The sequence below is a fragment of the Aquabacter cavernae genome (assembly GCF_003993795.1).
Classification (GTDB): Bacteria; Pseudomonadota; Alphaproteobacteria; order Rhizobiales; family Xanthobacteraceae; genus Aquabacter; species Aquabacter cavernae.
In genome coordinates this window covers 1-57,671 of record NZ_RWKV01000017.1, presented here as the reverse complement: position 1 = coordinate 57,671, position 57,671 = coordinate 1, and the positions used below count along the sequence as shown (strand labels likewise).

Annotated in this window: 42 protein-coding genes and 1 pseudogene; 16 read left to right on the top strand and 27 right to left on the bottom strand. The window is 68.3% G+C overall.

Annotation, left to right across the window (positions count from 1 at the left end; all coding sequences use genetic code 11):
• Positions 1-186: 186 nt before the first annotated feature.
• The 3 genes from EJJ38_RS18300 to EJJ38_RS18290 all read right to left on the bottom strand — a co-directional run bounded on the left by EJJ38_RS18300 (position 187) and on the right by EJJ38_RS18290 (position 5,128).
• Positions 187-3,303 carry an efflux RND transporter permease subunit gene (locus EJJ38_RS18300; protein ID WP_127091882.1) on the bottom strand — a complete coding sequence of 1,039 codons (3,117 nt, stop codon included), beginning with the start codon at positions 3,301-3,303 and terminating at the stop codon, positions 187-189.
• A gap of 10 nt (positions 3,304-3,313) precedes the next feature.
• Positions 3,314-4,417 carry an efflux RND transporter periplasmic adaptor subunit gene (locus EJJ38_RS18295; RefSeq protein ID WP_127091881.1) on the bottom strand — a complete coding sequence of 368 codons (1,104 nt, stop codon included), beginning with the start codon at positions 4,415-4,417 and terminating at the stop codon, positions 3,314-3,316.
• A 102-nt stretch (positions 4,418-4,519) separates the two neighbouring features.
• Positions 4,520-5,128 carry a TetR/AcrR family transcriptional regulator gene (locus tag EJJ38_RS18290; protein ID WP_127091880.1) on the bottom strand — a complete coding sequence of 203 codons (609 nt, stop codon included), beginning with the start codon at positions 5,126-5,128 and terminating at the stop codon, positions 4,520-4,522.
• Positions 5,129-5,380: 252 nt separating this feature from the next.
• On the opposite strand from EJJ38_RS18290, the gene EJJ38_RS18285 reads away from it, so the two are divergent.
• From EJJ38_RS18285 to EJJ38_RS18260, 7 genes are all read left to right on the top strand, one after another.
• Positions 5,381-6,184: a transporter substrate-binding domain-containing protein gene (locus EJJ38_RS18285; RefSeq protein ID WP_127091879.1), complete on the top strand. Its 804-nt coding sequence runs from the start codon at positions 5,381-5,383 to the stop codon at positions 6,182-6,184.
• A 69-nt stretch (positions 6,185-6,253) separates the two neighbouring features.
• Positions 6,254-7,012, top strand: a complete 759-nt coding sequence (locus EJJ38_RS18280; protein WP_127092219.1) for an ABC transporter permease subunit — start codon at positions 6,254-6,256, stop codon at positions 7,010-7,012.
• 251 nt (positions 7,013-7,263) lie between these two features.
• Complete coding sequence (locus EJJ38_RS18275) at positions 7,264-8,115, top strand: amino acid ABC transporter permease (protein WP_245454321.1); 852 nt, start codon at positions 7,264-7,266, stop codon at positions 8,113-8,115.
• A 74-nt stretch (positions 8,116-8,189) separates the two neighbouring features.
• Positions 8,190-8,900, top strand: coding sequence for an amino acid ABC transporter ATP-binding protein (locus tag EJJ38_RS18270; protein WP_127092218.1), 711 nt, complete (start codon positions 8,190-8,192; stop codon positions 8,898-8,900).
• A 375-nt stretch (positions 8,901-9,275) separates the two neighbouring features.
• A complete protein-coding gene (locus tag EJJ38_RS20370; protein ID WP_164738571.1) occupies positions 9,276-18,641 on the top strand; it encodes an autotransporter outer membrane beta-barrel domain-containing protein in 9,366 nt (3,121 codons plus the stop codon).
• Positions 18,641-19,753 (top strand): TIGR03032 family protein, encoded by a 1,113-nt coding sequence (locus tag EJJ38_RS18265; RefSeq protein ID WP_127091877.1) that lies wholly within the window; start codon positions 18,641-18,643, stop codon positions 19,751-19,753. Before EJJ38_RS20370 ends, EJJ38_RS18265 begins: the two co-directional genes overlap by 1 nt.
• Positions 19,754-19,755: 2 nt before the next feature.
• On the top strand, positions 19,756-20,184 hold the full coding sequence (locus EJJ38_RS18260; protein WP_127091876.1) for a GFA family protein: 429 nt from the start codon (positions 19,756-19,758) through the stop codon (positions 20,182-20,184).
• 117 nt (positions 20,185-20,301) lie between these two features.
• On the opposite strand, the gene EJJ38_RS18255 is transcribed toward EJJ38_RS18260, so the two are convergent.
• A complete protein-coding gene (locus tag EJJ38_RS18255; RefSeq protein ID WP_127091875.1) occupies positions 20,302-23,091 on the bottom strand; it encodes a [protein-PII] uridylyltransferase in 2,790 nt (929 codons plus the stop codon).
• 391 nt (positions 23,092-23,482) lie between these two features.
• On the opposite strand from EJJ38_RS18255, the gene EJJ38_RS18250 reads away from it, so the two are divergent.
• Positions 23,483-25,786, top strand: coding sequence for a transglycosylase domain-containing protein (locus EJJ38_RS18250; RefSeq protein WP_127091874.1), 2,304 nt, complete (start codon positions 23,483-23,485; stop codon positions 25,784-25,786).
• Between the two features lie 169 nt (positions 25,787-25,955).
• On the opposite strand, the gene EJJ38_RS18245 is transcribed toward EJJ38_RS18250, so the two are convergent.
• The 3 genes from EJJ38_RS18245 to EJJ38_RS18235 all read right to left on the bottom strand — a co-directional run bounded on the left by EJJ38_RS18245 (position 25,956) and on the right by EJJ38_RS18235 (position 29,720).
• Entirely contained in the window at positions 25,956-27,158 is a 1,203-nt protein-coding gene (locus EJJ38_RS18245) for an ABC transporter substrate-binding protein (RefSeq protein ID WP_420836897.1), read from the bottom strand.
• 127 nt (positions 27,159-27,285) lie between these two features.
• Complete coding sequence (locus EJJ38_RS18240) at positions 27,286-28,101, bottom strand: SDR family oxidoreductase (protein WP_127091872.1); 816 nt, start codon at positions 28,099-28,101, stop codon at positions 27,286-27,288.
• Positions 28,101-29,720: an AMP-binding protein gene (locus EJJ38_RS18235; protein ID WP_127091871.1), complete on the bottom strand. Its 1,620-nt coding sequence runs from the start codon at positions 29,718-29,720 to the stop codon at positions 28,101-28,103. Before EJJ38_RS18235 ends, EJJ38_RS18240 begins: the two co-directional genes overlap by 1 nt.
• 78 nt (positions 29,721-29,798) lie before the next feature.
• Between EJJ38_RS18235 and EJJ38_RS18230 the strand changes: the two genes are divergently transcribed.
• The gene (locus EJJ38_RS18230; protein ID WP_245454320.1) at positions 29,799-30,365 is read left to right on the top strand and encodes a PadR family transcriptional regulator; all 567 of its coding nucleotides are present in this window, start codon (positions 29,799-29,801) and stop codon (positions 30,363-30,365) included.
• 114 nt (positions 30,366-30,479) lie between these two features.
• On the opposite strand, the gene EJJ38_RS18225 is transcribed toward EJJ38_RS18230, so the two are convergent.
• The gene (locus tag EJJ38_RS18225; protein WP_127091869.1) at positions 30,480-30,719 is read right to left on the bottom strand and encodes a hypothetical protein; all 240 of its coding nucleotides are present in this window, start codon (positions 30,717-30,719) and stop codon (positions 30,480-30,482) included.
• A gap of 525 nt (positions 30,720-31,244) precedes the next feature.
• On the opposite strand from EJJ38_RS18225, the gene EJJ38_RS18220 reads away from it, so the two are divergent.
• Positions 31,245-31,922, top strand: a complete 678-nt coding sequence (locus tag EJJ38_RS18220) for a protein rhiA (protein ID WP_127091868.1) — start codon at positions 31,245-31,247, stop codon at positions 31,920-31,922.
• A gap of 82 nt (positions 31,923-32,004) precedes the next feature.
• Here the strand turns inward: EJJ38_RS18220 and EJJ38_RS18215 are convergent, their stop codons facing one another.
• The 3 genes from EJJ38_RS18215 to hemA form a co-directional block, all read right to left on the bottom strand.
• Positions 32,005-32,931: an ABC transporter substrate-binding protein gene (locus EJJ38_RS18215; protein WP_164738570.1), complete on the bottom strand. Its 927-nt coding sequence runs from the start codon at positions 32,929-32,931 to the stop codon at positions 32,005-32,007.
• Positions 32,932-33,104: 173 nt separating this feature from the next.
• The gene (locus tag EJJ38_RS18210) at positions 33,105-33,791 is read right to left on the bottom strand and encodes a lysozyme inhibitor LprI family protein (RefSeq protein ID WP_164738569.1); all 687 of its coding nucleotides are present in this window, start codon (positions 33,789-33,791) and stop codon (positions 33,105-33,107) included.
• 46 nt (positions 33,792-33,837) lie between these two features.
• Positions 33,838-35,118, bottom strand: a complete 1,281-nt coding sequence (gene hemA / locus EJJ38_RS18205; protein WP_127091865.1) for a 5-aminolevulinate synthase — start codon at positions 35,116-35,118, stop codon at positions 33,838-33,840.
• Between the two features lie 824 nt (positions 35,119-35,942).
• Here hemA and EJJ38_RS18200 point away from each other — a divergent pair.
• Together EJJ38_RS18200 and EJJ38_RS18195 are read left to right on the top strand one after the other, a co-directional pair.
• The gene (locus EJJ38_RS18200) at positions 35,943-37,073 is read left to right on the top strand and encodes a type III PLP-dependent enzyme (RefSeq protein WP_127091864.1); all 1,131 of its coding nucleotides are present in this window, start codon (positions 35,943-35,945) and stop codon (positions 37,071-37,073) included.
• A gap of 143 nt (positions 37,074-37,216) precedes the next feature.
• Positions 37,217-37,780, top strand: coding sequence for a GNAT family N-acetyltransferase (locus EJJ38_RS18195; RefSeq protein WP_127091863.1), 564 nt, complete (start codon positions 37,217-37,219; stop codon positions 37,778-37,780).
• Positions 37,781-37,957: 177 nt separating this feature from the next.
• On the opposite strand, the gene EJJ38_RS18190 is transcribed toward EJJ38_RS18195, so the two are convergent.
• On the bottom strand, positions 37,958-38,923 hold the full coding sequence (locus EJJ38_RS18190) for a LysR family transcriptional regulator (protein WP_127091862.1): 966 nt from the start codon (positions 38,921-38,923) through the stop codon (positions 37,958-37,960).
• A gap of 132 nt (positions 38,924-39,055) precedes the next feature.
• On the opposite strand from EJJ38_RS18190, the gene EJJ38_RS18185 reads away from it, so the two are divergent.
• The 3 genes from EJJ38_RS18185 to EJJ38_RS18175 all read left to right on the top strand — a co-directional run bounded on the left by EJJ38_RS18185 (position 39,056) and on the right by EJJ38_RS18175 (position 42,726).
• Positions 39,056-40,234 (top strand): MFS transporter, encoded by a 1,179-nt coding sequence (locus tag EJJ38_RS18185; protein ID WP_127091861.1) that lies wholly within the window; start codon positions 39,056-39,058, stop codon positions 40,232-40,234.
• Between the two features lie 171 nt (positions 40,235-40,405).
• Positions 40,406-41,158 carry an amino acid ABC transporter ATP-binding protein gene (locus EJJ38_RS18180; RefSeq protein WP_127091860.1) on the top strand — a complete coding sequence of 251 codons (753 nt, stop codon included), beginning with the start codon at positions 40,406-40,408 and terminating at the stop codon, positions 41,156-41,158.
• A 29-nt stretch (positions 41,159-41,187) separates the two neighbouring features.
• The gene (locus EJJ38_RS18175) at positions 41,188-42,726 is read left to right on the top strand and encodes an ABC transporter substrate-binding protein/permease (RefSeq protein ID WP_127091859.1); all 1,539 of its coding nucleotides are present in this window, start codon (positions 41,188-41,190) and stop codon (positions 42,724-42,726) included.
• 89 nt (positions 42,727-42,815) lie between these two features.
• Here EJJ38_RS18175 and EJJ38_RS18170 read toward each other — a convergent pair whose 3' ends face one another.
• The 13 genes from EJJ38_RS18170 to EJJ38_RS18110 form a co-directional block, all read right to left on the bottom strand.
• A complete protein-coding gene (locus tag EJJ38_RS18170) occupies positions 42,816-43,337 on the bottom strand; it encodes a hypothetical protein (RefSeq protein WP_127091858.1) in 522 nt (173 codons plus the stop codon).
• Between the two features lie 158 nt (positions 43,338-43,495).
• The gene (locus EJJ38_RS18165) at positions 43,496-44,752 is read right to left on the bottom strand and encodes a D-amino acid dehydrogenase (RefSeq protein WP_127091857.1); all 1,257 of its coding nucleotides are present in this window, start codon (positions 44,750-44,752) and stop codon (positions 43,496-43,498) included.
• A 121-nt stretch (positions 44,753-44,873) separates the two neighbouring features.
• Positions 44,874-46,274 (bottom strand): APC family permease, encoded by a 1,401-nt coding sequence (locus EJJ38_RS18160; protein ID WP_164738568.1) that lies wholly within the window; start codon positions 46,272-46,274, stop codon positions 44,874-44,876.
• 145 nt (positions 46,275-46,419) lie between these two features.
• Positions 46,420-47,841 (bottom strand): amidase, encoded by a 1,422-nt coding sequence (locus tag EJJ38_RS18155; protein WP_127091855.1) that lies wholly within the window; start codon positions 47,839-47,841, stop codon positions 46,420-46,422.
• On the bottom strand, positions 47,838-48,038 hold the full coding sequence (locus EJJ38_RS18150) for a hypothetical protein (RefSeq protein ID WP_127091854.1): 201 nt from the start codon (positions 48,036-48,038) through the stop codon (positions 47,838-47,840). The genes EJJ38_RS18155 and EJJ38_RS18150 overlap by 4 nt, the downstream gene beginning before the upstream one ends.
• 1 nt (position 48,039) lies before the next feature.
• Positions 48,040-48,744: an ABC transporter ATP-binding protein gene (locus EJJ38_RS18145; RefSeq protein WP_127091853.1), complete on the bottom strand. Its 705-nt coding sequence runs from the start codon at positions 48,742-48,744 to the stop codon at positions 48,040-48,042.
• The gene (locus tag EJJ38_RS18140; protein ID WP_127091852.1) at positions 48,737-49,492 is read right to left on the bottom strand and encodes an ABC transporter ATP-binding protein; all 756 of its coding nucleotides are present in this window, start codon (positions 49,490-49,492) and stop codon (positions 48,737-48,739) included. The genes EJJ38_RS18145 and EJJ38_RS18140 overlap by 8 nt, the downstream gene beginning before the upstream one ends.
• Before the next feature lie 458 nt (positions 49,493-49,950).
• On the bottom strand, positions 49,951-51,207 hold the full coding sequence (locus EJJ38_RS18135) for an ABC transporter substrate-binding protein (protein WP_127092217.1): 1,257 nt from the start codon (positions 51,205-51,207) through the stop codon (positions 49,951-49,953).
• A gap of 38 nt (positions 51,208-51,245) precedes the next feature.
• Positions 51,246-52,184, bottom strand: a complete 939-nt coding sequence (locus EJJ38_RS18130; RefSeq protein ID WP_127091851.1) for a branched-chain amino acid ABC transporter permease — start codon at positions 52,182-52,184, stop codon at positions 51,246-51,248.
• On the bottom strand, positions 52,181-53,041 hold the full coding sequence (locus tag EJJ38_RS18125; protein WP_127091850.1) for a branched-chain amino acid ABC transporter permease: 861 nt from the start codon (positions 53,039-53,041) through the stop codon (positions 52,181-52,183). The genes EJJ38_RS18130 and EJJ38_RS18125 overlap by 4 nt, the downstream gene beginning before the upstream one ends.
• The gene (locus EJJ38_RS18120; RefSeq protein WP_127091849.1) at positions 53,038-53,934 is read right to left on the bottom strand and encodes a polysaccharide deacetylase family protein; all 897 of its coding nucleotides are present in this window, start codon (positions 53,932-53,934) and stop codon (positions 53,038-53,040) included. The genes EJJ38_RS18125 and EJJ38_RS18120 overlap by 4 nt, the downstream gene beginning before the upstream one ends.
• Before the next feature lie 99 nt (positions 53,935-54,033).
• Complete coding sequence (locus EJJ38_RS18115; RefSeq protein WP_205666212.1) at positions 54,034-54,924, bottom strand: polysaccharide deacetylase family protein; 891 nt, start codon at positions 54,922-54,924, stop codon at positions 54,034-54,036.
• A 34-nt stretch (positions 54,925-54,958) separates the two neighbouring features.
• Positions 54,959-55,642: an HpcH/HpaI aldolase family protein gene (locus EJJ38_RS18110; RefSeq protein ID WP_164738567.1), complete on the bottom strand. Its 684-nt coding sequence runs from the start codon at positions 55,640-55,642 to the stop codon at positions 54,959-54,961.
• Between the two features lie 359 nt (positions 55,643-56,001).
• Here EJJ38_RS18110 and EJJ38_RS18105 point away from each other — a divergent pair, with 359 nt between their 5' ends.
• Positions 56,002-56,739: a GntR family transcriptional regulator gene (locus EJJ38_RS18105; RefSeq protein ID WP_164738566.1), complete on the top strand. Its 738-nt coding sequence runs from the start codon at positions 56,002-56,004 to the stop codon at positions 56,737-56,739.
• A 6-nt stretch (positions 56,740-56,745) separates the two neighbouring features.
• Here EJJ38_RS18105 and EJJ38_RS18100 read toward each other — a convergent pair whose 3' ends face one another.
• Together EJJ38_RS18100 and EJJ38_RS18095 are read right to left on the bottom strand one after the other, a co-directional pair.
• Positions 56,746-57,462 (bottom strand): ArsR/SmtB family transcription factor, encoded by a 717-nt coding sequence (locus EJJ38_RS18100; protein ID WP_127091846.1) that lies wholly within the window; start codon positions 57,460-57,462, stop codon positions 56,746-56,748.
• A gap of 101 nt (positions 57,463-57,563) precedes the next feature.
• Positions 57,564-57,671 (bottom strand): annotated as a pseudogene (locus EJJ38_RS18095) (IS5/IS1182 family transposase); the annotation flags it as partial.

Sequence of the window (57,671 nt, the reverse complement as noted above, 5' to 3'; positions counted from 1 at the left end):
GCGTTGCGCGGATCGCAAAAGCCCTCTCCCGCTTGCGGGGGAGGGTTGGGAGGGGGCGTGCCGGGTGGTGTCCCGGCCGAGTAAATCAGGGCGGAAGAGGGCGGCGGGCCGCGTGATGGGGGCGGTATCGCGCGCCCCGCCGTCCCTCTCCCATCCCCCGGCCCGGAGGCCAGGGGAATCGTATCCTCAGGCCGGTGCGCCGGGCGTGGCGTGGCCTTCGGGAGCGTGGTCGTCCGCGTGGGGAACAGCGGGTGCCCCCACTTTCACGCGGAACCAGGCGGCATACATGGCCGGGACCACCAGCAAGGTGAGCACGGTGGCCACCAGCAGGCCGCCCATGATGGTGATGGCCATGGGCCCCCAGAAGATGCTGCCCGCCAGCGGGATCATGCCCAGCACAGCCGCCAGCGCGGTGAGCACCACGGGCCGGGCGCGGCGCAGGGTGGCGTCCACGATGGCCTGCGCCGGGGCGTGGCCTTCCGCGATGTCCCGGTCGATCTGGTCCACCAGGATCACCGTGTTGCGCATGATCATGCCGGCGAGCGCGATGAGGCCCAGCAGCGCCACGAAGCCGAAGGGCTTGTGGGCGATGAGCAGCGCCAGCGTCGCGCCGATGAGGCCGAGCGGCGCCGTTGCCAGCACCAGAGCGAGCCGCGAGAAGCTCTGCAACTGGATCATCAGCAGCGTGAGCATCACCACGATCATGATGGGGAAGACGGCGGCCAGCGAGGCATTGGCCTTGGCGCTTTCCTCGATGGAGCCGCCGGTCTCGATGCGATAGTCCGGCCCCAGCGACGCCTTGAGCGCGGCAAGCTGCGGCAGCAGGCGGGTGGTCACGTCCGGCGGCTGCACACCGTCCTTCACGTCCGAGCGGACGGTGAGGACGAGGTCGCGGTCACGCCGCCAGAAGATGGGCTCTTCCGAGCCATAGGCGATGCGCGCCACCTGGGAGAGGGGCACCGCGATGCCGTTGCGCGTGGCGACGGTCAGCGTCGGCAGATGCTCTAGGTCTACCCGCTCGTCAGGCACCGCGCGGGCCACCACGTCAATGAGCAGATTGCCCTCGCGGTGCTGGGTCACGGTGTAGCCGGAGAGCAGCGTCTGCAGCGTCTCGGCCACGTCGCTGGGGGTGAGGCCGATGGCGCGGGCGCGGTCCTGGTCCACCTCAAGGGTGATGGACTTCACCTGCTCGCCCCAATTGAGATGGGCGTCGAGAAGGTCCGGGTCGCGCGCCATCACCTGGCGCACCTGCTCGGCGATCTCGCGCACCCGCATGGGGTCCGGCCCCACCACGCGGAACTGCACGGGGAAGCCCACGGGCGGGCCGAACACGAAGCGGTCCACGCGGGCCCGCGCTTCGCCGAGAGCGCCGTCCGCCAGCGCCGCGTCGAGCCGGGCCTTCACCCGCTCGCGGGCCTCCAGATCCTTCGTCACGATGACGATCTGGGCGAAGTTCGGGTTGGGCAGAACGGGGTTGAGGCCCAGCCAGAAGCGCGGCGCGCCCTGGCCCACATAGGAGGTGGAAGAGACGATGTCCGCATCCTCGCCGATCAGCCCCTCCGCCTTCTTGGTGGTGGCCTCCGTGGCGGTGATGGACGTGCCTTCCGGCAGGCGCATCTCCAGGAATAGCTCGGTGCGGGTGGAGGTGGGGAAGAATTGCTGCTGCACCAGCCCGAACGCCGCGATGGAGGCGGCGAAGGCGCCGAACGTGACACCGATGACGAGGAAGCGGTGGCGCAGGCAGGCGTCCAGCACCCGGCGGAACGCGCGGTAGAGGCGCCCGTCATGGGTCGCATGCCCGTGCGCGCCGGCCGCCTTGAAGTTGGGCAGCAGCATGTAGCCCAGATAAGGCGTGAAGATCACCGCCACGAACCAGGATGCGATGAGCGCGATGCCCACCACCCAGAAGATGCCGCCGGCATATTCACCGGAGGAGGAGCGCGCGAAGCCCACGGGCAGGAAGCCCGCCGCCGTCACCAGCGTGCCGGTGAGCATGGGGAAGGCGGTGGAGGTCCAGGCGAAGCTCGCCGCCTTGGCGCGGTCCCAGCCTTCCTCCATCTTCACCACCATCATCTCGATGGCGATGATGGCGTCGTCCACCAAGAGGCCCAGCGCGATGATGAGCGCGCCCAGCGTGATGCGGTGGAGGTCCATGCCCTCCGCGAACATCACCAGGAAGACGATGGCGAGCACGAGCGGCACGGACAGCGCCACCACGATGCCGGTGCGGAAGCCCAGCGACAGGAAGCTCACCACCAGAACGATGACGAGGGCTTCCGCGAAGGTCTTCAGGAACTCGCCGACGGACTCGCTCACGATATGGGGCTGGTCGGCCGCCTGCGTCACGTCGATGCCCATGGGCAATTCGGCCATGGCCGTGTCCATGGCGGTCTTCAGGTTCTGGCCGAGGGTGAGGATGTTGGCGCCCGCCTCCATGGAGACGCCGATGCCGATGGCATCGCGCCCGTGCTGGCGGATGATGAAGGAGGCCGGGTCCTCATAGCCGCGCCGGACGGTGGCGACATCGCCGAGGCGGAACACGGCATTTCCCGCCGCCACCGGCACGGCGGCGATGGCATCCACGCCGGAGAAGGCGCCGGTGAGGCGCAGATTGATGCGGTCCGCCTTCGTGTCCACCGCGCCGCCGGAAACCACGGCATTCTGGCGCGAAAGGCTCTGGAAGATCTGCTGGGGCGTGATGCCCAGCGTCGCGAGGCGGGCGTGGCTGAACTCGATATAGATGCGCTCGGGCCGCTCGCCGATCAGGTCCACCTTCTGCACGTCGGCCACGCGCAGCAGCTTCTGGCGGATGGCTTCGGCCTGCCGCTTCAGTTCAGCGGGGGCCACCTTGTCGCCGGAGAGGATGTAGAGCGCCGAATAGACGTCGCCATATTCGTCGTTGAAGAAGGGGCCGACCACGCCGGAGGGCAGTTCGCCCCGCATGTCGCCCACCTTCTTGCGCACCTGGTACCAGAGGTCCGGCACGGACTTGGGGGGCGTCGTGTCCTTCAGCACCACCTGGATCACCGAGACGCCGGGGCGCGAATAGCTTTCCAGCCGGTCGAGATGGCCCAGAGACTGGAGCTTCTTCTCGATGGGGTCGGCCACCTGCTGCTGCATCTCGTCGGCGGTGGCGCCGGGCCACACCGCGCTCACCACCATGACCTTGATGGTGAAAGAGGGATCCTCGGCCCGGCCCAGCTTGAAATAGGCGAAGGTGCCCGAAGCGGCCAAAAGGAGGATGGCGAACAGGGTCAGCGCGCGGTGGCGGATGGCCCAGGCGGAAAGGTTGAAGCCCCCCATCATCCCCTCCTCAGCGGGCGGCCACGGTGCGCACGGCGCGCCCGGGCTCAAGGGTCTGGACGCCCATGGCGACCACGCTCTCGCCGGGGGCGAGGCCCGAGGCCACCAGCACCGAATCCGCCGTATAGCCGGCCACCTCCACGGGGCGGGCGGACAGGGTCCGGGTCTTGGCATCCACCACATAGACACGCGGCCCGAGGCCCCGGTCGAACACGGCGGAGAGCGGCAGGCGCGCCACGTCGGCGGGGGCCTTGGGGTGGAGGGTAACGGTGGCGGTCATGCCCAGCGTCACCTTGTCGTCGGCATCTTCGAGGGCGAAGCGCGCGCCATAGGTGCGGCTGGTGGCGTCCGCCTGGGGCGAGAGTTCGCGCAGGCGCGCCTTGTAGGCGCGGCCGGGATCGGCCCAGAGCGTGACGGTGGCGGTATCGGCGCGGGCGGCGGCCAGCGCCGTCTCCGGCAGGGCGACGGCGGCTTCCTTCTCGTCGAGCCGGGCGACGCGCACCACGGTCTGGCCCGAGGCGACCACCTGGCCGGGCTCGGCGGCGGTGGAGATGACCACGCCGTCCGCATCGGCCGTGAGGTTGGCATAGGCATGCTGGTTGCGCGCGAGGTTCAGGGAGCGCCGGGCGCGCTCCAGGCGCCCGATCGCCTCGTCCTTGGCCACGCTCTTGCGGTCGAGATCCGCATTGGAGGCAAAGCCGCGCTGGGTGAGGGTGCGGGTGCGGGCATCCTCGGCGCTGGTCTGGTTGAGATTGGCGGTGGCGGCGGCGAACTCCGCCTCGGCGCTTTCCAGTTGAAGCTCAAGATCCTGGGGATCGAGGTTGGCGATGATGTCGCCGGCCTTCACCCGGTCGCCCACTTCCACCAGCCGCTGCGCCACCTTTCCGCCCACGCGGAAGGAGAGGTCGATCTCGCGGCGGGCGCGGATGACGCCCACGAAGGTCTTGTCGGCGTCGAGCGGACGCAGCGCCACCTCCACCACCTGGACGGGGCGGGGCGGGGGACCGGCCTGCTCGGCGGGGGCGGGATCGCCACAGCCCGCCAGAAGCGCGGCCAGGGAGAAAGCCGCCGCGAGGCGGACGGCGGTGACCGGAACGGGGACGGCCGGGAGCATGCGGCTCACTCCTGATGAGTGTTGAATCACGGATGATGATTTTCGATTTTCGTCACAGTTTACGCAGCACGATGCGCACCGACGGGGCGTGCATCGCGAAACTCAGATGGGGGTGCGATCCACTTCGATGCTTCGCAGCATGAAGGTGAGGGTCGCCCGCTGCTGGCCTTCCAGGTCGCCGTCGATGAACTCGGCGATCAGCATGGGATGGCAGAACTTGATCATGGCGCCGAGCAGGATCTCGGAAGACCCCGCCGTGTCGTGGGGCACGAACACGCCATCCTCCACGCCTTCCGTCAAAAGGTCGGCGATGGCGTGGCAGATGCGCTTCTTATGGGCGTCGATGGCGCCCCAATTCTCCTCGATGGCCACCTGCACCATGTCGTGCACGCGCCGCTCGGAGAGGAAATTGTCCCGGTGATAGACCAGGATGGCCTGAAACAGGTCGAAGATGCGCTGGCGCGGGGGCAAGGGGAGACCGCAGATGGTGCGGATCTCGCTTTCCATCTCCTCCAGGCAGCGGGAGCAGATGGCCTGCACGATGGCGATCTTGGAGGGAAAGAAACGGTAGACATTGGCCGGCGACATGCCAAGCTCAGCGGCGATGTCGGCCACCGCCGTCTTTGCGAAGCCCATGCGGCGGAACAGTTCCTCCGCCACCCGGGCGATGCGCTCGCGGGTCTCCTCGGCGGTCTCTCTGCTGCGGGTCACGGGCGCCACGGAATGTGTCTCTGTGTGAACTGACGATTTTTATAAATCATCAGAAACATAATGCAACCGAAAATGCGGGGGGCACGTTTTTCCGAGACATATCGAGGGCGCGGGGTGCCGTCTGGAGGCACACAAACAATCTGGTCCGCGTCTTGCAAGACTCCCGTTGCCAGTCTCCCACAGGTCTTATCGCCACGCCGCACAGGCCGTTGATCCATTCGCCGGAGCCGCCGGCACAGGAAGGGGAACCTCATGAAGACGTTTCTGATCGCCGCCGGCCTCGCTCTCGCGGCGGGCATCCTGCCCGCGAAGGCCGATGTTCTGGAGAATGTGAAGAAGAAGGGCGTCCTCGTTGTGGGCGTGAAGGCCGACTACAAGCCCTTCGGCTTCCGCGATCCCTCGGGCGCCATCGTCGGCATCGAGCCCGATCTTGCGGCAGATGTCGCCAAAAGGTTGGGCGTCAAGCTGGAACTGGTGCCGGTGGTTTCCTCCAACCGCATCGAGTTCCTGCAGCAGGGCAAGATCGACCTGATGATCGCCACCATGTCCGACAAGCCCGAGCGGCGGAAGGTGACGCTGGCCATCGACCCGCCTTACTACTCGGACTCGGTGAACATCCTGCTCTCCAAGAAGGCCAAGCTGGGAAGCTGGGAAGACCTGAAGGGCAAGGTGCTCTGCGGCACGTCCGGCGCCTGGTACAACAAGGAGGTCTCGGCCAAATACGGGGCCGAGGTGAAGGCGTTCGACGGCTCCGAGAAGCCGCTCTTCGCCCTGAAGGGCGGCGAGTGCATCGGCTATCTCTATGACCAGACCTTCATCCAGGGGAAGCTCCTGGATTCCGAATGGACCGCCGACTACGCCATGCCGCTGCCCGGCGTGATGGAAGCCCCCTGGATCCTGGCGGTGGCGCCCGGCGAGGAAGCCTTCGCCAAGTTCATGACCGACACCACCCTCGACTGGATGAAGACCGGCTTCATCGTGCAGGAAGAGAAGAAGTGGGGCATCGAGCCCACGGACTATTCCAAGCGCATGCACGAGAAGCAGAAGGGCAGCTGATGAGCGCGCGCGCGGCGGGCTCGTCCCGCCGCGCCTTTCGCCCGCACGGCTTTATCCCCCCGCATGGCCATGGATGCCATCTCGCACTGGTTTCTCGAACTCTACGAGACCACCGGGATCAACCTCACCATCGTCTATGACGCCTATGACAGGAAGCGCTTCCTGTCGGGCCTCGGCATGACGGTCTATCTCTCCGTGGTCTGCATCCTCATCTCCATCGCCATCGGCATGGTGGGGGCGTGGGCGCAGGGCTCGCCGCTGCGCGTGGTGCGCGGCCTCGTCAACGGCTTCGTGGTGGTCTTCCGCAACACGCCGCCGCTGGTGCAGATCTTCTTCTTCTATTTCGGCCTCGGCCAGATCCTGCCCCGCATCGAGGATGCGGACGGCATGCGCGTGCCCATCCTCACCAATGTGCAATGGGCCATTGTCTCGCTCTCGCTGTTCGCGGGCGCGTTCAACGTGGAGATCTTCCGCTCCGGCATCGAGGCGGTGCCGCGCACCACCACGGAGGCGGCGCAGGCGCTGGGCTATACCCGCTTCGGCATCTACCGCCATGTGCTGCTGCCGCTGGCGGTGCGCATCTGCCTGCCGGCGCTCAACAACAATCTGGTCAACCTCTTGAAGACCACCACGCTGGCCTATGCCATCGCGGTGCCAGAGACGCTCTATGTCTCCAAGCAGATCTGGACCGACAGCCAGAACGTGCCGGTGATGATGATCGTGCTCCTGTGCGTCTACACGGCGCTGGTGGGCATCCTCGTCTTCATCATGCACCGCTGGGAAAAGGCCCTCGCCATTCCCGGCTACGGGCAAGGAGGGGCGCGATGACGGTGGCTTATGAGCCCGTTCCCTTTCCCGCTCGCGAGCCGGATTCCCTCTCCCGCTTGCGGGGGAGGGGCAGGGAGGGGGCGGTTCAGCAGAGCGACGCGGACGGTGTTGCACGCGGACAGGGGGGGGATGGGAGCCGAGCCGGCATCTTCCCCCTCTCCGACCCTCCCCCGCACCGAAGTCGGATGTTTCCGACTTCGGCACGTCAGCAATCCGAACTCGGCAATAGCCGAGTTCGGGCGGGAGAGGGAGTGGGGCGCACCCGCGAGGGCCGCCCGCTCGCAGTCCTGCTGCCTTACAAGACGCCCGAGCGCGCGCCCTGGCGCTGGCCGCGCCTGCGCCTCACGCACATGGTGGGGCTTGCGGGGCTGATCCTGCTGGTGGGCGGCAGCGCCTTCGCCCAACAGGGCGGCGCCCGGCTGCCCGCGCTGGAGGTGATCTGGAAATGGTCGCCCCTGCTGCTCTCCGGCTTCGGCTTCAACATCCTCATGTCGGTTCTGGCCATGGTGCTGGGCACGGCCGCGGGGGTGGGCCTCGGCCTGTTGCAGATCGGCGAGAACAAGGTGCTGCGGGGCTTCGCCTGGAGCGCCACCCAGTTCTTCCGCAACGCGCCCTGGCTGGTGCTGCTGTTCTTCGCCATGTTCATGATCCCGTTCCAGTTCCGGGTGTTCGGCACCACCGTGCCGTTCCCGGACTGGGTGAAGGCGGTGATCGGCTTCTCGCTGCCGGTCATGGCCAACATGTCGGAGATCGTGCGCGGGGCGGTGGCCTCGCTGCCCAGCGGGCAGTGGGAGGCGGCGGAATCGCTGGCCTTCTCGCGCCGCCAGACGCTCTGGATGATCATCCTGCCCCAGTGCGTGAAGCGCATGCTGCCGCCCTGGATGAACCTCTATTCCCTCATCACCATGGCCACCGTCCAGGCGTCCATCGTGGGGGTGAGCGAGATGCTGACCCTCACCGCGCAGGTGCATGCGGCGGAGGGCGGGCGACCGGACCTTCTGGCCCCGCTCTACGGCTTCGCCATGCTCTGCTTCTTTGTCTACTGCTACCCCATCGAGCGCTTCACCCTCTATCTGGAACGCCGTTTCCAGTTGAACCAGTGACGGAGACCGCCGTGCCCCCCGTTTCCTCGCCCGGCGACAATGGATGGACGCCGGACCAGCCGCTCGTGCGCCTCATGGACGTGCGCAAGTCCTTCGGTGAGCTGGAGGTGCTCAAGGGCGTGTCCATGGACGTGGCGAAGGGCGAGGCGGTGTGCATCATCGGCCCGTCCGGCTCCGGCAAGTCCACGCTCATTCGCTGCATCAACGCGCTGGTGCCCATCGATTCCGGCACCATCCGCGTGGAGGGGCAGGAGGTGAACGACCCGGAGCTGGACAAGCTCACCTTGCGGCGCAAGGTCGGCATGGTCTTTCAGCAATACAACCTGTTTCCCCACCGCACCGCGCTCCAGAACGTGATGATGGCCCCCATCCATGTGCTGAAGCAGGACAAGAAGGAGGTGGAGGCGCGGGCCCGTGCGCTCATGGCCAAGGTGCGCCTCTCGGGCAAGGAGAATGCCTATCCCGGCGAGCTGTCCGGCGGCCAGCAGCAGCGTGTGGCCATCGCCCGCGCGCTCGCCATGCGCCCTGACGTGATGCTGTTCGACGAGGTGACGGCGGCGCTCGATCCGGAGACGGTGAAGGAGGTGCTGGTCACCATCCGGGAACTGGCGGAAGAGGGCATGACCTGCATTCTCGTGACCCACGAAATGGGTTTCGCGCGGGAAGTGGCCGATCATGTCTATTTCACCGATGCGGGCCTCATCGTGGAGCACGGACCACCCGCCTCGTTCTTCTCCGATCCGAGAGACCCGCGCACGCGAGAATTTCTCGGCCAGATCCTATAGGGTTCTGTATTCTTCCGTTCATTTTCATGAATGAACGTTCATAGAAAAATTTATTCCCTTCTATCATCGTTCTGAAATCTGCTGTTTTCCGCCTGTGAATCAGGGATGGTGATTTTCATCTGATGAATGCTCATAAATATCTTATTATGAATGGATTTATTGCGGATTTGTAACGTTGTTATTAGGCGGCATCTGACCCTCTATCCCGTCCTGGGGTAGTGCTCGATATCCGTGTGTGGTACTTCCGTAATGAACGTTCCTGCCCTTATGGCGGGGCGATTGCCTATCTTGTGGCGGCGGGGGTCGTACATGTCTCGGGGCGGGATTGGGGCCGGGAAGGCCAGCGGCAGCGTTTACGGTGCATCCAGCGCGCGTTTGCGCCTTTCGACGGCGCTGTCGTCCACTCTGGCGGGGTTCGCGGCGCTGACCCTGGCGCCCGTGGCCGTCCAGGCCCAGACCTTAATCAACCTCTCCGGCCCATCGGGCGGCGACGGCACCTACGTCCATAACCATTTCGATGCGGCCACTGGCGGCGGCGGCAACAGCGGCTGGGCGGGCGGCACGTTCAACAGCACGGTCTCCCAGTCCGTGAACATCGTCGCCTTCGGCGGCCAGGGCGGCTGGGGCGGCGAGGGCAATTCCACCCTCGCCAACGGCACGGGCGGCAATGGCGGCACGGGCGGCGCGGGCGGCTCGATCCTCATCACCGTAACCGGCACGGTCCAGTCCGCGGGCGCGGCCATCGTCAGCCGTACGGACGGCGGCGTCGGCGGTGGCGGCGGCTACGGCTATGGCGGCTTCTCCGATGCCTGGGGCGGCACCGGCGGCTCTGGCGGAGCGGGTGGAACGGCGTCCATCACCATCGCCAACAATACCCTTATCTCCACCGGCGCAGCCAATTCTCCGGCCGTCTATGTCACGGCCAATGGCGGCAATGCCGGTGTGGGCGGCAATGCGCGGGCGGACGATAGCGGCTGGGGCGGCAATGGCGGCACGGGTGGCACCAGCGGCACCGCGAGCGTGAGCGTGGGCGCCGGCTCCCAGATCTATACTAGCGGCGCGGGTTCCATCGCCATCAAGGTGACGGCCAATGGCGGCGCGGGCGGCAACGGCGCGCCGGCCAACGATTCCTGGAACGAGGCCGGCGGCAATGGCGGCCTCGGCGGTTCTGCCCTCGGCGGCAAGGTGGTGGACGTGACCGTCCAGGCCGGCGCCAAGGTGTGGACCACCGGCTATGCCAGCAACGCCATCCTGGCCCAGAGCCTGGGCGGCACGGGCGCGAACGGTGCCAGCGTGGGCGGCTTCTTCTCCGGCGTCGCGGGCTCCGGCAGCGCGGGCGGCGCCTCCGGCTATGTCTATCTGAACAATTCGGGCACGGTGCAGACCTCCGGCGGCGGGTCCGTGGCCATCGTGGTGCAGTCGGTGGCCGGCGGCGGCGGCAATGGCGGCTCGTCCGGCACGGTCTTCTCCTCCATGGGCGGCAACGGCGCCACCAGCGGCGATGCCGGCGGTGCCACCGGCATCAATAACGGCGCGGTGAACACCACCGGGGCCTATTCCCACGCCATGCTCGTGCAGTCCGTGGGCGGCGGCGGCGGCAGCCTCATCGGCGGTGCGGGATCCCAGATTTCCGTGGGCGGCACGGCGAACCAGTCGGCCTCCGGCACGGGTGCGCAGGCGCTGGCGAAGAATTACGGCGCCATCACCACATCGGGTGACTTCTCCGACGGCATCCTGGTCCAGTCGATCGGTGGCGGCGGCGGCAATGGCGGCGGCGCGGGCGGCTGGGTGTCGCTGGGCGGGCGCGGCTCCGGCGGCGGCAATGCGGACGCGGCCACGGTGATCAATAGCGGGACGGTCGCCACCAGCGGCTATGGCGCCTTCGCGCTGGCCATCCAGTCCATCGGCGGCGGCGGCGGGCGTGGCGGCGGCGCCACCAGCATCGGCGTCGGCGTGTCCGCCGCCATCGGCGGCGGCGCGGGCGTGGGCGGCAATGGCGGCAACGTCTATGCAACCAATACCGGCGCCAGCGCCACAACCATCACCTTGTCCACCTCCGGTGACCATGCGGCCGCCATCTCCGCCCAGTCCATCGGCGGCGGCGGTGGCGCGGGCGGCGGCGCCAGTGCCACGGCGATCGGCTTCGTTTCCCTGGGCATTGGCGGCTCGGGCGGCAATGGCGGCGATGCGGGCACCGTCACGGTCTCCAACGAGGCGGGCATCCTCACCTCGGGCGACCGCTCCAACGGCATCATCGCCCAGTCGGTGGGCGGCGGCGGCGGCTCCGGCGGCGCGGCCATCACCAAGACGGCGGGCCTCTATTTCGCGGCGGCGGTCTCGCTGGGCGCCAGCGGCGGCGGCGGCGGTGTCGGCAGCACGGTGACGGTGACCAATAGCGGCACCATCACCACCACCGGCATGGATTCCTTCGGCATCCTCGCCCAGTCCGTGGGCGGTGGCGGTGGCCATGGCGGCGCCTCGTCCGCCAAGAGCATCGCCGTGTCGCTGGAGGCGCCTGCGGCGTCGGTCTCGGCGGCGCTCGGCGGCTCGGGCGGCAGCGGCGACGTGGGCGGCAACACGGTCGTCACCAATTCCGGCACCATCGCCACTTCGGGCCTCGGCTCCACGGGCATCCTCGCCCAGTCGGTGGGCGGCGGCGGCGGCGCGGGCGGCGATTCCAGCGCCCTGTCGGTGGCGGGCTCTCCGGAAGGCGCGCTGAACCTCTCCGTGGCGCTGGGCGGCTCGGGCGGCAGCGGCGCCAATGCGGGCGCCGTCACCGTGACCAATAGCGGCACCGTGACCACGTCCGGCGATTTCGCGGATGCCATCCAGGCCCAGGCCATCGGCGGCGGCGGCGGCAATGGCGGCGTGGGCACCACGTCGGGCGCCGCGGCGACCATGCCGGGCGAGACCAGCATCTCCATCTCGCTGGGCGGCGGCGGCTCGGGCGGCGGCCCGGGCAACGGCTACACGTCCAGCATCGTCAACGGCGTCACCACGCTGACGGCGGTCACCGTCACCAATAGCGGCGCCATCTCCACCTCCGGCGCCAGCGCGCGCGGCATCTTCGCCCAGTCCGTGGGCGGCGGTGGCGGCAGCGCGGGCGGCGGCACGGCCAATTCCAACGGCGGCACCGTGGGCGCCAGCCTCACGCTGGGCGGCACGGGCGGGGGCGGCGGCACGGGCGGCGCCGTCAACGTTTCCAATTACGGCAGCATCACCACCACCGGCGACGATGCGGACGGCGTGCTCGCCCAGTCCATCGGCGGCGGCGGCGGCGTGGGCGGCAGCGCCAGCAGCACCACCAAGACCGGCTCCTCCAGCTTCTCCGGCATGATTCCCAGCAGCTCCAGCTCCAGCTTCGGCCTCTCGGCCAGCCTGGGCGGCGCGGGCGGCGGCGGCGGCACGGGCGGCGCGGTCACGGTCGTGTCCGGCACCTCCGCCACGGGTGCCAGCATCACCACGTCGGGCGACCATTCCAGCGCCATCTTCGCCCAGTCCGTGGGCGGCGGCGGCGGCAAGGGCGGCACTTCCGCCGGCACCGAGAGCGGCGGCAAGGTCTCCCTCTCCTTGACGCTGGGCGGCACGGGCGGCTCCGGCGGCGCGGGCGGCGCGGTGAATGTCTCCACCTATGGCAACGTGGCCACCGCGGGCACGGATTCCATCGCCATCTTCGCCCAGTCTGTGGGCGGCGGCGGCGGCCGGGCGGGCAATACCAACAGCACCACCACCTCCCACATCGCGCTGGGCGGGGCCATCGGCGCCGATGGCGGCGCGGGCGGCGAGGGGGGCAATGTCACGGTCACCACCAGCGGCACCATCTCCACCCTCGGCACGCTGTCGGATGCCATCCTCGCCCAGTCCATCGGCGGCGGCGGCGGCACCGGCAGCTCGGCGGGCGCGGACGACCATGCCTCCGGCAATGAGAGCGTCTCCCTCTCGGCGAGCCTGGGCGGCTCCGGTGGCGTGGGCGGGGTGGGCGGCACGGTGAACGTGACGAACAACGGGCTCATCACCACGGCCGGCGCGCATGCCAACGCCATCCTCGCCCAGTCGGTGGGCGGCGGCGGCGGCAAGGGCGGCAACGTAGCCGCGAAGGGCGCGGGCGCGTCCTACAATATCAGCGCCTCGCTGGGCGGCTCCGGCGGCGCGGGCACCGTGGGCGGCAACGTCAACGTCGTGAATGACGGCACCATCACGGTTTCCGGCGACCAGTCGCTGGGCATCCTCGCCCAGTCGGTGGGCGGCGGCGGCGGTGTCGCGGGCGGCTCGGCGGACACGTCCAACGGCGGCAAGGTGAGCGTCAGCTTCGGCCTGTCCGGCTCGGGCGGCGAAGGCGGCAATGGCGGCGGCGTGCGCGTCGATAATTTCGGCAGCATCCAGACCGCAGGTGCGGGCGGCATCGCCATCCTCGCCCAGTCCATCGGCGGCGGCGGCGGCCATTCGGGCAGCGCCTCCGACAGCGCCTCCAGCAAGATCGGCGTCGGCGCGACCCTGTCGGGCGTGGGCGGTGGCGGCGGCTCGGGCGGCGACGTGCAGGTGACCATCGCGGCGCAGGGCAACACGCCCATCCAGATCTCCACCAGCGGCAGCCACGCGGACGCGGTCCTGGCCCAGTCCGTGGGCGGCGGCGGCGGCAATGCCTCGTCCGCGTCCAGCAAGGCGGCGGGCGCCGGCAATAGCGGCGTGGGCGTGGCGCTCAGCATGGGCGGCGCCGGCGGCTTCGGCGGCAATGGCGGCGCGGTCAATCTCATCAACGGCACGCAGCCCGGCCAGGGCGCGACCATCTACACCACCGGCGTCATGTCGAGCGGCCTCGTGGCCCAGTCCATCGGCGGCGGCGGCGGGCGCGGCGGCGCCTCCTCCAGCGCCACGGACGGCAGCGGCGTGGCGAACGTGTCCGCGACGCTCGGCGGCACCGGCGGGGCGGGCGGCTCGGGCAACACTGTCCAGCTGATCACCGGCGGCAACATCAAGACGGTGGGCAACCATTCCAGCGGCATCCTCGCCCAGTCCATCGGCGGCGGCGGCGGCAATGCCAGCACGGCCAGCACGGCGGCGGACGATTCCAAGGCCGATGCCAACGTCTCCGCCACGCTCGGTGGCGCGGGCGGCGTCGGCGGTGCCGGCGGCACGGTCCAGGTGACGGTGGCGTCCACCATCGTCACCGAGGGCGCCTCGTCCGTGGGCATCCTGGCGCAGTCGGTCGGCGGCGGCGGCGGCAATGCGGCGGCGAGCCAGGAAAGCGCCACGGGCGGCAAGGTGGGCGTCTCGCTCGGCCTTGGCGGCGCGGGCGGAGACGGCACGTCCGGCGGCGAGGTCGAGGTGATGATGCGCGGCAGCATCGGCACGTCCGGTGCCCACGCCGCCGCCATCCTCGCCCAGTCCATCGGCGGCGGTGGCGGGTCCGGCGGCAGCTCCAACAATGCGGCCACCAGCAAGATCGCCGTGGGCGGCTCCATGGGCGGCGGCGGCGGCGCGGCCGGCAATGGCAGCAACGTGCTGGTGCAGCTGGGCGGCGCGGCCAATTCCGTCATCACCACGTCCGGCGTGGGGGCGGACGCGGTGCTGGCGCAGTCCATCGGCGGCGGCGGCGGCAATGCCTCCTCCGGCAACGGCAAGGCGGACGGCGCCAGTGGCCAGGGCGGCTCGCTGGACGTGACGCTGGGCGGAACCGGCGGCCAGGGCGGCCAGGGCGGCCAGGTCATCATCGGGAATGCCGGGAGCAGCGCGACCACCATCATCTCCACCACGGGCGACCATGCCAACGGCCTCGTGGCGCAGTCCATCGGCGGCGGCGGCGGACGCGGCGGCGCATCGGCCTCCACCACCGGCGGCACGGGCGTGGTGGCGGTCAGCGCATCGCTGGGCGGCTCCGGCGGCGGCGGCGCCCAGGGCGGCGCGGTCCAGATCAATAATGCGGGGACCATCCACACCACGGGCGCCCATTCGGCGGCGATCCTCGCCCAGTCCATCGGCGGCAGCGGCGGCAACGCGGCGCTGGCGAGCGGCCGGGCGGCCGACACCAAGGCCGACGCCAACATCTCTGCCTCGCTCGGCGGCAGCGGCGGCGCGGGCGGCGTGGGCGGGGAGGTCTCCGTCCAGAATGAGGGCGTCCTCACCACCAAGGGCGCGTTCGGCGTGGGCATCCTCGCCCAGTCCCTGGGCGGCGGCGGCGGCAATGCCGGGGCCACCCATGACAGCGGCGACGGCGGCAAGGTGACCCTCACCTTCGGGTTGGGCGGCACCGGCGGCCAGGGTTCCCTGGGCGGCGGCGTGCAGGTGAAGCTCGGCGGGTCCATCTACACGTCCGGCCATAATGCGACAGCGGTTCTCGCCCAGTCCGTGGGCGGCGGCGGCGGCACGGCGGGGGCCACCAACAATGCGGTCACCGGCAAGATCGCGCTCGGCGCCGATCTCGGCGGCACCGGCGGCCAGGGTGGCCAGGGCGGCGTGGTCCAGGTGGACCTGAACACGCAGCAGAACGTCAAGATTGCCACCACCGGCGCCCTTTCGGACGGCGTGCTCGCCCAGTCCATCGGCGGCGGCGGCGGCGCGGGTGGCGCGGGCAACGGCAAGGCGGACGGGGCGAGCGGCAGCGATGTCTCGCTGGGCCTGTCCCTGGGCGGCACCGGCGGCACGGGCGCCAATGGCGGCGCCGTCACCATCAATGATAGTGCGGGCAGCGGCGGCATCATCTCCACCACGGGCCATGAATCCGCAGGCGTCGTGGCGCAGTCCATCGGCGGCGGCGGCGGCAAGGGCGGGGCGACGTCGTCCGGCTCGGCGGGGTCGTCCAAGGTGGCCCTGTCCGGCTCGCTCGGCGGCACGGGCGGCAATGGCGGCAGCGGCTACACCGTCCAGGTGACGGTGGCCAACACCATCGTCACCCATGGGCACGGCGCGGACGGCGTGCTCGCCCAGTCCGTGGGCGGCGGCGGCGGCAATGCGGCCTTCACCAATTCCATCGGCAATGACGACAAGAGCGACCTCGCGCTCGCCCTCAGCCTCGGCGGCACCGGGGGCACGGGCGGGGCGGGCGGCCTCGTCACCGTGGCCCAGAGCGGCACCATCTCCACCTATGGCGAGGCGTCCGCCGGCATCGCGGCCCAGTCCATCGGCGGCGGCGGCGGCCGGGCCTCGGCGGTGGCCTCCAGCTCCAATGGCGGCACCGTCACGGGTGCGGTCACACTGGGCGGCAGCGGCGGCTGGGGCAATGTGGCCGGCCAGGTGGGGGTGACCGTCAACGGCACCGTCTCCACGGCCGGCGCCAATGCGGACGGCGTGCTCGCCCAGTCCATCGGCGGCGGCGGCGGCAACATGCTCGCCACCTCCTCCGACTCCAACGGCAAGGCCTCGGTGGGCGTCACCATCGGGGGCAGCGGAGGCAGCGGCAATGACGGCAACACGGTCGCGGTCACGGTCGCCCAGGGCGGCCTGATCTCCACCACCGGCCGCAATGCCCATGGCATTCTCGCGCAGTCCATCGGCGGCGGCGGCGGCAAGGTGGCCACCACCTCGTCCGACGCACTGCTCGGCCTCTCCTTCGGCGGCGCGGGCGGCGGCAGCGGCGGCGACGGCGCGGCGGTGACCGCCACCGTGGACGGCACCGTGCAGACCAACGGCGCGGGCGCCAACGGCGTGTTCCTCCAGTCCATCGGCGGCGGCGGCGGCATTGCCGGCGACATGGCCAGCACCATCCTCGACACCACCCATACCAGCGTGGGCGCGGGCGGCGGCGACGGAAACGGCGGCATCATCACCGCCATGATCAACGGCACGGTGAGCACCAGCGGCGCGCGGGCGGCGGCGGTGAACATCCAGTCCATCGGCGGCGGCGGCGGCACCATCCAGACCTCGGGCGGCACCGGCGTCGGGTCGGCGGGCGGCACCGGCACCGGCGGCATCATCAATGTGGCCGTCAACGGCACGGTCTCGGCCTCGGGCGAGAACGCGCCGGGCATCTTCGCCGCCAGCCTCGGCGGCACGGGTGCCAACACCATCACCATCAACGTGAATTCCGGCGCCTCGGTGATCGGCGGCACGGGCGCGCAGGGGGCGGGCATCACCCTCTCCGGCGGCAATGGCAACGCCATCTGGGTGGCCTCCGGCGGACTGGTGAGCGGCCTCGGCGGCATGGCCGTCCTGGCCGGCGCCGCCGATGACGGTGTGATCAATTCGGGCACCGTTACCGGCAGCGTGGATCTCGGCCTGGGCAATAACGGCTTCACCAACCAGGCGGGCGGCCTGTTCAATGCCGGCAGCGTGGTTCAGCTGAACGGCGGCCTGCTGAACAATAACGGCACGCTGGCGCCCCTCGGTACGGGCAAGATCGGCACCACGGCCATTACCGGCCTGCTGAACAATTCCGCCGCGGGCACCATCGCCATCGACGTGGACCTGATGAATGCCAAGGCGGACCTGATCACGGTGACCGGCACGGCCTCGGTCTCGGGCAGCGTGTTCGTGAACCCGCTGTCCATGGCGCCCAACGTGACGCTCACCTATCTGACCTCGCCGGAACTGATCAATTCGGCGACCTACACCGACAATTCCATCATCTATGCCTGGCAGGGCGGCCTGCAGCAGATCTCCGGCGGCGGGTGGGGCTCCACCGTGACGCCGCAGGCGAACTTCACGCCGAGCGGGGTCACGCTCTCGGCGAACCAGCAGGCCACCGCGGCCCACCTCCAGTCGGCCTGGAATGCGGGCGGCAGCACCTCCACCAATCAGGTCTTCTCCTCGCTCGCCGGGTCCTCCTCGACCCAGGCGATCTACCAGGACACCCTGAACGACCTCTCGCCGGAACTGCTGGGGGCGACCGCCTCCACCCGCACCTCCGAGAGCCGCGCGGTGCTGAACCGCACCATGAGCTGCCCGGTCTTCGCCGAGGGCACCATGCTGGTGGTGGAGGACCAGTGCGCCTGGGCCCGCATGATCTTCGGGCGGACCACCCAGACCTCCACGGCTGAGAACCAGGGCTTCAGCACCGACACCCTCACCGCCCAGACCGGCGTGCAGGTGCAGGTGGCGCCCAACTGGTTCACCGCCTTCTCGGTGGCCTATCAGGAAGCCTGGACCACGGGCGCGGGCAATAGCAGCTGGACGTCGGCCTCCGGCTTCGACGTGAGCGCCGCGCTCAAATACCAGAACGGGCCGTGGCTGTTCGCCCTTGCCGCCGACTTCGGCTGGATGAATGCGGACAGCACCCGCACCATCGTGAGCATGGGCACGACCCCGTCCTCCTCCTCGGACACCTACAATGTCACCGGCCGCTTCCGCATGGCCTATGACATGCCGTTCAAGGACTTCTACCTGAGGCCCTATGTGGACTTCGACGTGTCCTACGTGAACGCGCCGAGCTATGTGGAAAACGGGTTCAGCGGCGCCGAGCTGCTGGTCTATGGCAGCGACCAGACCACCTTCATCGTCTCGCCGGCCCTCGAATGGGGCACGCGCTATGTGATGGAGAGCGGCACGGTGCTGCGGCCTTATGTGACGGCGGGCATGTCGTTCTCCACCAACGACAGCTGGACCACCACGGCCGCCCTCCTCGGGGCGCCGCTCGGCACCGGCACGTTCGACACGGTCACCTACATGCCGAGCACGCTGGCGAACTTCGACATCGGCTTCCAGGCGCTGTTGCCGAACCGCTGGGAATTCAAGCTCGACTACGGCTTGAGCCTGGGCGACAACTACACCTCCCAGGCTGGCATGGCCCGATTTGCGGTGCACTTCTGATGAGTGCTTTGGAGACCCTGGAGCCGGCGGCGGAAGCGCCTCCGCCGGCCCCGCAGACCACCGACATCACCTGCTCGCGCGGCTTTTCAAGCTGGCTCGCGCAGCATCAGGTGAGCCTTGCCTTCTCGTCCTACCAGACCGGGCAGCTCTTCCTGATCGGCCGCCTGCCGAATGGCTCGCTCTCCTTCCACCAGCGCGATTTCGAGCGCGCGATGGGGCTGTGGTACGAGCCCGGCCGCCTGTTCCTCGCCTCCATGGTGCAGGTCTGGCGGCTGGAGAACGTGCTCGCCCCGCACGAGCGGGCGAACGAGAGTTTCGACGCGCTCTACATGCCGCGCACCGCGCGCATCACCGGCGACGTGGATGCCCATGAGGTCGCGGTGGAGGCGAGCGGGCGCGTGGTGTTCGTGAACACCAAATTCTCCTGCCTCGCCACCTTCAGCCTCACCCACAGCTTCAAGCCGCTCTGGAAGCCGAAATTCGTCAGCCGCCTCGCGGCGGAGGATCGCTGCCACCTCAACGGCCTGGGCCTGGAGGACGGCAAGGTGCGCTATGTCACCGCCGTGGGCCGCACCGACGTGGTGGATGGCTGGCGCGACAGCAAGGCGGGCGGCGGCGTGCTGATCCGGGTGGATGACGACGCGATCCTGGCGGACGGCTTCTCCATGCCCCATTCGCCGCGCGTCCATAACGGCTCGGTCTATGTGCTGGATTCCGGGCGCGGCTATATCGTGCGCGTGGACCCCGCGACCGGCGCGAAGACGGACATCGCCTTCTGCCCCGGCTTCATGCGCGGCCTCGCCTTCCATGACGGGCACGCCATCGTCACCTTGTCCCTGCCGCGCAACCTGAATTTCAAGGGCCTGCCCATCGAGGACGAGATCGCCGGGCGCGGCGGACAGCCCTGGTGCGGCGTGCAGATCATCAATCTGCAGACCGGCGATGTGGTGGAGTGGATCCGGCTGGAGGGCGGGATCCGCGAATTGTTCGACGTGACGGTCATGCCGGGCGTCACCTGTCCCATGGCGGCTCCGCTCCAGGGGCCGGACCTGGCCAATCTCCTCTCCATCGAGGCGCCCGAGCGCTCCCTCGACGAGCCCGGCTGGGCCTGACCATGTCCCTCACGGGTGGATGCCTGTGCGGGGCGGTGCGCTATGGTGTGGATGCGCCGCCCGTGGTCTCCTGCCACTGCCATTGCAGCCTGTGCCGCCGCGCATCCGGGGCGGCCTTCGTGACGTGGACGACCATTCCGGTCGCGGCCCTGCGCTGGACACGCGGCACGCCCGCTGCGTTCCGCTCGTCGCCCTGGGCGACCCGGCATTTCTGTGCCGATTGCGGCACGCAGCTCACCTTCCGCGTGGATGCCTCAGTGGAGGCCGCCGACGGCACGCTGGACGTGACCACCGCAAGCCTGGACCAGTCGGAAGAGATGCGGCCCGCCGCCCATATCTGGCTGTCGAGCCGGGCGTCCTGGTACGCCCTGCCGGATGACGGCCTCGCCCGCTTCGAGGGCGATCTCCCGCCGGGCTGGACGGGCGGATAACTAAAAAACTATCAGTTCTTGAGGGGCAAAAGGTTCGGCGCCACGCCGCGCTCCCTCTCCCGCTTGCGGGGGAGGGTCGGGGAGGGGGAAGAGCGCCGTCCAGGGGAGCGGCGCGTCTCAGGCCCGCACCAGCCGGCGCTCGGGCTCGTCCTCGTCGAAGGAGCCCTCGAACACGGTGATGAGCGCCCGGCGGATGGCGGACTGGCGGGCGGCGCTGGTGATCTTCGCGCCCATGAGGTCGGTCACGTAGAACACGTCCACCGCCCGCTCGCCGAAAGTGGCGACATGCGCCGAGGCGATGTTGAGGTTGAGCCGCGACAGGGTCGTGGTCAGCTCGAACAGCAGGCCGGGCCGATCCAGGCCGGAGACTTCCACCACCGTATGGCGGTTCGACCAGGAATTGTTCACCGTCACCTCGGGCTCCACCGAGAAGGTGCGGCGGCCCTTGGGGGTCTTGCGGGCGATCACTTCCGGCAGGTGCACCTCGCCCACCAGCGCCCGCTCGATGGCGTCGCACACGCGCTGGGCGCGGCGGCTTTCGTCCTCGTCCCGGTCGAAGGCGCGGCGCAGCGCGATGGTGTCCAGCGCCAGCCCGTCCGTGGTGGTGGAGATCTGCGCGTCCACGATATTGGCGCCCGTGGCCGCGCAGGCTCCGGCGATCACCGCCAGCAGCTTGGGATGGTCGGGCGCCAGGACGGTCAGCTCGGTGATGCCGCGCGCGCCTTCCAGGTCCGCCCGCGTCGCCAGCGTGCGCTCCTGCGTCTCCGTCTCGGCGATGAAGCGGGCGTGGCGCAGCTTGGTGTCCAGGTCCACACGCAGCCAGTAGGGCGGATAATGGCGCGCCGCATAGGCGGCGAAGCCTTCGTCGCTCCAGTCGGTGAGCGCGTGGCGAAGCTGGGACTGGGCCACCTGGACGCGCTTGCCGCGATCCACCTCGGAGAAGCCGCCGGTGAGTACCGGCTCGGTCTCGTAATAGAGGGTCTTGAGAAGCTGGGCCTTCCAGCCGTTCCACACGCCCGGCCCCACGGCGCGGATGTCGGCGGTGGTGATGATGGTGAGCAGCTTCATGCGGTCGAGATTCTGGGCGACCGCCGCGAAATTCTCGATGGTCTTGCGGTCCGACAGGTCGCGCGACTGGGCGACGGTGGACATGACCAGATGCTGCTCCACCAGCCAGGCCACGGTCTCCGTCTCCACCGGCGAGAGGCCGAAGCGCGGGCACAGGCGCTTGGCGATGCGCGCACCGGCGATGGAATGGTCCTCGGGCCGTCCCTTGGCGATGTCGTGCAGCAGCAGGGCCACATAGAGCAGGTGGCGCTGCTTGATGGTGCCCATCAGATCGTTGGCGAGGCCGTTCTCGGGGCTGGTCTTGCGCTCGATCTCATGAAGGATGCCGATGCAGCGCAGCAGATGCTCGTCCACCGTATAGTGGTGGTACATGTTGAACTGCATCATGGCCACGACGCGCCCGAATTCCGGGATGAAGCGGCCGAGAACGCCCACCTCGTTCATGCGGCGCAGAACCGGCTCGGGGTCGTTCTTCGAGCACAGCACGTCCATGAACAGGCGGTTCGCCTCCGGATCCTCCCGCAGGCTCGAATCGATGAGCGACAGCGAGCGCGCCGCGAGGCGGATGGCGTCGGGATGGAAGGCGAGGTTCCGCTTGTCCGCGATCTGGAACATGCGGATGAGGTTGATGGGCGCACGGGCGAAGGCCTGGTCATCCGCCACGTTCAGCCGGTCATTGTCGATGACGAAGTCGGGGCTGTCCTTCAGGCGGGTGCGGCCCGAACCCTTGCGCAGCCGGTCCATGACGCCCTTGAGGCGCGGCACCGGCTTGTCGTGGCGGGCTTCCAGCGCGGCGGAGAGGATGGCGGTCAGGTCGCCCACCTCCTTCGCCACCAGGAAATAGTGCTTCATGAAGCGCTCCACGTCCTTCTGGCCGGGATGCTCCGTATAGCCGAGCCGCTCGGCCATCTCCCGCTGCACGTCGAAGGAGAGGCGCTCCTCCGGGCGGCCGGTGAGGAAGTGCAGGTGGCAGCGCACCGACCAGAGGAAATCCTCGCAGCGGGTGAAGAGGCGCGCCTCCTCGCGGGTGAACACGCCCTTGGCCACCAGTTCGCCCGTGGAGCGCACGCGGTAGACGTATTTGGCGATCCAGAACAGCGTGTGCAGGTCGCGCAGGCCGCCCTTGCCGTCCTTCACATTGGGCTCGACCAGATAGCGCGACTGGCCCGCCTTGCGCAGGCGCTCCTCCCGCTCGGCCATCTTGGCGGCCACGAATTCGGCGGCGGAGCCCTCCACCACCTCGGCGTCGAAGCGCTGCTCCAGCTCGTCGAACAGGTCCTTCTCGCCCACCAGGAAGCGGGCTTCCAGGATGGAGGTGCGGATGGTGATGTCCGCACGCGCCTGCCGCAGGCATTCCTCAACCGAGCGGGTGGCATGGCCCACCTTCAGGCCGATGTCCCACAGCATGTAGAGGATGGCCTCGGCCACGCTCTCGCCCCAGGCGGTCTGCTTGTAGGGCAGCAGGAACAGGATGTCCGTATCCGAGCCCGGCGCCAGCATGCCGCGCCCGTAGCCGCCCACGGCGGCGATGGCCATGCGCTCGGCCCGCGAGGGCTTGTCCACGGGATAAAGGATGGTGGTGGCCACCGTATGGGCGGCGGCGATGATGGCATCCTCGAAGGCGGAGAGGCGCTGGGAGCAGCAGCGCCCGCACCCTTCCTCCAGCAGCAGCCGTTCGGCTTCCTTGCGCGCGTCGGCCAGCGCCTGCTTGATATGGGTGACCACCGCCCGCTTCAGCTCGGCATCGCGCCCGGCATGGGCTTTCGCGATTTCCAGCACGTCGGCCTTCAGTTGGGTGCCGAGGAACGGTTCGGAAATGGTGCGCGGAAGCCGGGGCATGCGGTCGGGTGCTCGTCGATGACCCTGAGCGAGGTCGCCCAGGACGTGGCTCGGATAGGACGTGGCTCGGCCGGCCTGTAGCCGGATCACCTCGTTTATCGCAATCGCGCGGCTCCGTCACGGCGCGGCGCGGTAGAAGACGGGTATTGCCGGCGGTATATGGCAGCCTTCGGTTTCTGCGCGCCGCATCCAATGCCCATGCCGCTGCCGTTAACCGCCCCTTAAATGGCCGCAATCGAAGGTCTTTCAGGTCTGCTCGGAGACATAGAGCGCGACCCGTGCAGGCGCGGGTCGTTCTCTCCTTTTTTGAAAAGAGACGGATTTCAGTGTTTGGACGGGATCGCGGAGCGATGCTCTCCAAACACATCCGGCTCTAGCGGGCGGAGATCGCATGGCGTGGCGCGGAAAAGGTGAGGACGAACGGCGCGAACCCGTTCTCGCACGGCCGGGCGAGACACGGGCGCAGACCCCGTTCGACATTCGCCTGGATGCCCGCGACCGCGCCGGAGGCGCGCGGGAGGAGGAGCGGCCCAAGCGCCGGACCCGTGCCGAGTCGCCGCCGCCCGAACCGGAAGGAGAGCCCGTGGCGCGCGAGCGGTCCACCCGATCCTCCCCAAGTGCCCGGAAGCCCGAAAAGGCCGAGCCGCGGCGCGAGAAGGCCGCGCGCGGCGACAGCGGGCGGGGCGAGGGCAGGGGTGGCCGGGGCAGCGCCGAACCGGCGCGCCGCAAGCCGCGCAAGCGCTTCTCCCTGCTGGGTTTCCTCATCAAATGGTGCCTGATCCTGGGCGTCTGGGTGGCGCTGGGCGTTGCCGGAATCGTGGCCTATGAGGCCTCCAAGCTGCCGCCCATGCAGACGCTGATGGTGCCCAAGCGTCCGCCCACCATCATGATCCAGTCCGCCGACGGGAAACCCCTGGCGACGCGCGGCGACATGGGCGGGGCGGCGGTGCCGCTCAAGCAATTGCCCACCTATCTGCCCAACGCCTTCATCGCCATCGAGGACCGGCGCTTCTACGACCATTGGGGCCTCGATCCCGTGGGCCTCGGCCGCGCCATGGCCACCAACCTGCTCTCGCGCCGGGTGCGCCAGGGCGGCTCCACGCTCACCCAGCAATTGGCGAAGAACCTCTTCCTCACCCAGGAGCGCACCTTCTCGCGCAAGATCCAGGAAGTGGTGCTGGCGCTCTGGCTGGAGCAGAAATTCACCAAGGCCGAGATTCTCGACCTCTATATGAACCGCGTCTATTTCGGCGCGGGCGCCTATGGGGTGGAAGCGGCGGCCCAGCGCTATTTCGGCAAGTCCGCGCGCAATGTGACGCTGGCGGAAGCCGCCATGCTGGCCGGCATCGTCAACGCCCCCTCGCGCCTTGCGCCCACGCGCAACCTCAAGGCCGCCCAGGACCGGGCGGCCCTGGTCCTATCCTCCATGCGCGAGCAGGGGCTGATCTCGCCCGAAATGCAGGCCATGGCGGTTTCCAAGCCCGCCACGGTGGCGCCGCCCTCCGCACCCGGCTCCATCGGCTATGTGGCGGACTGGGTGGCCGAGCAGTTGGATTCCTTCGTGGGCGAACTGTCCGGCGATGTGACCGTGCGCACCACCATCGACGCCAATATGCAAGCCCAGGCGCAAGGTGCGCTCTCGGACACGCTGGCGAAATCCGGCGCCAAATTCGGTGTGGGGCAGGGGGCGCTGGTTTCGCTCGACACGGACGGGGCCGTGAAGGCGCTGATCGGCGGGCGCTCCTATGAGGAGAGCCAGTATAACCGCGCCGTCACCGCGCGGCGCCAGCCGGGTTCCGCCTTCAAGCCCTTCATCTATCTGACCGCGCTGGAAAAGGGCCTGACGCCGGATACCGTGCGCGAGGACGGGCCGATCCAGCTCAAGGGCTGGCGGCCGGAGAATTCCACCCATGATTATCGCGGCGCGGTGACGCTCCAGCAGGCGCTGGCCCTGTCGCTCAACACCGTGTCCGTGCGCCTCGTGCTGGAAGTGGGGCCGAAGGCGGTGGTGTCCACGGCCCATCGGCTGGGCATCGCCTCCCAGCTTGAGCCCAACGCCTCCATCGCGCTCGGCACGTCCGAGGTCTCGGTGCTGGAACTCGCCTCCGCCTATGTGCCCTTCGCCAATGGCGGCATCGGCGTCATTCCCTATGTGATCGACAGCGTGAAGGGGGCGGACGGGCGCGTGCTCTATTCCCGCGCCGCCTCCGGGCCGGGCCGCGTGATGGCGCCGGAATATGCGGCCATGATGAACCGCATGATGGAGGAAACCCTCATCACCGGCACCGGCCGCCGCGCCGATCTGCCGGGCTGGGAAGCGGCGGGCAAGACCGGCACTTCGCAGGATTATCGCGACGCCTGGTTCGTGGGTTACACGGCCCGGCTGGTCACGGCGGTGTGGCTGGGCAATGACGATTCCTCGCCCACCAAGAAGGCGTCCGGCGCCAATCTGCCGGTGGAGATCTGGAGCCGCTACATGAAGGGCGCGCTGCAGGGCGTGCCCGTGGCGGAACTGCCCGGCGGCGCCCGGTCGGCCTTCTTCGGCATCGGCCAGCCACTGCCCCCCGGCGCCTTGCCGGACGAGGCGCCCGCCGCCGTGGTGGGCACCCTCCCGCCCCAGCAGGCACCGCGCCAGGAAGAGCCCATGACCCTGGACCGCTGGTTCGTGGACACGTTCCTGGGCGGGCGGCGCTGAGGGGGGCACCCTTTCGGAGTGGTCTGCTTGGGGTGAATTCCCCCTCCCAACCCTCCCCCGCAAGCGGGAGAGGGCTTTCCCTTCCGCACAACGTAAAACTCTCTCTCCCGCTTGCGGGGGAGGGCTGGGGAGGGGGAAAGCGTCAGCGCCGTCCCCGCTCCGGTGTCCCTCACTGCTGCAGATAAGGACAGCCGCCGGCCGCCAGCGGGCGGATGATCTCGTCGGCCTTCAGCCGGGTGGTGAGGGTGTAATAGTCCCACGGTCCCTTGGACTGGGCCGGGGTCTTCACGGTGGCGAGGAACATGTCGTTCATGAGCCGCCCGTCCGCCCGCACCCGCGCGCCCTCGGCGAAGAAGTCGTCCACGGGCAGTTCGCGGATCTTGGCCGCCACCGCCTTGCCCTCGTCCGTGCCCGCCGCCTTCACCGCCCGTAGATAAGCGAGGGTGGAGGAATACATGCCCGCCTGCACCTGGGAGGGCATGCGCCCGCCATTGCGCTCCGCGAAGCGCTTGGCGAAGGCGCGGGAGCCGTCCGTGCGGTCCCAATAGAAGGTGGTGACGAATTTCAGCCCCTGGGCGGCCTGGAGCCCCAGCGCGTGGATGGTCTGGAGATAGATGACCGTGCCCACCAGCGACTGACCGCTTTGGGCGAGGCCGAACTCGGTGGCCTGCTTGATGGCGTTGGCGGTGTCGTCGCCGGTATTGAGCAGCGCAATATTCTTCGCGCCCGACGCCTGGGCCTGGAGCAGGAAGGAGGAGAAGTCGGACGTGCCCACGGGGTGCTTCACCGCCCCCAGCACCTTGCCGCCGGCGGCATCGATGACCGGCGTCAATTGCGCCTCCATGGCCTTGGCGAAGGCGGTGTCGGAGGCGATGTAGAACCAGGTGCCGCTGGGCCCGCCCGTGAGCGCGAGGCCGAGGCCACGGGCGAAGGAATAGGTGTCGTAGACCCACAGGAAGCCGGTGGGTGAGCAATCGGCGCCATAGAGCCGGTCGGTGCCGCCGCCCACATGCATCACCACCTTGCCCTTCTCGCGCCCGATGCCCTGCACGGCGAGCGCGATGGTGGAGGAGGTGAGGTCGGAAATGACATCCACGCCCTTCACGTCGAACCATTCGCGGGCGGTGTTCACGGCCACGTCCGGCAGGTTGCGATGGTCGGCGACGATCACTTCCACCGGCTTGCCCAGCACGGTGCCGCCGAAATCCTCAACCGCCATGCGCGCGGCGATCACGGAGCCGGGGCCGGAATAGCCGGAGAGCGGGCCGGCCTGGTCGTTGAGCACGCCGATGCGCACCACATCGTCCGAGACCTGCGCTGCGGCGGGCGTGGCGAGGAGAGCGGCACCGAGCGCCAGGGCGCCGGCCTTCAAGCGGAAGCTGTTTGTCCTTGGCATGGTTTCCCCCTTATGGGCGCGTCCCGTCTTGCGCGGGCGCGTGTCTTCGGTCCCGGCGGCGGTGGTGCCGCCGGGTCGAACCGTTGTCTTCAGTGAGCCCGTCTCAGGCGACGAACAGGTCGCGCTCCAGCGGGGTGCCGGGCACCACCGCATAGGGCTCGAAATCGGTGATGCCCTCCTGCTCCAGCACGGCCTGGTCGATGAAGAAATTGCCGGTGCAGGCGCGGGCGTCGCGGGTGAGGATGGCGTAGGCGGCATCCGCCATGATGTCGGTCTTGCGGCATCCCGCCTGGGGCACGCCCATGGCCTTGGTGGCGGCGGTCTCGATCATGGTGGAGGGCCAGAGCGCGTTCACGCCGATGCCGTCCGCCGCGAACTCGCGGGCCATGCCCAGCACGCACATGCTCATGCCATACTTCGACATGGTGTAGGCGCAGTGGTCCGCGAACCAGTCCGGCTCCAGGGTGAGCGGCGGGGAGAGGACGAGCACATGCGGGTTCGCCGCCTGCTTCAAATGCGGGTGGCAGGCCTGGGTGGTGGCGAAGGTGCCGCGCACATTCACCTGGTGCATGAGGTCGAAGCGCTTCATGGGCGTGTCGGGCGTGCGGGCCAGGAACAGGGCCGAGGCATTGTTGATGAGGATGTCGATGCCCCCGAATGCCTCGGCGGCCTTGGCCACGGCGGCGGCGATCTCGGTCTCTTCCCGCACGTCCACCTCAAGCGCCAAAGCGCGACCGCCCGCCTCCTCGATCTCGCGGGCCACCGAATGGATGGTGCCCACCAGCTTGGGATGGGGATCGGAGGTCTTGGAGGCGATGGCCACATTGGCCCCGTCGGCGGCGGCCTTCAGCGCGATGGCGCGGCCGATGCCCCGCGAGGCGCCGGTGATGAACAGCGTCTTTCCCGTCAGCGATGCCATCAGATGTTTTCCTGGTTTTGGGCGCGGAACTGGTCGCGCAGAACGAATTTCTGGATCTTCCCCGACGCGGTCTGGGGAAACTGGTCCACGATCCGCCACAGGCGGGGCACCTTGAACGGGGCGAGATGGGCGCGGCAGAAGGCGGCAAGCGCGGCCTCGTCCAGCGTCGCGCCGGGGCGGGCCTGCACGAAGGCGGCCACCTGCTCGCCCCACTCCGTGTCCGGCACCCCCAAGACGGCGGCGCTCGCCACGGACGGATGGGTGAAGAGCACGTCCTCGATCTCGCGGGGATAGATGTTCTCCCCGCCCCGGATGATCATGTCCTTGAGGCGCCCCTCGATGCGGCAATAGCCGTGGGAATCCATGCTGCCGAGGTCGCCGGTATGCAGCCAGCCCTCCGCATCCAGCGCCTGGGCGGTGGCGCCGGGATTGTCGAAATAGCCCGCCATCACGCCCGGCGCGCGGGCGCAGATTTCCCCGGTCTGGCCGAGGCCCAGCGTCTCGCCGGAGGCGGGGTCCACCACCTTCAGCTCGGTCTGGGGAAGCGGCGGCCCAACCGTCTCGATCCAGTTGGGATGGGGATCGTCCGGCACGGTGTGGGTGAGATAGGGCGAGGCTTCCGTCTGGCCGAAACCGATGGCCACCTTCACGCCGAACCGGTCGCGGGCGCGCCGCACCAGTTCGGGCGGCACCGGCGCGCCGCCCAGCGAGGAGAGGCGCCAGGCGGAGAGGTCGCGGGTCTGCGCATCCGGATGATCCAGCATGCGGATGAGCATGGTGGGCACGGAGAGCATGAGCGTGCCCCGCTCCGCCTCGAACAAAGCCAGCATCAAAGCCGGGTCGAAGGCGGGCGGCAGCACATGCACGCCCCCGGTCTGGAGCGCGCCGAGGGTCACGAGCCCGCAGCCGGCGGTGTGGAACATGGGCATGGGGTTCACCCACACATCCTCCGGCCTCGCATGAAGCGAGCGGGCGAAGAAGCGGCCATTATTGGCAAGACCGCGATGGGTGAGCTGGGCGCCCTTGGGAAAGCCGGTGGTGCCGGACGTGTACTGGATCTGCGCGATATCCGTGGGCGCGACGGCGGGCAAGGCGTGGGGCGTATCCCCGCCCGCGAGGAAGGCGTCCCAGCCGTCGAGCGCGATCACCTCGCGCAGCCCGGGCAGCTCCGCGCGGGCCTCTTCCACCACGGCCACGAGATCGCGGCTGCGATAGAGGTTCTGCACGATGACGCCGGCCGCCCGGGACTGGCCGAGCACATAGGCCACTTCCTTGGCGAGGAAGGCGGGATTGACGGTGACGAGGGTGAGGCCCGCCAGAGCGGCGCCGAATTCCGCCATCACCCATTCCGGGCTGTTGGCGGCGAAGATGGCCACATGCTCGCCGGGCGCGAAGCGGGCGGAAAGCGCGCGGGCGGTGCGCTCGGCGTCCGCCAGCAGCCCGTCATAGGTCCAGCGCCGTCCGCCGCCCTCGATGCCATCAACCAGGGCCGTGCGGGCACCGAACGCGGTGGCGGCCCGGCGCAGCGCGTCGCCGATGCTGGTCTCGAGAACGGGCTCGGACGTGTCGGCGATCCAATGGGCGCGCGTCAATTCCGGCGTGCGTTTCGCGCCGATCATGCCATACCTCCTCCCAGCGTCGGCCTGAAACGGCCGATCTCCTTGGAACGGTTTTTATCGTACGGTATGAATCGGACTATGTCAAAACTGCCGACCTCCCTCAAGGCGGACCCGCCTCTGCGCCTTAGTCCCGTCTCCTATCTGGTGATGGGGCTGCTGGGCCTGCGCGGGCCCTCGACGCCCTATCAGCTCAAGCGGGCGGCGGGCCGGTCCGTGAACTATTTCTGGCCCTTCCCCCATTCCCAGCTCTATGGCGAGCCGGAGCGCCTGACGGCGGCCGGGTTGCTGGAGGAGGAGCGGGAGGAAGGCGGGCGCCACCGCAAGGTCTATAGCCTCACGCAAGCCGGACGCGCGGCCTTGGATGGCTGGCTGGTGAGCCCGCCGGGCGAGGTGTTCGAGATGCGGGACATGGCGGTCCTGCAGCTCTTCTTCTCGGAATTCATGACCCGCGACGGGCTGGTCACGCTGGCGCAGGACCAGGTGCGGCTCTATCGCGAGCGCATCGCCGTGCTGGAGGCCATCGCCATCCATTACAGCGCGCGCCAGGGCCGCCGCCGCATGGCGCCGCTGGATCTCGGCCTGCGCATGGCCCGCACCTGCCTCGATTTCTGGCAGGAAGTGGCTGACGACCCGCCCGAGGCGTGAGCCTCTTCCGGCCTCGGCTTCCCGCCCGAACGCGGCGCGTGCCGCGTTCGGAAGGCCGGCGGGCGGAAGCCGGACACATCCGGCACCGGGGCAGGCGGAGATGCGACGGGCGCGTCAGTCGGCGGGCTGCGTGTAGCTGAAGATGCAGGTCACCTGCGTCGCCGGGTTTTGGATGCGGATGTTCTGGCCCCCGTCATAGCTGGCGTTCAGCGCCTGCCCGTCCGGGAAGGGCCAGATGCCCACGCGGGCATAGTTCAGCTTGTGATAGGCCACCCGCGCTACACCCACCGCCACGACCACGGCCTGCCCACCCTGGGCATTGCTCACGATTCCGTTGTCCAGAGTAAAGGCCATGGGGTCTGCTTGCTGGTTTGTAATGGTCCAAGGCATTTGAAGCTCCCGTGTGAGCCTGCGTCTGTGTAGGCGCCTAAAGAAATCGAGTGATATTCGATTGATCTTCATGTGGTGGGGCCCACCGCAGGTTCCCGGACGGTAATCAATGCAATTATTGGTTGTCAATTATTGACGACAATCGCAAAAGGTGTAGTGTCCATCCGGCTCGCCTGAGGCGTGCCTGTCCTGCCGCTCCGTGCCGGCGCCGCGTCTTTCTGTCTGGAAATGCGCGGCGGCGGCGGCCTCCTGGCTCCGTTTGCGTTCACGCCAAGACTCCTGTCCCAGCGCCGCCCGGCGGCCGCCCGCATGCGCTTGTCCAGGCGCGTGAAGGCCCCGCTGCGCAGCATCATCCCCGCGCCGACAGTGCGGGGCGGGCGGGGTCATGTCTTGAAGGGAAGGGGCCTGCGCAGGCCGGGCAGGTTGCAGGGACCAGTCCGGCGATCCTCGCCGGAAGACACTCCGTCATTCCCATCTGGAGAGAAGCAAATGACCAAGTATACGCTGCGCTTCATCAACAACAGCTCGGCCACCCGGTCTTTCCTGTGCTACCAGCAGGATCCGAACCTGGGTGTTCCCGAAGTGGTGTCGCTGGCCTGGTTCGCGAAGCAGGCCCGTCCCGGCACCGTCATCGATTTCGCCTGGACCATCGACTATTCCTTCGTCTGGTCGCAGACCGGCGTGCTCACGCCCGGCGTCACCTTCATCGCCAGCCAGGTGGTTCCGGCCGATCCGGCGGGCGTGAACAAGATCCAGTTCGACTATGTGGATGGCGCCTACGGCTTCGAGCAGCCCTCCACGGGCGGCACGCCGGGCTCCCTCATCATCAATACAGCGGGCGGTTTCCCGGCCAATCAGGCGGCCATCGGCATCGGCATGTCGGGCTCGGGCACCTTCGCGGTCCAGGCCTATCCCAATGACAATGCCATCTTCACGCCCCACCCCCAATATTGGGTGGCTTTCGGCAATTACCTGCCCGGCCAGGTGCTGGACATCACCAATATCAGCAACCCCGCCAACGTGGCCTTCCCGGCCAATGTCTATGCCATGGTGGCGACGCTGAATTCGGACTTCACCTGGACCATCCAGCCCCTCGGCCAGGCCAATGCGGAACTGGTGCGCCGCCCGCAGCGCCTCGCGGAATACGCTTATCTCGCCGCCGATTGACGGCCTTCGCGCGGGGCGTCGGCCCGGCTTCTGCGCAACGCGGGTCGCCCCGCGTTGCGGTCCTTCAAGGGGTGAGGGGCCGTCAGATCAGCCGCCACGCGGCGGCGGCCTCGGCGGGCGTGAGCTTGGTTCCGCGCGAGGCATTGAACAGTTCGATGACCACCTCCACGTCCCGCGCATGGGGGCGTCCGTCCGCGAGGAATTCGCTCTTCGGCCCGAACAAGTCGGCACCGATTCCGGCGCGCAGTTCCGCGGGGCCGTCGGGCAGGAGCGCGGCCAGATAGGCATCAATTGCGGGAGCACCTTGCGGCGTGCGCGTGAAGGCCAGCGTTCCCGTCAGGCAGTCGGCCATGGCGCGGGCGGCAGCGGGGTTGGCGTCCAGCCAGGGCGTGCGGGCGCACAGCACGATGGCCTGATAGCCGCCCAGCGCATCGATGACGCTGCCCAGCGAACGGAAGCCCTTCGCTTGCGCCATGCGCGTGAAGGGCGCGCCGAGAAGAGTGGCGTCGAAGGCGCCGTCCAGCAGCTTGGCGTAGCGCAGATTGGTGGCGCCCGCATACACCACCTCATAGTCCCGCCCGCGCAGAAGATCGTGCCGCCGCAATATCTCGAACAGGGCGCTGGCATAGCCGGTGTCCGTATCCACGGCGACGCGCTTGCCCTTCAGGTCCGCGATGGTGGTGATGCCGGATGTCGCCATCAATTGGAGGAAGCCGCGATGGACCGCCGAGAAGGCGACCAGATCGCGCGCGCCGGGATGGTCCATGCGGCGGCAGTCGAACAAATCGTCCAGTGACATGCCCACCACGGGAATGGGACCGCCCAAAGCGAGGGAATGGGCCTCGTCGGCATCCTTCACGAAATGGCGGGGCGGAACGGGCGGCGCGGAGGGATCGGCCACGCGGCGCAGATCGGCCACGGCGAACAGGCTCTCGGTGGCGTCCCGGAACAGGGCGATCTCGGGAAGGGGCGGGGCTGTGGTGCCTTGCCCGAATGCGTGCGAAGCCACCGCCGTCCCCGCCAATCCCGCCATGACACTCCGCCTCGTCAGCATCTGCCCACCCGCTCATATGATGCTCGGCAGCTTATACCAACGGCTCCGCTTGATAAGCGGGGCACGGGGCGTCCGTGCGATCCGGATGCCCGGACCCGGCCCTTGGGCAGGGACGGGGGCGGGGCGGGTCACTTCTTCGGCGCGGGCTCGTCGGGCAGTGCGCGCAGCGGAAGGAAGGCGCCGCCGATGGACGGAATATTCCCGCAGAAGGGCGGGCCGCCGGCGCTGTCGCTTGCCTTGGGCGGCAGAAGCTCCGCCGTGAGCGCGGTGCCGGACCGTGCCAGGCGCACGCTCCAGCCGTCATTTTCCTTCAGGTCGGCGGGCGCCCCGCCGACGAGGAGGGTGTCGCCGTCCACGATGGCTGCGACTTCGAGGGTGCAGGTGGGGTGGCCCTGGGTGAGGGCGACAGTATTGATATCGGCGGCCGCGCCCCCCTTGGACAGGGTGATCTCGCCCATCACGCTGCCCCAGGTGCCGTCCCAGCCCTTGGTCGCGGAGGGGTCGATGCGCTCCAGCCACGCCGCGCGCTCGGCGAGGTCGGACTTCAGGTCATAGTCCGGCGTGCCGAAGAAGCGGTCGCGCACGTCGAGGAAGATGCGCTGGTCCGCCTTCAGGGCCCGCTGCCCCGCCGGGTCGAGGCGCGCCATGGCCTTGGCATAGGCGGCGGCGAGTCGCTGATCGAGCGCGGACAATGCGGGGCTGGCGCAGATGCCCTTTTCCACCTTCGTGCGCGCCTTGGCGCAATCGAAGGACGGGGCGGCTGCGGCGGGCAAGGAGAGGGTGAGCAGCACGGCGCCCGCGAGAGACGCGAGCACCGCATGTCTCGACCGAATGCGCTCCGATCGACCGCCTTGCACCCGGTCAGCCGCCGGCGATGGGAAGGGCGATGCTCTTGGCGCCCATGGCGGCCCGCAGCGGCACCTGGGGCTGGTGGCCCGCCACGCGGGGCAGATCGAGGCGCGCCCACACGTCGCTGAGCGATTCGGCCAGATGCGCGATCATCTTGTCCGTGTGGAACGGGGTGGGGGTGATGCGCAGCCGCTCCGTGCCGCGCGGCACGGTGGGGTAGTTGATGGGCTGGATATAGATGCCGTGCTCGGCCAGCAGCACGTCGCTCGCCGCCTTGCAGGCCTTCGCGTCGCCCACCATCACGGGAATGATGTGGGTGGGCGTCTCCATCTGCGGCAGGCCGGCGGCGGCGAGCGCCGCCTTGGCCTTGGCCACCTGGGTGCGCTGGCCCTGGCGCTCGGCCTGGGAGGTCTTGAGGTGGCGGATGGAGGCGGTGGCCGCCGCGGCGACCGCCGGCGGCAGGGCCGTGGTGAAGATGAAGCCGGGCGCATAGGAGCGCACCGCGTCCATCACCACGCGCTTGCCGGTGAGATAGCCGCCGACAACGCCGAACGCCTTGCCCAGCGTGCCCTCGATCACGTCGATTCGGTCCATGACGCCGTCGCGCTCGGCGACACCCGCGCCGCGCGGGCCGTACATGCCCACGGCATGCACTTCGTCCAGATAGGTCATGGCGCCGTAGCGTTCGGCGAGGTCGCAGATCTCGGCCATGGGGGCGATGTCGCCGTCCATGGAATAGACGCTCTCGAACACCACCACCTTGGGCCGGTTGCCGGCCGCCTGCAGCAGCTCTTCCAGGTGGGCGAGGTCGTTATGGCGGAAGATGGCCTTCTGCCGGCCGCCCTGGCGCACGCCCTCGATCATGGAATTGTGGTTCAGCTCGTCGGAGATGACCACGCAGTCGGGAATCAGCTTGACGATGGTGGCGATGCCGGTGGCGTTGGAGACATAGCCGGAGGTGAAGACCAGCCCCCGCTCCTTGCCGTGCAGGTCGGCGAGTTCCTGCTCAAGCTGCACGATCTCGTGGCTGTTGCCGGAAATGTTGCGGGTGCCGCCGGCACCGGCGCCGCGCAGGGCGGCGGTCTCGCGCATGGCCTCGATCACCACCGGGTGGCGGCCCATGCCGAGATAATCGTTGGAGCACCACACCACGATTTCGCGGGGTCCGCCGGCCGAATGCCACATGGCGCGGGGGAAGCGGTTCGCGTCACGCTCGATCTCGGCGAAGGTGCGATAGCGCCGCTCGCGGCGCAGGGCATCGACGGCATCGGCGAAGAAAGAATCGTAGTTCATGTATCGTCCCGGGGCGCGGGGTGGGCCGAACCCGCGACTTTCAGGAAAGCTTTCGCGAATTCTTCCAATCTTTAAGTGCGCACATTGCCTCCTGCCTTGATGCCGATCAAGCCTTAAAGGCCCTGCGCGGCGATGAAGCGCGGCTGTTCCCCGTGGGGGCCGCCATCACGAGCGCGTTAGCTCGCGCGCGAGCGCGCGTTCAGTGGTTCTTCGGGTGCCTTCGAGAAACAGTGCCCGGCAAATGATCAGCCGTCCTGCGATCATGGCGCCAATGTGGAGCAAAATTCATCAAAATGCCGCTTGCGGAGGCGGGCGAAATTTCATACATCGCGGTTGCCCAAATTCGCACGTGCCTGTGGTTGCGTGTCGATCGGTGGAACTCCGGACAAGAGGCCGGAAAGCTGCCAGGACGATCGATAGCCGGAGGGAACCGGCACACCCCGCTCCTCACGCGGGGGACGTGACTTGAAGCAACGACGTAAGGGCTTTTTTGGTCTCAGTCGGCCCTCCAAAGGTCGGCGTTACTGAAGAGGCACTACTTCTTGCCGGCCGTGCGGAGCGGGATCACTCCTTCTCCAAGCGCGCGCGTCCTCACTTCATGCTTCGCATCGGCTTGTCGCCGATTCGCGGCAGGGGATGCATTCGGCGCGAAGATGCGGCCGGTTTGAGACCGGCGAAGCGGGCACGGCCCGTCGGGATGTTGGCGCCTCCACACCGCCTTCCTCCCGCGAGCGCGTGTCCCGGACAGGCCCAGAAGGCATGTCCGTCCTGTCGTCGCGCGGAACCCCGCGCTTCACGAGGCTTCAGGTCACGGGGAGGTTTCCATGACCGATCGCATCCGCGAGTTTCTCAAGACCCGACGTGAGGATGGTCCCTGCGTCGTCGTCGATCTGGACGTGGTCCGCGCCAACTATGCCGCGTTTTCGCGCGCGCTGCCGGACACCCGCGTCTTCTATGCCGTGAAGGCGAATCCCGACGCCGCCGTCCTGAAGGCGCTGGCGGACATGGGCTCGTGCTTCGACACCGCCTCGGTTGTGGAGATCGAGCTTGCCCTCGCGGCGGGCGCGAGCGCCGAGCGCATCTCTTTCGGCAACACCATCAAGAAGGAGCGCGACATCGAGCGCGCCTACAAGATGGGCGTGCGCCTGTTCGCCGTGGATTGCTACGAGGAGGTCGAGAAGATCGCCCGCGTCGCCCCGCGCGCCAAGGTGTTCTGCCGCATCCTGTGCGACGGCGCGGGCGCCGAATGGCCGCTCTCGCGCAAGTTCGGCTGCGAGCCCGAAATGGCCGTGGACGTGCTGGAGCACGCGCACCGGCTCGGCCTCCAGGCCTATGGCGTGTCCTTCCATGTGGGATCGCAGCAGAAGAACGTGAATGCCTGGGACCAGGCGCTCTCGTCCGCCGCCGGCATCTTCGCCGAGTGCGCGGAGCGCGGCATCTCGCTGTCCATGGTCAATCTCGGCGGCGGCTTCCCCACCAAGTATCTCCAGGACGTGCCGTCCGCGAAGGCCTATGGCGAAGCCATCTTCGACGCCCTGCGCAAGCATTTCGGCAATGCCATTCCCGAGACCATCATGGAGCCCGGGCGCGGCATGGTCGGCAATGCCGGCATGATCGAGACCGAAGTGGTGCTCATCTCCCGCAAGGCGGAAGGCGAGGCGGTGCGCTGGGTCTATCTGGACATCGGCAAGTTCGGCGGTCTCGCCGAGACCATGGACGAGGCGATCCGCTACCCGCTGCGCACCCCGCGCGACGGTGACGACACCGCCCCCTGCGTGCTGGCCGGTCCCACCTGCGATTCGGCGGACGTGCTCTACGAGAAGACCCCGGTGGACCTGCCGGTGTCCCTCTCCATTGGCGACAAGATCCTCATCGAGGCTTGCGGCGCCTACACCACGACCTATTCGGCCGTGGCCTTCAACGGCTTCCCGCCGCTGAAGTCCTACGTGATCTGATCGAGATCACGGCTTCCGTTCCGACCCTGCCGCGCGCGGCGTTTGCGCAGCCCTGCCATGTGGCAGAGGCACGCATGCGCCTCGCAAGGGACATGATGGCCGGGCCTATGCCCGGCCGGGTCGGCGTCTTTCGGCCTTCGGTTATGGCACAGGAGGTGCCCGTGACTGAGATTGTCGCTGAGAAATGGGAAGAGGCTGCCGCGCGTGAGTCCCTGCTGGACCTGTGCATGCCGGAGCGTCACCTGAAGTCGTCCGAGCGCATCCGCGAGGGGCGCCTGCCCGCGGACGGACTTTCGCTCGCCGCCCATGGCCCGGACGGTCGCCTCGTCGGCACCGTGCGCCTGTGGCATGTCACCGCCGGCCCCGGCAAGCCCGCCCTTCTTCTGGGCCCGCTCGCCGTGCATCCCTGGTTCCGCGCCTGCGGCCTGGGTGCGCGCCTCATGGAGGCTGCCATCGGCACCGCCCGCGCGCGGGGCCATGACACCATCCTGCTGGTGGGCGACGCGCCTTATTATGCGCGCTTCGGCTTCTCCGCGCAGAAGACCGGCGCGCTGTGGATGCCCGGCACCTATGAGCGCCACCGCCTGCTCGGCCTGGAGCTGAAGGCCGGTGCGCTGGACGGCGCGCGCGGCCTCATCAGCCCCACGGGCGCCCAGGTGGCCGTTCCGTCCCTCGCCGACCTCATCGCCGCCGCCAGCGCGGCGTGAGGCCAACGCCCTCCCGTGGGGGGCCTCGGCAAAGCCCGCGCGGCGCTTGAGCGAAACCCGCTCGGGGCCGGTCGAAGACCGGTCCCGTTGATCCAGAACGTGACGCGGCCGGGCCTCCCCGTCCGCCGTCCGTGAACCGCCGGTGGTCCCCCGCCCACCGGCGGCTTCTTCCGTTTTTCAGTCCGGCAGGCGACCCGTAGCGGCAAGCGTCTCCGGGTCCGCGCGGCCGAGCGCCGCGAAGCGCGGGGCCACATGGCCGGAAAGATGGTCGAGAAAGGCCCGCACCCGCGCGGGCAGGGGACCGCCCTGGCCCATATAGACCGCGTGCAGCGGATCGAGATCGCCGGGATTGAACGCCTCCAGTACCGGCACGAGGCGGCCTTCCGCGATGTCCCGCGCCACCTGGAACACGCCGAGCCGGGCAAGGCCGAGCCCTTCCACCACCAGCCGCCGCAGGCTTTCCCCGTCGCTCACCGTGGCGTTGCCCAGGGGCATGTGGCGGGTGATGCCGCCTTCGGTGCGCAGCGGCCAGCCGTCATTCTCCCGCGCATAGCAGAAGGAGAGGCGGTTATGCCCCTCCAGCGCGCCGGGTGTCTCGGGACGGCCCATGCGGGCGAGGTAATCGGGCGCGGCGACGATGGCCATGCGCGTCTCGCCCAGCTTGCGGGCCACCAGCCGCGAGCTTTTCAGCGGGCCCGAGCGCACCGCGATGTCGGTGCGGTCCTCCAGCAGGTCCACCACCTTGTCGGTCAGCACCGCCTCCACGCTCACGCGCGGATGGGCGGCGAGGAAGGGCGGCAGGGCGGGCAGCAGGAAGCCCACGCCGAACGGCACATGGGTGGTGACCTTCAAATGCCCGGCCGCCAGCTCGCTGGCCGAGGCGGCGCGCTCGGCCGCCTCCAGTTCCGCGAGAATGCCCACGCCCCGCTCATAGAAGGCGCGACCTTCCGGCGTCAGTTCCAGGCGGCGTGTGGAGCGCTGCACCAGCCGCGCGCCGAGCCGCGCCTCCAGCCGGGAGACCAGCTTGCTCACCGCCGAGGGGCTCATGCGCAGCGTGCGGGCGGCAGCCGAGAAGCCGCCGCGCTCCACCACGCGCACGAACACTTCCAGCTCGCCGGAGCGGTTCACGTCCATGCGGGCCATGATGAATTCATCTCACAGATGATGTGCATTCCGAGAGACTAGTTCAAAAGCACCGGCATCGTCATGTTGCAATGCGAAAGGGGGCGCGGCCGTGTGGCCGGTCGCCCCACCGTCAGTCCCGGAATCCATTCCATGCCTATCGCGCTATACGCCCTCACCGCCGGGGCCTTCGGCATCGGCGTCACCGAATTCGTCATCATGGGCCTCCTGCTGGAGGTGAGCGCCGACCTTCACGTCTCCATCTCCGCCGCGGGCCTGCTCATTTCCGGCTATGCGCTGGGGGTGGTGGTGGGCGCACCGCTGCTCACCATCCTCACCGGCCGCTGGCCCCGCAAGGCGGTGCTGGTGGGGCTCATGGTGGTGTTCACCCTGGGCAATCTCGCCTGCGCGCTGGCGCCCGACTACACCTTCCTCATGGCCGCGCGGGTGCTCACCGCCTTCGCCCATGCCACCTTCTTCGGCGTCGGCTCGGTGGTGGCCACCGGGCTTGTGGCGCCCGAGCGCAAGGCGAGCGCCATCGCCATCATGTTCACGGGCCTGACGGTCGCCAACATCCTGGGCGTGCCGCTGGGCACCTGGCTCGGCCAGGCCTTCGGCTGGCGCGCCACCTTCTGGGCGGTGACAATTATCGGCATCCTCGCCGTGGCGGTCATCGCGCTGCTCGTGCCCAAGGATACCGGCGCGCAGGAGGAGAAGAGCAGCCTGAAGGCGGACCTTGCCGTGATGGCGCGCCCCGCTCTGCTGTTGGGACTTCTCACCACAGTGCTGAGCTGGGTGGGCGTGTTCGCGGGCTTCACCTATGTGGCGCCCATCCTCACCCAGATCACCGGCTTCTCGGAGGCGGCGGTCTCGCCCATCCTGCTGGTGTTCGGCGGCGGCCTCGTGGTGGGCAACCTGCTGGGCGGGCGGCTCGCCGACCGGCGTCTGGTGCCCACCGTGTTCGGCACGCTCATCGTGCTTTCGCTGGTGCTCGCGCTGATGACCTTCGCCATCCACGGGAAGATCGCGGCGGTGGTGGCCATGGGCCTGTTCGGCGCGGCCGCCTTCGCCACCGTGGCGCCGCTCCAGATGTGGGTGCTGGAGAAGGCGGAGGGCGCGGGGCAGAGCCTCGCCTCCTCCTTCAATATCGCGGCCTTCAACCTGGGCAACGCCATCGGCGCGTGGCTGGGCGGGGCGGTGATCGACCACGGGCCGGGTCTCGGCGCCATTCCCTGGGTGGCGGCCATTGTGCCGTTGGCGGCGGCGGGGGTCGCCTATGGCGCGGTGCGGCTGGGCGACAAGCAGCGCGCGGCGGCGGTCCCTGCCCAGTAGGTCCGCCCCGGTTTTCCCTCCCCGCGTGTGCCGGTCATTCCTGCGCACGCTGGGAATGACGTTCCTCCCTTGCGGAAGATCGGAGGTACAGGAAGATTGTCACCTCACTGTCACGCTGCGTCATTACGCGGTGGGACGCTGGCGGTTCCATGCCGCGGGGGGACACTCTTCATGCAGCCGATCCTGCGGGTCGAAAACGTTCATAAGTCGTTCGACACCACTCAGATTCTCAAGGGCGTCAGCTTCCAGATCGAGGAAGGGGACCTTGTCTCCATCATCGGTCCCTCCGGTTGCGGCAAGTCCACGCTCCTGCGCTGCCTGAACGGGCTGGAGACCATCGATTCCGGGGCCATCGAGGCGTGCGGCGTGCGCATGGAGCGCAAGGTCGGGGCGCCGGAGATTCCCGGCGAGGTCTCCCACCGCCTGCGCCGCAACGTGGGCATGGTGTTCCAGCAATACCAGCTCTTCCCCCACAAGACGCTCATCCAGAATGTGATGATGGCGCCCATGGTGGTGAAGGGCGTGAAGGAGGCCGAGGCACTCGCCAATGCCGAGCGCCTGCTGCGCAAGGTGGGCCTCTACGAGCAGCGCGACCGCTTCCCCATCAATCTGTCCGGCGGCCAGCAGCAGCGCGGCGCCATCGCCCGCGCGCTCGCCATGGCGCCGCGCATCATGCTCTATGACGAGCCCACCTCCGCGCTCGATCCCGGCCTCGTGGACGAGGTGCTGGATGTGATGAAGGAGCTGGACAATGAGGGCATGACGCAGATCTGCGTCACCCACGAGATGCGCTTCGCGCGCGACGCCTCCGACTACATCATCTTCATGGAGAAGGGCGACATCGTCGAAATCTCCGACGAGGACGAGATGTTCACCAATCCCAAGGATCCGCGCACGCGCCAGTTTCTGCGCCGCTTCGTCTGATCCTTTTCCTCTCCTCTTCGGGGACCGCCATGCGCCTCGTCTTCGCAGCCCTTCTCACGCTCTGCTCGCTCACCTCGGCCATCGCCCAGACCCAGGCTCCGGCCGCCGCCCCCACCTTCGGCGGGCCCACCATCCGCTATGGCGGCGATGCCACGTCGGGCGCGCCCTATACCTTCAAGGATCCGGCGGACCCGAACATCGTCGTCGGGTTCGAGTCGGACATCATGACCCAGATCGGCAAGGAACTCGGCCGCGCGGTCGAGTTCGTGCAGAATGACTGGAGCAACCTCATCCCCGGCCTCAATGCGGGCCTCTACGATGCGGTGATCAACGGCCTTGAGATCACGCCCGAGCATCAGGCGGCGGCGGATTTCACCATTCCCTATTACGTCACCTACGGCCAGATCGTGATCCGCAAGGGCGATCCGGAGGTGGCTGGGCTGGAACAGCTGCGCGGCAAGAGCGTGGGCACGCTGAAATCCAGCCAGATGGAGCGGGTGCTGCGCAATTTTGGCGGCATCGACGTGCGCTCCTATGAGGAAGAGATCGACGCCTATTCCGATCTCAAGCTGAAGCGCATCGACGCCACCGTGATGGATTTCCCCATCGCGGTCTATTACGCCCAGCCCGACGATGCCCTCCAGTTCACCGGCACGCCGGTGGGCCGCATCGAATACGGCATCGCGGTGAAGAAGGGTGGCAATCCCAAGCTGCTCGCGGAGCTGAACAGCGGCATTTCGCAGATGATTCAGGACGGCGAGATGCGCAAGATCCTGGACAAATGGGCCATCTGGACGCCCATGATGGCCCAGGTGACCGGCGATACCCGCCCCATGCAGGTGCAGCCCACCGCCTATACCAATTTCGTGGAAGAGACCCAGCCGCGCGGCTGGAAGGCGCAGATCGAGCGCTATATCCGCTTCCTGCCGCAGCTCTTCTGGGCGGCGGTCATGACCATGGAAATCTCCATCCTGGCCATGATCCTCGCCGTGGCGCTGGGCGCGACCCTGGCGCTCTGCCGCGTCTATGGCGGCACGGTGCTGGACCGCTTCGCCCAGGTCTATATCGAGGTGGTGCGCGGCACCCCGCTGCTCATCCAGGTGCTGTTCATCTATTACGGCCTGCCCAAGATCGGCATCCAGCTGGACCCGTTCGTGGCGGGCGTGCTGGCGCTGGGGCTGAATTACGCGGCCTATGAGGCGGAGAATTACCGGGCGGGCCTGCTGGCCATTCCGCGCCACCAGATGGAAACCGCCATCGCCCTCAACATGACCGAGCGGCAGGCGCTGCGGAACGTCATCATTCCCCAGGCGGCGCGCATCGTCCTGCCGCCCACCACCAATGACTTCATCTCGCTGATCAAGGATTCCTCGCTGGTCTCCGTGATCTCGCTGGTGGAGCTGACCAAGACCTACGAACAGATCTCCACCACCTATTACGACTATTTCGGCACCGGCCTTCTGGTGGCGGCGGTCTATCTGCTGCTGGGCCTGCCCTTCGTGCGCCTCGCCCGCTGGGCCGAGAAGCATGTGAGCCGCGGCACGGTGCGCACCACCGGCCGGAAGTGACGGCGGGCGCCGCTTCGCCCGCGTGACCCAAAAGGCCCTCTCCCGTCATGCGGGGGAGGGCCTCTTCGCTTCTATCAGTCCCTAGACCGTCATCCCTGGCAGTTCTGGGAAAACAGCAGGAAGACCGCCTGTGCTTCCGCATTGTCGAAACTGTAGGTCTTGGCCGGGCCCTCGCCGCTGGCGGTGATGGAGAATGTGCGGGCCTTGATGAGGTCGCTGATCAGCGCGTCGGTCACGCGCAGCATGATGACGGGATCGCCGTCTCCGGCCGCCGCCTCCACCGCCTGGGTGGTCTTGCCGTCGAACTTGAAGCTGACCTTGAGGGCCGCCCCGGCCTTGTGCTGCGTGCCGTCGAAGAGGAAGCCCCACAGCCCGTTCGGGGTGCAGCGGAACATCAGGGCCACGTTCTCCACCTTCTGGGCCGGATTGTAGATGGTGTATTCGGTCTTCTTGGATTGCGGGTCGGGCCGGGTGAAGAAGGTCCAGGCACCATGGCGGGTCTCGTTGGAGCCCCCGCTTCCCCCGCCCGATTGCGCGACAGCCGGCGTGAGGGACGCGAGGCTGAGACATCCGTAAACGAGGATGGTCTTCAAGGTGCCGGGGAAAGTCATGAGGGTCTCGTAAGATCCGAAGGCAATGGGCGGATCTATACGAAGATATATGTGTGTTTCGTGACCTGCCTCGGCTTGTTTTATTACACTAAATTACGAAACGACTGCGCCGCGCCGACAGGAACGTCGGGCGCGGCGCAGATGTGGCTCCGCGCGGTTCAGCCGTAGCGGGCGATGGTGAGGCCGTCCATGTCGATCTCCGGCTTGCGGCCGGAAAGCAGGTCCGCCATGGCCCGGCCGGTGCCCGCCGCCATGGTCCAGCCCAGCGTGCCGTGGCCGGTGGCGAGGTGCAGGTTGGGATAGCGGGTGGGGCCGAGCAGCGGCGTGCCGTCGGGTGTCATGGGGCGAAGGCCGGTCCAGAAGGTGCCCGCCTTGCCATCGCCGCCGTCCGGGAAGAGGTCGCCCACCACATGCTCCAGGGTGGCGCGGCGCTCGGGATGGAGCGACAGGTCGAAGCCGCCCAGTTCCGCCGTGCCGCCGATGCGGATGCGGTCGCCGAGGCGGGTGACGGCCACCTTGAAGGTCTCGTCCATGACGGTGGATTCCGGCGCGCCCGCCGGGTCCGTGATGGGAACGGTGAGCGAATAGCCCTTCACCGGATAGACCGGGATGGAGATGCCCAGCGGCTTGAGGAAGCGCGGCGAATAGGAGCCGAGCGCCATCACATAGGCATCGGCCACGATCCGCCCCGCATCGGTCACGACGCCGGTGATGGCGCCCTTGTCCTGCTCGATGGAGAGGATGGAGCGGCCGAAGGTGAAGCGCACGCCCTTGGCCGCGGCGAGGTCCGCCAGGGCGTTGGTGAACTTGAAGCAGTCGCCGGTCTCGTCATGGGGCAGGCGCAGGCCGCCCACGAACTTCTCGCGCACCCGCGCCAAAGCCGGCTCCACGGCGATGCAGCCGGCGGGGTCCAGCACCTCATAGGGCACGCCGTAGCGGTCGAGCACTTCCGTGTCGCCGTGGATATGGTCCATCTGCTCCTGGGTGCGGAACAGCTGCAGGGTGCCCTGCATGCGGGCGTCATATTGCAGGCCGGTCTTCTGGCGCAGGGCCAGGAGGCAGTCGCGGCTATATTCCGCGATGCGCACCATGCGGCCCTTGTTCACCTCGTAGCGGTGGGTGGTGCAGTTGCGCAGCAGCTTGAGGCCCCACAGCGCCATGGCGGGGTTCATGCGCGACCAGCGCACCACCAGCGGCGCATGCTCCATGGCCAGCCACTTGATGGCCTTGAAGGGCAGTCCCGGCCCGGCCCAGGGGGAGGAATAGCCGGGGGACACTTCGCCCGCATTTCCGAAGCTGGTTTCCAGGGCCGGCCCGCTCTGCCGGTCCACCACCTCCACCTCGTGGCCGCCTTCGGCGAGGTAATAGGCAAGACTGACACCGATGACACCCGACCCCAGGATCACAACCTTCATGATGGTCCTCACAGCTCGACCGCACACCCCGCGCACGGCTCAGATGAAGCCTAAGCCTCTCGCATGGCGCTTTCGAGCCCAATAAAGCCGCAGGGGCCGCTTGTGGATGTGACAGCTCTTCCTATCGCGGCGGGGCCTCGGCGCATTCCGGCGGGTCCGTATAGAAGCGGCTGCCGTAGCGGCGGCGATAATACCAGAGCGGGACGAGGCCGATGACGATGGTGCCGATGCTGATGGCGCAGACGCGCCAGCCCAGTTGCGGCAACTGGTAAAGCCCGACGCAGGCGACGAACAGCGCGGACGCCAGGGGGATGAACCCGGCGAACACGAACACCCGCCAGTCCGTCAGCAGCACCTTGCGGTAGTACCAGGCGCAGGCAATGCCGGCCATGGAGTAATAGAAGGACACCTGCACGCCGATGGCGTTGATGAGGTCGCTCATGAGCAGGTTGATGGTGGGCACGGTGGCCGACACCGCGAACAGCAGCAGCGACACGCCCGCCACTGCGAAGCCGGCCAGCCACGGGGTCTGGAAGCGCGGGTGCAGATGCCCCATGGACGGCCCGATCACGCGGTCACGCGCCATGGAATAGAGCAGGCGCGTGCATTGCAGGAGCTGGGTTTCCAGCGTCGCCACCGCGCTCACCATCACCGCGAGGACGGCGATGGAGGCCCAGGCCCCCGGCAGCGCCGCATGGCCGAGAGCGGGCATGAGATTGGCGCTGTTGGCCTGCACCTGCGCGGGGGTGAGCGCCATCTGCACCGCCACCTGGATCAGGATGAAGATCAGGAAGATGACCAGCACGCCGACCATGCCGCCGAGCCCGGCATTCTTCTCGCCGTCGGCGGTCTCCTCGGCGAGGTTGGAGGACACGTCCCAGCCGAAATAATAGAACACCGCCACCAGCATGCCGGCGGAAAAGGCCTGGAAGCTCGGGAAGCTCGTGGGCAGGAACCAGTCCCAGGAGAAAGCCGCCACAGGGGCCGCGCTGGCGTTCCAGATGGCGAGCGTGCCCACCAGCAGCAGCGCGCCCAGCTCCAGCAGCGTCATGGCCACCTGCACGCGGGCGGTGGCGGTGATGCCGATGGTGACCAGCGTCAGCACGCCCAGGAACCAGACCACGCCGATGCCGGTGGCCCAGGTCACGCTGTGCAGCTCGCCCGGCGCGAACAGATCGAGCGTCGCCTCGCCCGCCGGCAATGCGGCGGCCACCATGAAGATGGTGGAGAGGCTCAGCAGCGCCCAGCCGGAGAGGAAGCCCAGCGCGGGATGGATGGCGCGCCCCACCCAGGCATAGGCGGCGCCCGCATCGGAGCGCCATTTGTTGAGATAGGAGAAGGCGACGGTGATGCCGATCATGGGCAGGAACGCCACCCAGAGCGCGGCTGGCCCGGCAACGCCCACCGCCGCCACAAGGGCAGCCGTGCTGGCGGTGATCGAATAGGCCGGGGCCGAGCCCGCCACAGCCATGATCAAGGTGTCGAGGAGGCCGAGCGCCCCCTTCTTCAGTGACCCAGACACTCGCTGTCCCCCGACAGGCGGCATGATCGATGCCGCTCCACATTCCTACCAGACCGCGTCCGGGTGTCCCGAGGCAAGAGGTAAAAGCGGGCGCCCCCTGCCGCGCGATTGGGCGTTCGGTCGCTTCGCGGTGGGGGAAGCAGCTCTAGCAGCCCGGCGGCACCGCGCGGTGGAAGGGGGTGGCGCGCTGGTAGGCGTCGCCCGCTTTCAGCAGCAGGGCCTCGCCGAAGGGGCGGCCCACCAGTTGGAAGGCGGCGGGCATGCCGCTTCCCGTGAAGCCGCAGGGCAGGCTCAGGGAGGGCAGGCCAAGATAATTCACCGCGCGGGTGCAGTGGGTCACGCGGCCGATGGCGGCGGCGATGTCGGCGGGCGCGCCTTCCGTGGTCTCGGCGATGGTGGGCACGGGCACGGCGAGGGTGGGAATATGCACCATGTCCGCCCCGGCCATGGCGGTGTCCAGCCACTCGCGGGCGAGCTTGGCGCGCAGCATCAGCGCTTCCGCATATCGGGTGGCGGGATAGAACAGGCCCGGCAGGATGCGGGCGCGCACCTGCGCCCCGTAATCCTGCGGCCGCTCCTCCAGCCAGCGGCGATGCAGCGCCGCCGCCTCCACGCCCATGACCAATTGCATCATGGCATTCAGGGTGGCCATGTCCGGCACATGCGTCTCGACCACCCGCGCGCCTTGCGCCTTCAGCACGTCGAGGCTCGCATCCAGCAGCGCGAGGATTTCCGGCGTCGCCGCCTCGCGATAATAGCCCGCGGGCACCGCGATGGTGAGGCCGGAGAGGTCGCCGTCGAGCCCCATCTCATAGTCGCGCACGGGTGCTGCCAGCGTGGAGGCATCGCGCGGGTCCGGCCCGGCGATGACGGTCAGCAGCCGCGCCGCGTCCCGCGCGCTGCGGGCGAGCGGGCCGAGCGTGTCGAGGCTGGGCGAGAGGGGCATGGCGCCGGCCAGCGGCACCAGCCCGTGGGTGGGCTTCAGGCCGGTAATGCCGCACATGGCGGCGGGATGGCGGATGGAGCCGCCCGTGTCCGATCCCAGCGCCCCGCTCACGAGGCGCGCCGCCACCGCCGCGCCGGAGCCGGAGGAGGAGCCGCCCGAGCAATGGTCGAGGCTCCAGGGATTGCGCCCATGCCCGTCATGGGCGTTGAAGCCCGTGGGCGAGAGGGCGAATTCGGCCAGATGCAGCCGCCCGAGATCCAGCGCGCCCGCCGCGTCCAGCCGCTCCAGGACGGTGGCGGTCTCATCGGGCACGAAATCCCGGCGGATCAGCGAGCCGCCCGCGCAGGTGCGCCCGGCGCGATAGAACAGGTCCTTGTGGGCCAGCGGCACGCCCGCGAGCGGACCCAGCCCGTCGCCCCGCGCCCGCGCCCTGTCCACCGCCCGCGCGGCCTCAAGGGCCGGTTCGGCATCGAGCGCCACCACGGCGTTGAAGCGGGGGCCGATCTGCTCCAGCCGCTCCAGGGCGCAGAGCGCCAGGGCCTCGGCGGAGACGGCCCCGCTCGCGACGGCGTCCGCCGCTTCCACCACCCCCAAGGCGTGCAGGCTCTCCGAGGCGGTCATGGGCGCTCCCCTTTGGTTTGGGCACGCAGCGTGTCGAGGCTCCAGGGCGTCTCGTCCAGGGTCATCAGCCGGTCGGCGGCGGCGGCGACCGCGCGCCCCGCCGCCTGCGCCACCGCCCGCGCCGCCTCGGCCTCGGCGGCATCCACGGTGACGCCGTGCGTCTCGCGCAGCAGTGCGCGGGCGGTCTCGTCGCTCATGTCAGTGCACGCCCAGGAAGCGGGTCAATGTCTCCGGTTCCTTGCCGATCTCGGCGGAGGTGGCGTGGTGCACCACGCGGCCCGTCTCCAGGATATAGACGCGGTCGGAGACGGCGAGGGCGCTGTAGAGGTTCTGCTCCACCAGCAGGATGGAGAGGCCCGCATCCTTCAGCACCTGGATGATGCCTTCCAGGTGCTGCACCATCACCGGCGCCAGGCCCTCGGAGGGCTCGTCCATGAGGATCAGCTCGGGGTCGATCATCAGCGCGCGGGCCACCGCCAGCATCTGCCGCTCGCCGCCGGAAAGCTGGTTGCCGCGATGATGGCGGCGCTCCGCGAGGCGCGGGAAGAACTCGAACGCCTTCGCCACGGTCCAGCCATGGGTGGCGCTGGCGGGCTTCAGCACGGTCAGGTGCTCGGTGACGGTGAGGGAGGGGAAGAGCCGCCGCCCCTGGGGCACATAGCCCACGCCCAGCTTGGCGATGAGATGGGGGGAGAGGCCGAGAATGGGCTGGCCCTTGAAGGTGATGCTGCCCGCGCGCACGCCGGGCGGGGAGACCCCCATCACGGAGCGGATGAGCGTGGTCTTGCCCATGCCGTTGCGCCCGAGAAGCGCCACCACTTCGCTCTTGCCCACATTGAGCGTCGCGCCGTGCAGCACATGGGCGTCGCCGTAATAGGAATGGATGTCGCTGACCTCAAGCATCGTGGCGCGCCTTGCCCAGATAGACGTCCTGAACGTCCTTGTTGACACGGATTTCGGAGGGCGGCGCCTCCACCAGGAGCTTGCCGTTGTTCAGCACCGTCACGTAGTCCACCAGCGAGAGCACGAGGTCCATGTCGTGCTCGATGAGCACGAGGGTGAGGTCGCGCGGCAAGGCGCGGATGATGTCGGAGACGATGACGCGCTCGGCGGGGGAAAGGCCGGCGGCGGGCTCGTCCAGCAGCAGCAGTTTGGGCTGGGCCACCAGCGCCATGGCCATCTCCAGCTGGCGCTGCTCGCCATAGGACATTTCCTTCACCACGGTGTTCTGCCGCGAATGGAGGCGGGAGATTTCCAGCGCCCGGCGGGCGCGGTCCGTTTCCTCGTCGGTCAAGGCGGGCGGGCCGAACATGGAGAATTTGCGGGGCGAGAGGCCGCGCAGCGCAAGGCGCATATTCTCGGCGACCGTCAAATTGGGGAAAAGATTGGTGATCTGGAAGGTGCGGCTCATGCCGCGCCGGGCGCGCTCATGGATGGGCGCGCGGGTCACGTCCCCGCCATTGAACAGGATGCGGCCCGTGGTGGCGCGCACCATGCCGGTGATGGCGTTGAACAGCGTGGTCTTTCCGGCGCCGTTGGGGCCGATGATGGCCCGCCGTTCGCCCTCGCGCACGCGGATCGACACGCTGTCCACCGCCTTCAGGGCACCGAACTGCACGGTGACGGTGTCGAGTTGCAGGAAGTCGCTCACTGGCGGGTCCGTTTCTGTTGGCGTGTCAGGCGCGCGGGAGAGTTTTGCCCCTTTGCGCGGCAGGCTCCTTCCCCCTCCCTAACCCTCCCCCGCACGCGGGAGAGGGGATGAGGGCACGCGGGGGAAGAAGGTCGTTGTGCTTCGAACATCGGGGAAAGGCGCGAGCCTCCCTCCTTTGCGCGGCAAACTCCCTCTCCCGCTTGCGGGGGAGGGGTGGGGAGGGGGCCGCGCGCCGAAGCGGGCCGTTCTCCCGGTAACGATCCGCCCTTCCCCCTCCCTAACCCTCCCCCGCACGCGGGAGAGGGGATGAGGGCACGCGGGGAAAGAAGGTCGTTGTCTTCCCACATCGGGGAAAGGCGCGAGCCTCCCCCCTTTGCGCGGCAAACTCCCTCTCCCGCTTGCGGGGGAGGGGTGGGGAGGGGGCTGCGCGCCGAGGAGCGGCGCCGGGCCCTCTCGCCTCAGCTCTTCTTGATGCCCTGGAACGTGCGCGAGTAAGGCGGCTGCTCCATGTAGGTGGTCGGATTGTAGGTCCAGAACTGCGACACGTTGGGATAGTTGGCGATGGGCGCGTTCCAGAGCTTGCCGTCGGCGTTCTTCACCACCTTGCGGATGTGCACGTCGTAGATGGGGTTGCCGTAATCATCGAGCTTCACGGTCTGGCCGAGCGGCGAGCCGGTGAGCTGGGTCTTGGAGACGGCGGCGAGGAAGGCGTCGCGGTCTTCCACATTGCCGTTGATGGTCTTGGCCGCCTCGTCCAGCCACATGGCGCCGGAATACATGGAGAAGCCGTAGAGCGAGGGATACTTGTTGTACTTCTTCATGTGCGCCTCGACGAAGCTCTTCGTCACGGGCGCGGGGGAGCCTTCCGCGAAGTGGGCGGCCACGATGACGCCTTCCGCTTCCGGGCCCATGGTGCGGATCACCGACTGGTCGGTCATGTTCATGGCCCCGACCAGCGGGATCTGGCCCTTCAGGCCGAAATTGGCATATTGCTGCATGAAGCGGGTGGCGTCCGCGCCGGTCTCCATGGCGAAGATCACGTCCACGCCGAGATTGGCGAGCTGGCCCAGATAGGGCGAGAAGTCGGACGTGTTCAGCGGGTGCCAGAACTGTCCGGCGATGGAGCCGCCGCCCTCGGTGAAGGTCTGGCAGAAGCCGCCGCACTGCTCCTGGCCGAACGTGTAGTCCTGGGAGATGGTGGCGGCCTTCTTGTAGCCCTGCTTCAGGCACCAGTCGGCGAGCGGACGCGGGAACTGGCTGCCCGTATAGCCGGCCACGCGCACCACGTTCTTGATGCGGTTGCGCTGGGTCAGTTCGTCGGCGGCGATGATGGGGATGAAGTAGGGCATGCCGTTGCCCTTCACGTAATTGGCCACCGCGAGGCCGGTATTGGCCAGGAGGTTGCCGATCAGCATGTTCACGCCGGACTGCTCCACGAGGCGGCGGGCCTTCTGCAGCGCCATGTCGGGGTTGGCGCCGTCGTCCTCGACGATCACCTCCACCTTGCGGCCGCCCATCATGCCGCCCTTCTCGTCCATGTACATCTGGAAGCCGTCCACCATCTCGCGGCCGCCGGCGGCCACCACGCCGGTGAGCGGGGCCATGAGGCCGATCTTGATGGTGCCGGTGCCCTGGGCACGCGCCACATAGGGCGAGGCCACGGTGCCCACCGCCGCAAGCGCGACGCCGGTCTTGAGGAATGTCCTGCGATCCATCTGTCCCACTCCTGCTGGTTTTATCTGGTTGGTCTGTTTCAGCCCCGCTTTCGCGCGAGCAGGGTCCGGATGCCGCCGAGGATGCCCTCGGGGGCGAAGATCATGATGAGGATGAAGGCGACGCCCATGACGGTCTGCCAGCGCTCCGTGTAGAGGCTGACCGCATTCTCCAGGCCGATGATGGCGAGCGCCCCGATGAAGGAGCCGAACAGCGTCCCCGCGCCGCCGGTGATGGCCATGAGCAGGCCCTCCACCGACTGTGTCAGGGCAACGGTGGAGGGGCTCACGAAGTCGTTGAACATGGCATAGAGCGCCCCCGCCACGCCGGCGAAGATGCCGGCGACGGTGAAGGCGATGAACATGTGCAGCGACACGTTGTAGCCGAGCGAGCGCATACGGCTGTCGCTGTCCCGGATGCCCCGGAGCGTGAGGCCGAACGGCGAGCGCACGAAGCGCCACATGGCGAAGGTGATCACCACCACGGCGGCGAACACCACATAGTAGAAGGGCAGGTGCGCGGCCAGTTCCACCGGGCGCACATTGCCCCGCAGGCCGTTCTCGCCGCCGGTCACCGAGGTCCAGCGCAGGCAGATGCCCCAGATGATCATGCCCAGCGCCAAGGTGAGCAGGATGAAGTAGACGCCGGTGGTGCGGATGGCGAGCAGCGCGAACACCATGGCCACCAGGGTGGCCGCGCAGATGCCCAGCATCATGCCCACATAAGGCGAGCCCGCCATGGTGGAGGTCCAGTAGACCGTCACATAGGTGGACACGCCGAAGATGGCGCCGAGGCACAGCGGGGTGCGCCCGGCATAGCCGGCGAGAATGTCCACCGACATGGCCAGCACCGCATAGATGAGCACCTCGGTGAGGATGCTCACCTGATAGGTGGGCACGAACAGCGGCACGATGGCGAAGGCGAGCGCGCCGAACAGGATGGCCGCGAGGCCGAGGCGTGGAATGCCGATCTCGCTCATGCGGTCCTCCCGAACAGGCCGAGCGGACGGAAGGCGAGGATCGCCGCCATGGGGCCGAAGATGACGAAGTAGGCGAATTCCGGGAACATGACCTGTCCCACCGTATTGAGCATGCCCACCATGAGCGCGCCCACGGCGGCCCCAACGAGGCTCCCGCGCCCGCCGATGATGACCACCGCCAGCGAGAAGACGAGGATCTCCGCGTCGGCGCTGGGATAGAGGGTGAGGAAGGCCCCGCCCACCGCGCCGCCGAGCCCGGCAAGCGCCGCTCCCAGCATGAAGGTGAGCAGGAAGATCCGGCGGATATTCACCCCCATGGCCTCGATGGTCTCGGGGTCGTCCACGCCCGCCCGGATGAGGGCGCCCAGCCGGGTGCGGTTGAGGAGCAGCCAGAGCAGGATGAAGATCAGAACGCCGAGAACCAACACGAACAAGCGGTATTTGGGGTAGAACAACCCGGCAAATCGCAATGCTCCGCGCAGGAATTCCGGGGTTGGGACGGTGTAGGTGTCGCCGCCGAACACCACCAGCATCATGTCGTTGAGCACGAGGCCGACGCCCAGCGTCAGCAGCACCTGCCGCAATTCATGCCCCCGCACGAACCGCAGCAAGCCTTGGTCGAGGATGAGGCCGGTGACGGCCACCGCCACCATGGCGGCCAGCAGGCCGATGAAGAAGGAGCCGGTGGTGGAGGCGATCGCATAGGCGCAATAGCCGCCGAGAAGATAAAGCGCGCCGTGGGCAAGGTTCACGATGCGCAGCAGGCCGAAGATCAGCGTGAAGCCCGACGCCACGATGAAGAGCAGCGCCGCGAACGTCAGGCCGTTCAGAAGTTGAAATGTATTGAGGCCGCTCATGCCGCCGCGCCTTCGGTGAGGGCGTTCGGGCGCTCGCGCAGATACCAGTCATAGATCTGCTCGCCGGTCATGAAGGCCACGTCGTCATAGGAGCAGATGCGCTCAACCGCCTTGCGGAAGTAACGCGCGCGGTGCGGGGCGCCCATGATGTAGGGGTGGATGACCAGCGCCATGATGCGGGCCGAATCCCGGGAATCCTCGTAGATCTGCTCGAACTGGTCGATGGCGCGATCGTAATATTCGCTCGCCTTGTGATGCTGGATCAGCATCATCGCCACGTCGTTGCATTCCTGGGTGTAGGGAATATTGAGGATGGGCTTCGTGCGGGTCTTCAGGACCACGGGCTCGTCATCGAGAACCCAGTCGAGCACGTAGTCGTATCCCGTCTCCACCAGGAGGTCCGGGGTCTCCCAGGTCTCGGTGAGGCCCGGCCCGAGCCAGCCGCGCGGGCGCTTTCCGGTATAGTCGGTGATGACCTTGGTCGTCCGGACGATGTCCGCCGCCTCGTTCTCCACCTTCTGCATGTTCTTCTGGCTGAAGCCGTGGCCGATGAACTCCCAATTCCGGTCCAAAGCCGCGCGGGAGATGGGCTCATAGGCCTGGATGGCCGAGCCGTTGATGGCGAGGGCGGCCGGAATGTTGTTGTCGTCGAACACGTCCAGCAGGCGCCAGAAGCCCACCCGGTTGCCGTATTCGTGCCAGGCCCAGTTGGGGATGTCCGGCATGGGTGCCCCGCCCGCGGGCGGGGTGAGGACGGTGCGCGGCATGGTCTCGCGCGGGTTCCATTCCTCGATATTGACGATGATCCACACCGCCATGCGAGCCCCGCCCGGAAGGCGCAGCTTCGGGCGTTGGGAGATGGCGGAATAGGCGATGCGCTCGGTGGGCAGCATTGAGGAAGTCCCGGTCGCGAAAGGTTTTATGATTGGCGCGCCGGCGCCGTTCTGGCGCCGGCGATGCAAGGCGCGGGCCGTGGCCCGCGCGCACTGTCCTCAGATGGGATAGCCCTTGGCGCGCTCGCCTTGGTACCAGTCCAGCAGGTCGTCGCCGTTCCAGAACAGAACGTCGCCCAGGCTCGCCGCATAGTCGTAGATGGCTTCCAGATACTTGATCCGGTGCGGCTGGCCCGAAATGTAGGGATGGATCGCCACTGCCAGGACCTTCGGGCGCTCGGCGCCTTCCATGTGCAGGCGGTCGATGGCGTCCTTGAAGCGGGTGAACCAGTAGGCGGACTCGTGATGGTGCACGGCCATCATGGGGATGTCGTTGTGCTCCACCGTATAGGGCAGCGTCACAAGCGGGCCCTTGGCGGTGTTGATGGTGGCGGGCTCGTCGTCCCACACCCAGTCGCCGATATATTTGACGCCCGCTTCCACCAGGATTTCCGGCGTGTCCATGAGCTGGGTGAGGCCCGGCCCGAGCCAGCCGCGCGGCCGCTTGCCGGTGAATTTCTCCAGGATATCCATGGACTTGAAGATCATGTCGCGCGGGTCGTCATGCTTGTGCATGGGCATCTGGTCATAGGCGTGGCCCATGAATTCCCAGCCCGCGTCCCGCGCCTGGGCGGCGACGCGCGTATAATCCTCGCACACCCGCGCATTGATGGAGAGGGTGGGGCGGATGCCCAGCTTCTCGTACAGCTTGAAGAAGCGCCAAGCGCCCACCCGCATGCCGTATTCGTGCCAGCTCCAATTGGGCACGTCGGGCAGCAGGGTCTGGCCGGTGGGCGGGGGAATGACCTGGCGCGCCATGGGGCGGCCGATGTCCCACACTTCCAGGTTCACGATGGACCACAGGACCACGCGGGCATTCCCGGGAAGCTTGAGCGGCGGGCGGTCCACGATGGGCGAGTAAGGCGCGCGCTCTCTGGGCTGCATTGTCATTCTTGTTCTCCGCAAAAACTCGAAGGAAAAACCGTCAACCGCCCGCCGCGGCACGCAGGGCGCCGAGGCTGGGTTTCAGAAGGGAATCAAGGGAGGCGTAGAGGAAGCGTGCCCCGCGCCCGACCCAGTCTCCCGCCGTGGCGGCGGTGACGGGCAGGCCATAGGCGACGCCGCGCGCCGCGAGGCGCGCCGTGATGTCGTCCACCGCCGCCACCACTTCCGGGCGGGTGGTGTCGCCGAGGAAGCCCATGGAATGGGCAAGGTCGTTGGGGCCGACCAGGATCAGGTCGATGCCCGGCGCGCCCGCGATCTCATCGAGGCGCCGATGGCCTTCCACGCTCTCGATCTGGGCGATCAGCAGAAGCGTTCCCTCGCGGCCCTTCGTGGCGGCGCGGGCGATGGCGCGCAGGCTGGCGCACTGCTCGGCGGATTCCACCTGCGGCAGGACGAGGCCGTCAATGCCGCAATCCAGATAGCGGGTGAGGATGGCGGGGTCGCGGGAGGGCGAGCGGACCACGGCGGAGAGGCCGTGCGCCTGGGCCGAGCGGGCCAGCATGGGCACGCTTTCGATGCCCACAGCCGTGCGCTCGCAATCGATGAAGAGGCAGTCCGCCCCGTGGGCCGCGATGATGTCCACCACCGGCAGCGCGCAGCCGCCGGGATTGACGGCGATCACCGCCCGTCCGGCCTCGATGGCGGTCTTGGCGTGGCGCGTCACGGGCGAGACCTCCGCAGGGCCGCGCTCACGAGGGCGCTCCAGCCCGGAGGCGGGAGGAGCCGGAAGCGTGCGGGGCGGGCCAGAATGCGGGGCATGGGCGGGTCATCCGGCGCAGGAAGCGTCTCGGATAAGGTTTGAATACAATCTCCTGTCGGTCAAGCTACAATGTATACAAAGAAAGCCTCTTTATCGGGCGTTCGATGCCGCTTTTTTGGTGTGCCCGCCCAGCGGGAAGACACACTGAAAAAGGATTTGCGCGTGCACCAATGTGCCAATTGACCATTTCGCAGGTCGTGGCATGAATGTATTGAAATGACCCTGTTGCGGTGCAGCACCGCGTCGCGCCGGAAATGCCTTTCATGACGGACGTCGATCTTCACCATTTTTCTCCGGACGAGCCTCTCTCCGAGGCGCGCCCGGCGACCCGTACCTTGTCGGTCGCCGACCGGATCCGCACCGCCCTCCTGTCCGGCGAGTTCGAGCCCGGCGCCCGCCTGCATGAGGTGCGCCTGTCCGAGCGGCTTGGCGTCTCCCGCACGCCCATCCGCTCCGCGCTCCAGAGCCTCGCCAGCGAGGGCATGCTCGAATATGCGCCCAATCGCGGTTATTCCGTACGCCGTTTCTCCACCGCCGAGATCGTGGATGCCTACGAGATCCGTGCGGTGATGGAGGCGCTCGCCGCGCGCTTCGCGGCGGAGCGCGGCCTGCCCGAGGCGGAGCGCATGGCCATCGAGCGCGTGCTGGCGGAAGGGGACGACATCCTCGCGTCCCAGGAATTGGGCGAGGACGAGAAGCTGGCCTACAGCGCGGTGAACACCACCTTCCACGAGGCCATTCACAGCGCCGCGCGGTGCCGCATGGTGGGGGACATGATCCGCATGTGCCATTCGGTGCCTCATTCCTCGCACCGGAACGTCATCTCGTTCGAGCATATGGACGTGCGCCGTCGCCACGACGATCACCACCGCATCTATGATGCTATCCTCGCCTGCGACGCCTATCGCGCGGAAATGCTCATGCGCGAGCACGTCGCCAGCGTGAAGACCAGCCTCGTCCGTGCGCTGTCGGGGCGGCCCATGGCGCGCCGGGGGCGCTGAGAGGACTTACGGGGACGGACCCGCGCGCCAATCGACCGGCAGGGAGAAGGCGCGGCGGAAGCCCTCCTCGCCCTGGCCCGTAAGCGTGAGGGCCCGGTTGCCGGGCGTGCGCACGATCCATCCCAAGTCCAGCGCGCGCGCGAGCAGGGCCGCGCCGAGGCGACCGGCCAGACGCGGGCGGCGTTCGCTCCAGTCGAGACAGGTGCGGCACAAGGGACGGCGCGCGGATGTGCCGTCCATAGGGAGGCCGACAGAATCCAGGACGGCGCGTCCCTTCTGCGTGAGGACAGCGGCGCCATCGGACAGAACCATGCAGTCCTGTGCCGATAGCGCGTCCGCGATGGCGACGGCGAGACGCCCGGCCATGTGGTCGTAGCAGGTGCGGGCGAGGCGCAGCGCGGCATCCCGCGGGCCGAGCGGATGGTGCCGTCGGTGCCCGTCCGCCGCCAGCGCCATGAGCGCCTGCATGGCATGGGCCACCTCCCCGGAGGCGAGCCGATAATAGCGATGCCGGCCCTGCTTCTCGACGGCCAGGAGGCGGCCTTCGATCATCTTCGCAAGATGTCCACTGGCCGTCTGGGGGGTGATCCGCGCCACCCGCGCAAGCTCTCCGGCGGTGAGCGCCTGCCCGCCCATGAGGGCCATGAGCATGTTGGCGCGCGCGGCGTCGCCCATGAGGCCGCCCACCTCCGCGATTGTGTTTCCCGACGCGATGCTGGACATGGCTGAACCCTAGCATCGCGCAGCGCATGCGCCAGTATGGATGGTTCGGCATCGGCCGAAGCAATTGCCGCCGGAAACGCGCTAGGTTCAGGACTCATTGATCAGAGCCAGAAGATGACGGTTGCTGCGATGCAGATGGCGGAGAAGAAGGTGTGGGCGCATCGGTCGTAGCGTGTGGCGATGCGGCGCCAGTCCTTGAGTTTGGCGAA

Excerpts from the sequence above, each read along its gene's own strand:
- EJJ38_RS18300 (WP_127091882.1), bottom strand. The coding sequence starts at position 3,303 with ATGGGGGGCTTCAACCTTTCCGCCTGGGCCATCCGCCACCGCGCGCTG.
- EJJ38_RS18295 (WP_127091881.1), bottom strand. The coding sequence starts at position 4,417 with ATGCTCCCGGCCGTCCCCGTTCCGGTCACCGCCGTCCGCCTCGCGGCG.
- EJJ38_RS18285 (WP_127091879.1), top strand. The coding sequence starts at position 5,381 with ATGAAGACGTTTCTGATCGCCGCCGGCCTCGCTCTCGCGGCGGGCATC.
- EJJ38_RS18280 (WP_127092219.1), top strand. The coding sequence starts at position 6,254 with ATGGATGCCATCTCGCACTGGTTTCTCGAACTCTACGAGACCACCGGG.
- EJJ38_RS18270 (WP_127092218.1), top strand. The coding sequence starts at position 8,190 with ATGGACGTGCGCAAGTCCTTCGGTGAGCTGGAGGTGCTCAAGGGCGTG.
- EJJ38_RS18265 (WP_127091877.1), top strand. The coding sequence starts at position 18,641 with ATGAGTGCTTTGGAGACCCTGGAGCCGGCGGCGGAAGCGCCTCCGCCG.
- EJJ38_RS18260 (WP_127091876.1), top strand. The coding sequence starts at position 19,756 with ATGTCCCTCACGGGTGGATGCCTGTGCGGGGCGGTGCGCTATGGTGTG.
- EJJ38_RS18255 (WP_127091875.1), bottom strand. The coding sequence starts at position 23,091 with ATGCCCCGGCTTCCGCGCACCATTTCCGAACCGTTCCTCGGCACCCAA.
- EJJ38_RS18250 (WP_127091874.1), top strand. The coding sequence starts at position 23,483 with ATGGCGTGGCGCGGAAAAGGTGAGGACGAACGGCGCGAACCCGTTCTC.
- EJJ38_RS18240 (WP_127091872.1), bottom strand. The coding sequence starts at position 28,101 with ATGGCATCGCTGACGGGAAAGACGCTGTTCATCACCGGCGCCTCGCGG.
- EJJ38_RS18235 (WP_127091871.1), bottom strand. The coding sequence starts at position 29,720 with ATGATCGGCGCGAAACGCACGCCGGAATTGACGCGCGCCCATTGGATC.
- EJJ38_RS18230 (WP_245454320.1), top strand. The coding sequence starts at position 29,799 with ATGTCAAAACTGCCGACCTCCCTCAAGGCGGACCCGCCTCTGCGCCTT.
- EJJ38_RS18225 (WP_127091869.1), bottom strand. The coding sequence starts at position 30,719 with ATGGCCTTTACTCTGGACAACGGAATCGTGAGCAATGCCCAGGGTGGG.
- EJJ38_RS18220 (WP_127091868.1), top strand. The coding sequence starts at position 31,245 with ATGACCAAGTATACGCTGCGCTTCATCAACAACAGCTCGGCCACCCGG.
- hemA (WP_127091865.1), bottom strand. The coding sequence starts at position 35,118 with ATGAACTACGATTCTTTCTTCGCCGATGCCGTCGATGCCCTGCGCCGC.
- EJJ38_RS18200 (WP_127091864.1), top strand. The coding sequence starts at position 35,943 with ATGACCGATCGCATCCGCGAGTTTCTCAAGACCCGACGTGAGGATGGT.
- EJJ38_RS18195 (WP_127091863.1), top strand. The coding sequence starts at position 37,217 with ATGGCACAGGAGGTGCCCGTGACTGAGATTGTCGCTGAGAAATGGGAA.
- EJJ38_RS18190 (WP_127091862.1), bottom strand. The coding sequence starts at position 38,923 with ATGGCCCGCATGGACGTGAACCGCTCCGGCGAGCTGGAAGTGTTCGTG.
- EJJ38_RS18185 (WP_127091861.1), top strand. The coding sequence starts at position 39,056 with ATGCCTATCGCGCTATACGCCCTCACCGCCGGGGCCTTCGGCATCGGC.
- EJJ38_RS18180 (WP_127091860.1), top strand. The coding sequence starts at position 40,406 with ATGCAGCCGATCCTGCGGGTCGAAAACGTTCATAAGTCGTTCGACACC.
- EJJ38_RS18175 (WP_127091859.1), top strand. The coding sequence starts at position 41,188 with ATGCGCCTCGTCTTCGCAGCCCTTCTCACGCTCTGCTCGCTCACCTCG.
- EJJ38_RS18170 (WP_127091858.1), bottom strand. The coding sequence starts at position 43,337 with ATGACTTTCCCCGGCACCTTGAAGACCATCCTCGTTTACGGATGTCTC.
- EJJ38_RS18165 (WP_127091857.1), bottom strand. The coding sequence starts at position 44,752 with ATGAAGGTTGTGATCCTGGGGTCGGGTGTCATCGGTGTCAGTCTTGCC.
- EJJ38_RS18155 (WP_127091855.1), bottom strand. The coding sequence starts at position 47,841 with ATGACCGCCTCGGAGAGCCTGCACGCCTTGGGGGTGGTGGAAGCGGCG.
- EJJ38_RS18150 (WP_127091854.1), bottom strand. The coding sequence starts at position 48,038 with ATGAGCGACGAGACCGCCCGCGCACTGCTGCGCGAGACGCACGGCGTC.
- EJJ38_RS18145 (WP_127091853.1), bottom strand. The coding sequence starts at position 48,744 with ATGCTTGAGGTCAGCGACATCCATTCCTATTACGGCGACGCCCATGTG.
- EJJ38_RS18135 (WP_127092217.1), bottom strand. The coding sequence starts at position 51,207 with ATGGATCGCAGGACATTCCTCAAGACCGGCGTCGCGCTTGCGGCGGTG.
- EJJ38_RS18130 (WP_127091851.1), bottom strand. The coding sequence starts at position 52,184 with ATGAGCGAGATCGGCATTCCACGCCTCGGCCTCGCGGCCATCCTGTTC.
- EJJ38_RS18125 (WP_127091850.1), bottom strand. The coding sequence starts at position 53,041 with ATGAGCGGCCTCAATACATTTCAACTTCTGAACGGCCTGACGTTCGCG.
- EJJ38_RS18120 (WP_127091849.1), bottom strand. The coding sequence starts at position 53,934 with ATGCTGCCCACCGAGCGCATCGCCTATTCCGCCATCTCCCAACGCCCG.
- EJJ38_RS18115 (WP_205666212.1), bottom strand. The coding sequence starts at position 54,924 with ATGACAATGCAGCCCAGAGAGCGCGCGCCTTACTCGCCCATCGTGGAC.
- EJJ38_RS18105 (WP_164738566.1), top strand. The coding sequence starts at position 56,002 with ATGACGGACGTCGATCTTCACCATTTTTCTCCGGACGAGCCTCTCTCC.
- EJJ38_RS18100 (WP_127091846.1), bottom strand. The coding sequence starts at position 57,462 with ATGTCCAGCATCGCGTCGGGAAACACAATCGCGGAGGTGGGCGGCCTC.